General features: G+C 49.8%; 42 protein-coding genes (1 of these 42 running past the window's edge). 7 read left to right on the forward strand and 35 right to left on the reverse strand.

The features are described 5' to 3' along the window. The 3 genes from rpiB to H1R82_RS01440 form a co-directional block, all read right to left on the reverse strand. Window positions 1-174, reverse strand: partial view of a ribose 5-phosphate isomerase B gene (rpiB, locus tag H1R82_RS01430; RefSeq protein ID WP_181731303.1) — the 5' end (the start) only. 270 nt of this gene lie to the left of the window's left edge; 174 of the gene's 444 nt are visible here — the first part of the coding sequence; it begins with the start codon at window positions 172-174; the stop codon falls past the left edge of the window. Between the two features lie 62 nt (window positions 175-236). Next, on the reverse strand, window positions 237-881 hold the full coding sequence (locus H1R82_RS01435; RefSeq protein WP_232333937.1) for a low molecular weight protein arginine phosphatase: 645 nt from the start codon (window positions 879-881) through the stop codon (window positions 237-239). Between the two features lie 136 nt (window positions 882-1,017). Beyond that, window positions 1,018-1,578, reverse strand: coding sequence for a manganese efflux pump MntP (locus H1R82_RS01440; protein ID WP_181731301.1), 561 nt, complete (start codon window positions 1,576-1,578; stop codon window positions 1,018-1,020). Window positions 1,579-1,717: 139 nt separating this feature from the next. On the opposite strand from H1R82_RS01440, the gene H1R82_RS01445 reads away from it, so the two are divergent. Next, the gene (locus H1R82_RS01445) at window positions 1,718-2,866 is read left to right on the forward strand and encodes a metallophosphoesterase (protein WP_181731300.1); all 1,149 of its coding nucleotides are present in this window, start codon (window positions 1,718-1,720) and stop codon (window positions 2,864-2,866) included. A 48-nt stretch (window positions 2,867-2,914) separates the two neighbouring features. Here H1R82_RS01445 and H1R82_RS01450 read toward each other — a convergent pair whose 3' ends face one another. From H1R82_RS01450 to prfA, 5 genes are all read right to left on the reverse strand, one after another. After that, a complete protein-coding gene (locus H1R82_RS01450; protein ID WP_181731299.1) occupies window positions 2,915-3,982 on the reverse strand; it encodes an L-threonylcarbamoyladenylate synthase in 1,068 nt (355 codons plus the stop codon). 48 nt (window positions 3,983-4,030) lie between these two features. Continuing rightward, entirely contained in the window at window positions 4,031-4,504 is a 474-nt protein-coding gene (locus H1R82_RS01455) for a GNAT family N-acetyltransferase (protein ID WP_181731298.1), read from the reverse strand. Between the two features lie 73 nt (window positions 4,505-4,577). After that, on the reverse strand, window positions 4,578-5,246 hold the full coding sequence (spoIIR, locus tag H1R82_RS01460) for a stage II sporulation protein R (RefSeq protein WP_181731297.1): 669 nt from the start codon (window positions 5,244-5,246) through the stop codon (window positions 4,578-4,580). 68 nt (window positions 5,247-5,314) lie between these two features. Further along, window positions 5,315-6,202 (reverse strand): peptide chain release factor N(5)-glutamine methyltransferase, encoded by an 888-nt coding sequence (prmC, locus tag H1R82_RS01465; protein ID WP_181731296.1) that lies wholly within the window; start codon window positions 6,200-6,202, stop codon window positions 5,315-5,317. Between the two features lie 17 nt (window positions 6,203-6,219). Next, window positions 6,220-7,299, reverse strand: coding sequence for a peptide chain release factor 1 (gene prfA / locus H1R82_RS01470; RefSeq protein ID WP_181731295.1), 1,080 nt, complete (start codon window positions 7,297-7,299; stop codon window positions 6,220-6,222). A 196-nt stretch (window positions 7,300-7,495) separates the two neighbouring features. Here prfA and H1R82_RS01475 point away from each other — a divergent pair, with 196 nt between their 5' ends. Beyond that, window positions 7,496-8,521 carry a CPBP family intramembrane glutamic endopeptidase gene (locus H1R82_RS01475; RefSeq protein WP_181731294.1) on the forward strand — a complete coding sequence of 342 codons (1,026 nt, stop codon included), beginning with the start codon at window positions 7,496-7,498 and terminating at the stop codon, window positions 8,519-8,521. Window positions 8,522-8,547: 26 nt separating this feature from the next. Here H1R82_RS01475 and H1R82_RS01480 read toward each other — a convergent pair whose 3' ends face one another. The 10 genes from H1R82_RS01480 to H1R82_RS01525 all read right to left on the reverse strand — a co-directional run bounded on the left by H1R82_RS01480 (window position 8,548) and on the right by H1R82_RS01525 (window position 16,680). Further along, on the reverse strand, window positions 8,548-9,162 hold the full coding sequence (locus H1R82_RS01480) for a thymidine kinase (RefSeq protein ID WP_181731293.1): 615 nt from the start codon (window positions 9,160-9,162) through the stop codon (window positions 8,548-8,550). Between the two features lie 180 nt (window positions 9,163-9,342). Then, the gene (gene rpmE / locus H1R82_RS01485) at window positions 9,343-9,543 is read right to left on the reverse strand and encodes a 50S ribosomal protein L31 (protein ID WP_037995751.1); all 201 of its coding nucleotides are present in this window, start codon (window positions 9,541-9,543) and stop codon (window positions 9,343-9,345) included. A 187-nt stretch (window positions 9,544-9,730) separates the two neighbouring features. Continuing rightward, on the reverse strand, window positions 9,731-10,717 hold the full coding sequence (locus H1R82_RS01490; protein WP_181731292.1) for a M23 family metallopeptidase: 987 nt from the start codon (window positions 10,715-10,717) through the stop codon (window positions 9,731-9,733). 92 nt (window positions 10,718-10,809) lie between these two features. Then, a complete protein-coding gene (rho, locus tag H1R82_RS01495) occupies window positions 10,810-12,081 on the reverse strand; it encodes a transcription termination factor Rho (protein ID WP_181731291.1) in 1,272 nt (423 codons plus the stop codon). A 72-nt stretch (window positions 12,082-12,153) separates the two neighbouring features. Beyond that, complete coding sequence (glpX, locus tag H1R82_RS01500) at window positions 12,154-13,116, reverse strand: class II fructose-bisphosphatase (protein ID WP_181731290.1); 963 nt, start codon at window positions 13,114-13,116, stop codon at window positions 12,154-12,156. 322 nt (window positions 13,117-13,438) lie between these two features. Further along, window positions 13,439-14,086 (reverse strand): fructose-6-phosphate aldolase, encoded by a 648-nt coding sequence (gene fsa, locus H1R82_RS01505; protein WP_181731289.1) that lies wholly within the window; start codon window positions 14,084-14,086, stop codon window positions 13,439-13,441. 34 nt (window positions 14,087-14,120) lie between these two features. After that, complete coding sequence (locus H1R82_RS01510; protein ID WP_181731288.1) at window positions 14,121-14,975, reverse strand: class II fructose-1,6-bisphosphate aldolase; 855 nt, start codon at window positions 14,973-14,975, stop codon at window positions 14,121-14,123. Between the two features lie 87 nt (window positions 14,976-15,062). Continuing rightward, window positions 15,063-15,887 (reverse strand): 3-keto-5-aminohexanoate cleavage enzyme, encoded by an 825-nt coding sequence (gene kce / locus H1R82_RS01515; protein WP_181731287.1) that lies wholly within the window; start codon window positions 15,885-15,887, stop codon window positions 15,063-15,065. Window positions 15,888-15,901: 14 nt separating this feature from the next. Beyond that, window positions 15,902-16,294, reverse strand: a complete 393-nt coding sequence (gene kal, locus H1R82_RS01520) for a 3-aminobutyryl-CoA ammonia lyase (protein WP_181731286.1) — start codon at window positions 16,292-16,294, stop codon at window positions 15,902-15,904. Window positions 16,295-16,317: 23 nt separating this feature from the next. Further along, a complete protein-coding gene (locus tag H1R82_RS01525; protein ID WP_037995764.1) occupies window positions 16,318-16,680 on the reverse strand; it encodes a response regulator in 363 nt (120 codons plus the stop codon). A gap of 257 nt (window positions 16,681-16,937) precedes the next feature. Between H1R82_RS01525 and H1R82_RS01530 the strand changes: the two genes are divergently transcribed. Together H1R82_RS01530 and H1R82_RS01535 are read left to right on the forward strand one after the other, a co-directional pair. Then, window positions 16,938-17,843, forward strand: coding sequence for a PIG-L deacetylase family protein (locus H1R82_RS01530; RefSeq protein WP_181731285.1), 906 nt, complete (start codon window positions 16,938-16,940; stop codon window positions 17,841-17,843). An 88-nt stretch (window positions 17,844-17,931) separates the two neighbouring features. Then, window positions 17,932-18,858 (forward strand): ketopantoate reductase family protein, encoded by a 927-nt coding sequence (locus tag H1R82_RS01535; RefSeq protein WP_181731284.1) that lies wholly within the window; start codon window positions 17,932-17,934, stop codon window positions 18,856-18,858. Between the two features lie 38 nt (window positions 18,859-18,896). Here H1R82_RS01535 and H1R82_RS01540 read toward each other — a convergent pair whose 3' ends face one another. The 14 genes from H1R82_RS01540 to H1R82_RS01605 all read right to left on the reverse strand — a co-directional run bounded on the left by H1R82_RS01540 (window position 18,897) and on the right by H1R82_RS01605 (window position 36,726). Next, window positions 18,897-19,400 (reverse strand): GNAT family N-acetyltransferase, encoded by a 504-nt coding sequence (locus H1R82_RS01540; protein ID WP_181731283.1) that lies wholly within the window; start codon window positions 19,398-19,400, stop codon window positions 18,897-18,899. A 182-nt stretch (window positions 19,401-19,582) separates the two neighbouring features. Next, window positions 19,583-19,888, reverse strand: a complete 306-nt coding sequence (locus H1R82_RS01545; RefSeq protein ID WP_181731282.1) for a cytochrome C oxidase subunit IV family protein — start codon at window positions 19,886-19,888, stop codon at window positions 19,583-19,585. A gap of 117 nt (window positions 19,889-20,005) precedes the next feature. Then, the gene (gene pyrG, locus H1R82_RS01550; RefSeq protein ID WP_181731281.1) at window positions 20,006-21,625 is read right to left on the reverse strand and encodes a CTP synthase; all 1,620 of its coding nucleotides are present in this window, start codon (window positions 21,623-21,625) and stop codon (window positions 20,006-20,008) included. Window positions 21,626-21,768: 143 nt separating this feature from the next. Beyond that, the gene (gene rpoE / locus H1R82_RS01555) at window positions 21,769-22,197 is read right to left on the reverse strand and encodes a DNA-directed RNA polymerase subunit delta (protein ID WP_309544764.1); all 429 of its coding nucleotides are present in this window, start codon (window positions 22,195-22,197) and stop codon (window positions 21,769-21,771) included. A gap of 162 nt (window positions 22,198-22,359) precedes the next feature. Beyond that, window positions 22,360-25,590 carry a fused isobutyryl-CoA mutase/GTPase IcmF gene (gene icmF, locus H1R82_RS01560; RefSeq protein ID WP_181731279.1) on the reverse strand — a complete coding sequence of 1,077 codons (3,231 nt, stop codon included), beginning with the start codon at window positions 25,588-25,590 and terminating at the stop codon, window positions 22,360-22,362. Next, a complete protein-coding gene (locus H1R82_RS01565; protein ID WP_309544765.1) occupies window positions 25,577-26,227 on the reverse strand; it encodes a TetR/AcrR family transcriptional regulator in 651 nt (216 codons plus the stop codon). Before H1R82_RS01565 ends, icmF begins: the two co-directional genes overlap by 14 nt. Further along, the gene (gene meaB / locus H1R82_RS01570; protein WP_181731278.1) at window positions 26,190-27,173 is read right to left on the reverse strand and encodes a methylmalonyl Co-A mutase-associated GTPase MeaB; all 984 of its coding nucleotides are present in this window, start codon (window positions 27,171-27,173) and stop codon (window positions 26,190-26,192) included. The genes H1R82_RS01565 and meaB overlap by 38 nt, the downstream gene beginning before the upstream one ends. Before the next feature lie 22 nt (window positions 27,174-27,195). Beyond that, window positions 27,196-28,338: an acyl-CoA dehydrogenase gene (locus H1R82_RS01575; protein ID WP_181731277.1), complete on the reverse strand. Its 1,143-nt coding sequence runs from the start codon at window positions 28,336-28,338 to the stop codon at window positions 27,196-27,198. Window positions 28,339-28,367: 29 nt separating this feature from the next. Then, on the reverse strand, window positions 28,368-29,510 hold the full coding sequence (locus H1R82_RS01580; protein WP_181731276.1) for an acyl-CoA dehydrogenase: 1,143 nt from the start codon (window positions 29,508-29,510) through the stop codon (window positions 28,368-28,370). 47 nt (window positions 29,511-29,557) lie between these two features. After that, window positions 29,558-30,421: a 3-hydroxybutyryl-CoA dehydrogenase gene (locus H1R82_RS01585; RefSeq protein WP_181731275.1), complete on the reverse strand. Its 864-nt coding sequence runs from the start codon at window positions 30,419-30,421 to the stop codon at window positions 29,558-29,560. Between the two features lie 15 nt (window positions 30,422-30,436). Next, window positions 30,437-31,618: an acetyl-CoA C-acetyltransferase gene (gene mmgA, locus H1R82_RS01590; protein ID WP_181731274.1), complete on the reverse strand. Its 1,182-nt coding sequence runs from the start codon at window positions 31,616-31,618 to the stop codon at window positions 30,437-30,439. A gap of 199 nt (window positions 31,619-31,817) precedes the next feature. Then, window positions 31,818-33,791 (reverse strand): sensor histidine kinase, encoded by a 1,974-nt coding sequence (locus tag H1R82_RS01595; RefSeq protein ID WP_181731273.1) that lies wholly within the window; start codon window positions 33,789-33,791, stop codon window positions 31,818-31,820. Between the two features lie 75 nt (window positions 33,792-33,866). Then, window positions 33,867-34,568, reverse strand: coding sequence for a response regulator transcription factor (locus H1R82_RS01600; protein WP_181731272.1), 702 nt, complete (start codon window positions 34,566-34,568; stop codon window positions 33,867-33,869). A gap of 91 nt (window positions 34,569-34,659) precedes the next feature. After that, window positions 34,660-36,726 carry a (Fe-S)-binding protein gene (locus tag H1R82_RS01605; protein WP_181731271.1) on the reverse strand — a complete coding sequence of 689 codons (2,067 nt, stop codon included), beginning with the start codon at window positions 36,724-36,726 and terminating at the stop codon, window positions 34,660-34,662. Between the two features lie 393 nt (window positions 36,727-37,119). Here H1R82_RS01605 and H1R82_RS01610 point away from each other — a divergent pair, with 393 nt between their 5' ends. The 3 genes from H1R82_RS01610 to H1R82_RS01620 are packed head-to-tail and all read left to right on the forward strand — an operon-like array spanning window position 37,120 to window position 38,558. Beyond that, the gene (locus H1R82_RS01610; RefSeq protein ID WP_181731270.1) at window positions 37,120-37,914 is read left to right on the forward strand and encodes a ParM/StbA family protein; all 795 of its coding nucleotides are present in this window, start codon (window positions 37,120-37,122) and stop codon (window positions 37,912-37,914) included. Continuing rightward, window positions 37,911-38,177 (forward strand): hypothetical protein, encoded by a 267-nt coding sequence (locus H1R82_RS01615; protein WP_181731269.1) that lies wholly within the window; start codon window positions 37,911-37,913, stop codon window positions 38,175-38,177. Before H1R82_RS01610 ends, H1R82_RS01615 begins: the two co-directional genes overlap by 4 nt. A gap of 27 nt (window positions 38,178-38,204) precedes the next feature. Further along, complete coding sequence (locus tag H1R82_RS01620; protein WP_181731268.1) at window positions 38,205-38,558, forward strand: hypothetical protein; 354 nt, start codon at window positions 38,205-38,207, stop codon at window positions 38,556-38,558. Between the two features lie 29 nt (window positions 38,559-38,587). Here H1R82_RS01620 and kamE read toward each other — a convergent pair whose 3' ends face one another. The 3 genes from kamE to H1R82_RS01635 all read right to left on the reverse strand — a co-directional run. Further along, on the reverse strand, window positions 38,588-39,346 hold the full coding sequence (gene kamE / locus H1R82_RS01625) for a lysine 5,6-aminomutase subunit beta (protein ID WP_181731267.1): 759 nt from the start codon (window positions 39,344-39,346) through the stop codon (window positions 38,588-38,590). After that, window positions 39,343-40,923, reverse strand: a complete 1,581-nt coding sequence (gene kamD / locus H1R82_RS01630; protein WP_181731266.1) for a lysine 5,6-aminomutase subunit alpha — start codon at window positions 40,921-40,923, stop codon at window positions 39,343-39,345. The genes kamE and kamD overlap by 4 nt, the downstream gene beginning before the upstream one ends. After that, the coding region (locus H1R82_RS01635) for a MutS-related protein (RefSeq protein WP_445267829.1) at window positions 40,920-41,690 on the reverse strand (771 nt) is incomplete at its 5' end. The genes H1R82_RS01635 and kamD, both read right to left, overlap by 4 nt.

The raw sequence follows: 41,690 nt of genomic DNA on the forward strand, positions 1-41,690 counted from the left end.
AAACTCCCCTTCGGCCACGCGTTTGGCCACCGGTTTGGCATAATCGGGGTAATCCACCGATGTATCACAATCACAACCCGCGTCCTCATAAGCAATGTTCAATTCCTCAAGCAGTCCTTTAATCTCTTCTTTCAAATTTCTGCCACCGTGATCGGATCCGATGATCAGCTTCATTCTTTCATCTCCCTCCTTGGATCCATCTTCGTATCCTGTCATTAATCCATCATCCGGCCGGGTCATGATTCCTGCTCCCACCGGTCTAAAATCCGGTTAATGTATTTTTTCAATTCCGAGGCGCATTCCCGGTATCGCTCCACACTGCCGCCGACCGGATCTTCAATATCCCATGTCCCGTTCAACTCTTCCAGAAATTGTTGTTCTTTTTCCTTCAGCGGCTTCAGGGCTTTTTCCAGGGCGGTCTTTGCTTCGTCCGGCCAAGGCTCGTCCGCTTTGACGGCATACTGCGCCTGAATTTTTGCCCGGATGCTTTCCGCTTCGAGATACAATTGATCCAGCTTTTTGTGGATTTGTTCTGACTCCTCTCCCCACAAAGCATACTCTTTCAAAGTGTATATTTTTTCCCTGCTTTGCAAGAAGTTTTGAGCGATGAATTGTTTATGCGCTTCCGTCATTGCCAGAATCAAATCAGACCATTCGACGAGTTGCTGATTTAATAAACGGGAACGATGATTGCAGTTGATGCCTTTTTCTTTTAACACTTCCACCGCCTGCATGGACGGTCTGGCCCCGTCGATGGCGGCGATTCCGGCAGACTTCACCTCTACCGGGATGTTCCTTTGCCTGGCCGTTTCCCGGAACAAATTTTCTGCCATGGGACTCCGGCAGGTATTCCCCGTGCAAACAAACAACACCCTTTTCATGATGTTCACCTCAAATTTCACCTGTTCTTCAGTATCCGTTGAACAGATGGATGATATACCCTTTCCCCCTTTCTTTTAAAAACATACCACTAAATCCCCGGCGGCTTCCACATCTTCTCTGTTCCGGCACCAGCGGTCAAAACAGAAATTTTCCTCCCAAAAACAGCAGAATAAACCCTCCGATCACTTCCCCGTAGCGACCGATCCATCCCCCGAAAATCCGTCCGAGCATCAGTCCCGTTCCCGCCATGATGAGTCCTGCGAAACCAAACAACAAAACCGCGAGCACCATGTCTGTCGAAAAAAAACCGAGACTCAATCCGGCCGAAAGGGAATCCATGCTTACACTCAATGAAAGAATCAATGTTTGCCAGAACGATTGGACTTGAAGTTCCTCTGAATCATCCCCTTTAACAACCTGGTACAGCATATTCAACCCCAACAGGCAAAGCATGATGCCTCCCAGCATGACGGCAATATCTTTTAACAACGTACTCAAAAAATGCCCGATTCCCATTCCCAAAAGAGGCATGATGATATGAAAAAAGCCGACGGACAGACTGATCAACGTCATTTGCGAACCGGGAATCCGCTTCAATCCCAGCCCGATTCCCATGGAAAAAGCATCCATGCCGAGTGCCACCGCAATCATGGATAAAGTCATCACTTGACCCCATTGAATGAGTGTAAGCTCCATTGATTCCCCCCCTGAGCCTGCTTGTCACATTCCATCATATGCCGGATCCCGAAAAAAAGAACCAAGCTTGCCATGGCCGCCGGAATCTGTAGTAAAATCATCTACAGACCATTTCAATCAAACAAGAGGAGAGAGCCATATGTGGGGTCTGGTTATTTTGATTTTTTTGACACTGTACGGCCTGATCAGTTATTACATCGGCCGCAAAGGTTGGAAATATTTGATCCGTAAAGATTCCCCCGTAAGCAAAGTCCTTTTTGTCGCGGCACTGTTGGCACTGATCGTCCCTTTCCCGCTGTCCGAACTGGGAAAAAACATTTTGCCTGAGCGCATCGGTTCCTGGTTGGGCATCTGGGGAGGACACTCCATGATCATCGTTTTATATTTGTTCTTTCTGATCCTGATGCTCGATGTGATCCGCTTCATCGACCGCCTGGCCAAATTCATTCCTCCGGCCTTTAAAAATCATCATCTCACTCCTTATTCCCTGGCTGCGGCAGTTTTTCTCCTCGCAACGGTTCCCGTTGCTTACGGCAGTTGGAATGCACAGCATCCGGTGATCAAAAAATACAACGTCAACGTCAACAAGGATGCCGGCGGAATGAAACAACTCCGGATCGCCATGGTGTCCGACATCCATTACGGTCCCGTCATCGATACGGACAGACTGAAAACCCTGCAACAGATGATTCATCAAATCAAACCGGATTTGGTTGTGTTGGCCGGTGACATCACCAACGGGCCGCTGACGCCGGGGGAAGACCGGAAATTGGCCGCCGCGTTGGGAAAAATCAAGGCACCGTATGGCGTCTATGCCGTTCCCGGAAACCATGACCGCGATCTCGCCGAACGGGGAAGCCAACTGATGCAGGCGTTGCAAAAAGCCGGCATCAAGGTTTTAAAAGACGAAAAGGTTGTGATCCCAAACCGCTTCACCCTGATCGGCCGGGATGATCCCAATTTGATCCGGGAACCGGGACGTAAAGAACTGGCATCTTTGATGAAAGGCACCGATTATTCCCACCCCTTGATTCTTCTGGATCACCAGCCGATCGAACTGCAACAGGCACAAAAAAACGGCATTGACCTGATGCTTTCCGGGCACACCCACCACGGACAGATTTTCCCCGGAAACTGGATCACCGCCATGATCTATGAGAATGACTGGGGACTTTTGCAAAAAGGCAGTTTTTATTCCGTCGTCTCCTGCGGGTTCGGCACTTGGGGACCGCCTCTTCGGATCGGAAACCGGCCGGAAGTCGTGGAAATCACAATGAATTTTACATAAACAGACAAAAACAGCTGCAAGTTTCCGCAGCTGTTTTTTTGATTTGCCTCACACTTCCACCATGTTGCCGGAGGCCGCTTTTTTCATGCGATTCATCACGGAAGCAAACAACCCTTGTTCCGGAAAAGCTTCCGCAAAAATCACATCCACCTTCTGTTCGTCAAAACGGCGCAATGCACCATACAACCGGCGGGCAACGCTGGCCGGATGGCGACGAGATCCGACTGCAATCACACAATCCGCCTGTTGATACTTTCCTTGGTTTTCTTCCGTGGTGAGCACCCCGACCCGTTTTCCGTTTTTGACGGCCTCTTGGACTTGTTGTTGTATGTACGAGATCACCGCCTCCGGATTCCCTTTGACCAGCCACATTTCTCCCTGCGGGGCATAATGCCGGTATTTCATGCCGGGTGAACGGGGCGTTTGACTCGCGTCGGTTAATCCGGGATCCACACGGACTTCCCCCAGTGTTTCTTGCAACTGTTCCAAAGTGATTCCGCCCGGCCGGAGCAACAAGGGGATTTCCCCGCTGACGTCGACCACGGTGGATTCCACTCCGATGCCGGTCGGACCTCCGTCCAGGATCCCGTCAATTCTTCCGTCGAGATCATTTAAAACATGCTCGGCCGTCGTGGGACTGGGCTTCCCGGAACGATTGGCGCTGGGGGCCGCCACCGGAATGCCCACCTCGTTTAACAAGGCCAGCGCAACCGGATGATCCGGCATCCGGACCGCCACCGTCGAAAGCCCTGCCGTCACGTTTTCCGCCAGGTTATCACGGTGAGGCAGTACCATCGTCAGAGGGCCTGGCCAAAATTTTTCCGCCAGCTTTTGCGCATTCTCCGGAAACCGGCGAACCCATTGGGCCAGTTGCTCCTTTTTTCCGATATGAATAATTAACGGATTGTCCGAAGGCCTTCCTTTGGCTTCATAAATCTTTGCAACACTGTCCCGGGATGTGGCAATCGCTCCCAAACCATAGACGGTTTCCGTGGGAAAAGCGACCAGTTTCCCTTGACGCAGATAAGCCGCCGCCCGTTTGATGGCTTCCGAATGAATCAGCTGTGTTTCCTCCATCCCGCTATCCAGTTGAAACCGTTCTGTCTTTTTCAACATTGGCTCCCTTCTTTTCCACGTTTTATCCACCTATGATAACACATTTTCTCAATGCGGCAACGAAGTCGGATTCTCACAAGTGTAAACCATCGGTTGCCCCCGGTGGATCGACTGTTTCAAATGGGCGGATTGATGCAACTCTTCCGGCAAATGTTCTTCCCCGGTCTTGACAAAACCAAGCCGGGAGAAAAAATGAGTGGATTGACCGGCCAGCAAATAAATCCGGGACAACCCCATCTGTTCGGCATAAGAAAGAATGACTTGAATCATATGGACTCCCACTTTGCTGTTCCAGGGAGCCCGCTCCAAAACAAAAGACCGGATCAACCCGTACGGAGGATACACTTCCATGCCGACGATGCCCACCATTTGGGAAACATCCCCTTTCCCTCCGGCGGGAAGTTCGGCGATAAAAAAGTGATCCAGGTGCTCCTCGATTCCCCGGTCATTTAATCCGACTTCTTTGAGCAATTTGCGAATCTGAAACAAATCTTTTTTCTCCGCTTGACGGATGACAAACATACCTTTCCCCCATTCCGCTGAAACTCTTTGATATTAGCGGTATGAAAGAAAAAGGTTTCATAGAACCAAAGAGTCAGTCATCCATCCACTTCTTTGCCTGATCCAAGAGAAAAAACCGCACTTCGGGCTTCTTGTCCTGCTCTTCTTTTTGTGCTTTCGCTTCCGAAGCATACACCGGTTGCGCCGATGTCATGGAAGTGGAGAACGATTCGGGCGACTTGGCCTTGACGGCATCCCCGTTGCTCATATCCACAAAACAGAGGGGAGGAAACAACACGCACCACCAATTCTCCCCTTCGCCGCTTCCGATCTGGATGCGAAGCGCCTCATAATCCCCGGCGGGATAAACCTGGTCTCCGTATAATTTGGTCGGAAACGGAACCATTCCATAATCCACCCGGACCGCGTAATCATACCCCTGTTCCCTGACCGTTTTCCGCGCAATTTCCTCAAAACGGGGCAAGTGCTCTTTCACCAGTTTTCTCGCTTCTTCAATCGTGTGGGGCTGAGTTACCCATGTATTCATTTCGCGGATCACTTCGTCGCGGACTTTTCGTTTTAACCACTGATCTTCCGGCCGGTCGCTGTTGGCCAAAATCCTGAGCCGGATGGCCTGATCCGGGATCCGGTTCAAAGAGGACGCCGTTTGCGTTTGGGTCGCATCCTCCCGGGCCCATTGGTAAAAAAAGATTCCTCCGGAAAGCACGATGATGACAAGAATGAAATAAGTCCATTTACGCATTGCCCATTCCTCCTCTTTATCCCTACCCACAGTATGGACAGAGAGGAGAAAACTTAATCTTATTTTTTTCAGAATTGATTCTCCAAATGGAACCATCCCAAAACCATCCGGTCCCTTCCCGCCAGATCTTTTCTCACTTCCGCGCGGGTGATGTGCGGCATTTGCCGGACCAACCCGCAAACCTCTTCGCCTTGGTCGGCGCCGATTTCAAAAGCAACCAGCCGCGGTTTTTCAGGCCAACCGGAAAGTTGCCGGGTGATCCGGCGGTACGGTTCAAGCCCGTCCGCTCCCCCGTCCAATGCAAGGCGGGGCTCATAACAAGAAACGGTTTTGTCAAGGCGTTTTATTTCCCCGGAGCGTATATACGGCGGATTGGAGACCAAAATGTCGATGGGGGGATGCTCCTTTTCAAGCGGCTCCAAAAAACTTCCCAAAACCCACCGGATCCGCTTCTCCACCCCGAATTTCCGGGCATTTTGCCTGGCAACGGACAATGCTTGTTCCGAAATGTCAATCGCGGTGACCTGCCAACGGGGTTGTTCCAGTGCCAAGGTGACAGCAATCGCCCCGCTTCCCGTCCCGACATCGACCACATGCACCGGACGGCCGGCAAACCACTTTTCCCCTTCCTGCAATACGGCTTCCACCAGCAATTCGGTTTCCGGCCTAGGAATCAACACCCCGGGCTTCACCTCAAAAACCCGCCCAAAAAACTCCTGATCCCCCACGATGTATTGCAACGGTTCCCCCTCGCCCCGGCGTTTCAGCCATTCCCGGAGTTTGGGTTCCAGACATTTTGGCCAAGGATCGGCCATTTTCGCAAAAAACGCGGCCCGTTCCACTCCGAGAAGCCGGCGCATCATGTATTCCGCTTCAAACTGCGGAGAATCGGTTCCGCTTTGCTGTAAAAAAGAAGAAGCCTTTTGCCAGGCTTCCCGGATCGTTCCATTTTTCATCAAACTCACCCTTTGAATCAGGAAGTCTTTGTTTCCTGCTCCTTCAACAACTCGGTTTGCTCATGCAAAATGAGTGCATCGATAATCTCATCCAGTTCACCGTTCAGGATCAGATCCAACTTGTGCAACGTCAGTCCGATGCGATGATCCGTCACCCGGCTTTGCGGAAAGTTGTAAGTCCGGATCCGTTCGCTCCGGTCTCCGGAGCCCACGGCCATTCTTCGGGCGTTTGCCATTTTTTCCATTTCTTCTTTCTGCTTCAAGTCAAACAAGCGGGCACGAAGCACCCTCATCGCTTTCTCTTTGTTGCTGTTTTGTGATTTTTCATCCTGACAGGAAACAACAATCCCCGTCGGAAGATGGGTGATGCGGACGGCAGACTGGGTCGTGTTAACGCTTTGCCCTCCGGGTCCGCTGGAGCAAAAGGTGTCGATGCGAATGTCTTTATCATGAATTTCCACTTCCACTTCCTCGGCCTCCGGCAAAACGGCAACCGTGGCCGTCGACGTGTGAATCCGTCCGCCGGACTCTGTCTCCGGCACCCGTTGCACCCGGTGTGCCCCGTTCTCATACTTCAATTTGCTGTAAGCCCCGTTGCCATCCACGGAGAAGACCACTTCTTTAAATCCGCCGAGTCCGGTGGTGTTTGCCTCGAGGACTTCCACTTTCCAACCTTGTCTTTCTGCAAAACGGGTATACATGCGGTACAAATCCGCGGCAAACAATGCGGCTTCTTCCCCTCCTGCCGCTCCGCGCACTTCCACGATCACGCTCTTCTCGTCATTCGGGTCTTTGGGCAACAACAGGACTTTGATCCGCTCCTCCAGCTCTTGTTTCCGGCGGCTCAGTTCGTCGATCTCGGCTTTCACCAATTCACGCATTTCTTCGTCCAGTTTATCTTCCAACATCGATTTCGCATCGTTCAACTGCTCAATCGTCTCTTTATATTCGATATAGGCTTGATTTTTTTCTTCCAACCCGGCCTGCTCCTTGGAGTATTCACGCAACTTTTTGGTGTCATTGATCACTTCCGGGTCACAAAGCAGGCGGCTTAACTCTTCATAACGTTGATGTATCGCCTCAAGACGATCTAACACTGTGCTCACTCCCGTAAAATCGGATCATTTTGCCATGCATACCGGCTGACTCTGAGATATAAGTATGATGATTGATCAAGAATTGGCATCAATTGATTTTACCACAAGCCTTGGAAGAAAGCGAAGGAAATGGATTGGAAAGAATGGTATGATAAAAAAGCAGAAGACCGGTTAAAAAATATAAAGGGGAGCGATCATGAACGAAGTCATCTTTAACATCATCAATAATCTGTTGTTTATTGGTCCTTTGATTGTTTTATTTTGGCTGATCAACCATTCCGAGCATACATACTCCGATTCCAATATAAAGGGAAACATTCTGGGTTTTCTGTGTTACTTGATCGTATGGACCGGTTATCTTGCCGGTTTCATCATCGGTCTTTTGCTTTTTTTCTACAGTCATGCTTTCCTGCCATGGACACAAAACTTTGCGGCCGATCCGTATTCAGTGAACACGGTCAAAAACGTCGGCATGTCTCTTTGGATCCCTTCCTTGATCGCCATGTCTTTTTTGTTGCCGCCCGTACGCCGGTTTTGTACCCGTTTTCTCCGCATTCACCCCGGGCGCAGGGTCCATGCCGTCGCCTTATCCCTTTCCATGCTGGTTTTTATCCAGTTTTTTGTCACTCAGAGCTTCGGGTTGGAATCGATCAATGAACAGACGGTTCCCGGAGATGAAGCCGGAACGCTATCCTCCATCTGGTCGCAAGACATCCTGTTCGCCATTTTGGGACTGGTTGGGGTGGGATGGCTGTCCAGACGATCGTTCAAGGAATCCCTGGACCGCTTGGGAGTGAAAAAAATCACTCTCAAGCAGGCGGCAATCGGCATCAGCATCGGACTAATCATGCTTTTGGCCCCGATCATCGCGCAATCGGTGGCAGAAACCCTGAATTGGTCCGAGAACGTGCATGCCAATGAGTTGACGGACAAAATGCTCGGACCGTTACTCTCATCCGTTCCCGGCATTTTAACAATCGGACTGGCAGCAGCTCTTGGAGAAGAAATGATTTTCCGGGGGGCATTGCTCCCGCGGTTCGGCTTCGTCTACACCAGTCTGTTGTTCACATTGGTCCACGCAAACTACGGATTCAGTTTTAATTCCCTTGTTGTTCTGTTGCTTGCCTTGGTGCTGGGTTGGGCACGGATCCGTTATAACACCACCGTATGTATGATCATTCATGCGACGTATAACATCTCCGTGAGCCTGTTGGGCGGTTAACCCCCGTTTTCAAACGGCGGGTTTTTTTATATTTCAAACATGCCTTCTTTCTGTCTCAACACCTCATGGCAGTGCCGGCAACGGGCTTCGTATTGTTCTTTGGCCCCGACTTGAATCACCGGATCATCAATGGCAGCCGGACGGCCATCGATCAGCCTTTGGGTGCGGCTGGCCGGGCCACCGCATTTCACGCAAATGGCTTGCAATTTTGTCACATATTCCGCCACAGCCAACAACACCGGAGTCGGACCAAACGGCTTTCCCCGAAAATCCTGATCCAATCCGGCACAAATCACCCGTTTTCCCTGATCGGCCAATTGCTGGCAAATATCGACGATCTCCGGTTCAAAAAACTGAATTTCGTCAATGGCCACCACATCCACATTTTCTTCCAGCAAACCGGGAATCTCGCCTGCACTTTTCACCGGACGGGCATCCGCCATCAACCCGTTGTGCGATGCGATCGCTTCTTGATGGTAGCGGTCATCGATGGCCGGTTTAAAGGCAGCCACTTTCTGCTTGGCAATTTTGGCACGGCGGATCCGGCGGATCAACTCTTCACTTTTCCCGGAAAACATTCCGCCGCAAATCACTTCAATCCAGCCGCTGTGATCACCACTTAATGGATGAATATCTCTCATTGTTGTTCCTCCAACTCCCGAAAAATTGATGCTCAATCCATTTTTACACAAAGAAAAAGCACCCAGCCCGTCTGGATGCCCAAGCAAACTCTCTTTATTTTAACATACCCTGTCTCGAGTTTGCTGAATGAAAAATAAAAAGGCAAGCCCGATTTTCTGCTTGCCTGACTTGCCAGGATATTATTTGAGGTTGTATTTCTTTTTGAAGCGATCGATGCGCCCACCTGCGCTGACCATTTTTTGTTTCCCGGTGAAAAACGGATGACATTCAGAGCAAATATCCACCCTCAAGTTTTCAACGGTCGATCCGGTTTCAAATGTATTTCCACACGCACAGGTGACTTTGGTCAATTTGTATTCCGGATGAATTCCTTGTTTCATTCGTCTCACCTCTTTCCTAATGCCGCTTCCATACGTACATTTAAAACCACTGGTGTATTATAGCATGTTTGATGATGAGAAAGCAAGAAAAGCCCGGACCCCGTCGAAACCAGCTGTTTAAAAAGGCACACTCTCCGGTTTCAGGAGAGTGTGCCCTTCCATAAAAATAAAACAATATGAGAGCAAATTATTTTAAAACCCGCAAGGGATTTATCGCTTTCCCGTTTTTGCGAACCTCAAAATGCAAATGATAACCCGTGGCACGACCGGTCTGCCCCATCATCCCCAAAACGTTTCCTGTTTCAATCCTCTGGCCTTTGCTGACCAAAATTTGGCTGAGATGAGCATAATACGTGACCCATCCGCTGCCATGTTCAATGACCACAAGATTTCCGTAAGATCCGGAATAACCCGCCTGGATCACGACTCCGCTTAACGATGCGCAAATTTCAGCTTTTGCTTTCTTTGCGCTCCAAATATCAATTCCTTTATGCTGACGGCCGTTTCGCCAGCCGAAATTGCTGGTGATCTGACCATTGACCGGCCACCGGAACACATAAGCCCCTTCACGATCCGCCAACCGGATCGTATTCTTTTTCTTTTTGTCCGCATCCGCTTTTTTCGGCCATGAACCAGGAATGCTTCCCCTCCATTTCTCGGGAACGGCAATGAGTTGCCCGGCATACGTGAGCGGGGCGTCCTTCAGCTTCGGATTCAAATAAATTAACAGTTCACGGGATGTATGGTATGTCTCGGCCAAAGCCGACAAGGTATCCCCGGACTCCAACCGAACCCATTTTTTCGTCAAAGGAATTTTGATCTCCTGACCAATGTGTAACAAATCCGGGTTTTCCAACCGGTTGAACCGCGCCAGCTCTTGATGAGGGATTCCGAACAACCGGCCGATCCGAGACAGCGTATCCCCCTTTTGCACACGATAAGTGAGAGGCTTTGTCTCCACCGTGGCAGCCAAATTCCCCTCGGCAACCTGCGAAATGGGGCTTAAAAATTGGTACATTGCTTCCTGCGCGATCTGCTCCTTCTCCGGATCCGTATCGGCTCCACCGGCCAATTCCTGGGCATAAACCGGATGCTTATCCGTCCCCATCATCCATGAAGCCGATGTCGAACAGATGGCTAAGGAAGAAGCCAATAAGGCACGTTTTGAAGACATTTTAGCACCTCACAGAAGATAATGGATGGGGTGAAGTTCACCCGGTTTTATCTTTATGTGAGGAATTTCTTTCATATGACAACAAACAGGCATCAAGATACCGATGTCTTGGTGCGGTGGGGCTTGATCTCGATCGAAGCGAGGAATTCCTCATTCGACTCGGTGTTTTTCAACTGTTTCACCATGGCTTCTGTATAATCAGAAGAATCATTCAACGACTTGCGAATCATCCACAACTTCTCCAGCTCGGTCTTGCTGAGCAACAATTCCTCACGGCGCGTTCCGGAACGGCGGATGTCAATGGCCGGGAAAATCCTGCGTTCGGCCAGACGGCGGTCCAAATGAAGTTCCATGTTCCCCGTTCCTTTGAACTCTTCATAAATCACATCATCCATCCGCGACCCGGTATCCACCAGCGCCGTCGCCAAAATGGTCAAGCTGCCGCCTTCTTCCACGTTGCGCGCGGCACCGAAAAATCTTTTCGGCCGGTGCAAAGCAGCCGGATCGATTCCACCTGACAAAGTCCGTCCGCTCGGGGGAATCACCAGGTTATAGGCCCGTGCCAGGCGTGTAATACTATCCAGCAAGATGACCACATCTTTTTTGTGTTCCACCAGACGTTGGGCTCTTTCCAAAACCAGTTCCGCCACTTTGATATGGTTTTCCGGCAACTCATCAAAAGTGGAACTCACCACTTCCGCATCGACGGACCGCTGCATGTCCGTCACTTCTTCGGGCCGCTCGTCAATCAACAGGACAAACAGTTCAATGTCCGGATGATTGGTGGTAATACTGTTGGCAATTTCTTTTAACAGCATCGTTTTGCCGGCTTTGGGTTGAGCGACGATCAAACCGCGCTGTCCCAAACCGACCGGAGCGATCAAATCCATCATCCGCGTTGAAATCCGATCTGGGGTGGTTTCCAAAAAGAGACGTTTCTGCGGGTAAAGAGGAGTAAGCGCAGCAAAGTGGAGCCTTTCCGCAGCAATGTCGGGGTCTTCACCATTGACTGCTTCGACATGCAACAATCCGAAATAACGCTCATTTTCTTTCGGAGGCCGGACTTTACCGGACACCAGATCTCCGGACCGCAAATCAAAGCGGCGGATTTGTGAAGCGGAGATGTAAATGTCTTCGGAAGACGGAAGAAAATTGATCGGCCTTAAAAAACCGTATCCCTCGGAAAGGATGTCCAGCACACCCTCCATAAACATATAGCCGTCTTTTTCCGCCTTGGCTTTTAAAATCGCAAAAATCAATTCTTTCTTTTTCATCTGGGAATAATACGGAATCTGATATTCTTTCGCCAGCTTATACAAATCCACCAAGCGGCGATTTTCCAAATCACTTAACGTGAGCTCCATGTGTCGCATCACCACTCGATTCTACTGAAATTCTCTTCCTCTTTCCGGATCAGAAAGAGGAAGAGGAGAAAATTATAAAATAATATTTGGTTTTTTCTCAAGTTTGTGCGTTCCATCCATGAATCGGATGGTTCCGGTTTTCGCACGCATCACCAACGAATGGGTTTTGGCCAAGTTTCCTTTGTAACGGACGCCTTTCAACAATTCACCGTCCGTCACCCCGGTTGCTGCGAAAATCGCATCATCCCCCTTGACCAGATCTTCCATTCGCAAGACTTTGCCCGGATCACTGATCCCCATTTGAACACAGCGGTTATACTGCTCCTCATTTTCCGGCAACAGCCGGCCTTGGATTTCCCCACCCAGGCATTTTAAGGCAACGGCAGACAAAACCCCTTCCGGAGCACCACCGGCCCCGAACAAAATATCCACCCCGGTGTCGGGAAATCCGGTATGAATCGCCGCAGCCACATCCCCGTCCGGAATCAACTTGATCCGCGCCCCTGCTTTGCGGATATCCTCGATCAGTTTCGCATGTCGCGGGCGGTCAAGCACCACCGCCACCAAATCTTCGACATCCTTGCCGGTGGCTTTGGCAACCGCCTTCAAATTATCCTCCACCGGCGCATCAATATCAACTTGTCCAACGGCTTGCGGCCCCACGGCAATTTTATCCATATACATGTCGGGGGCATGCAACAATCCGCCGCTGTCGGAAATCGCCACCACCGACAGCGCATTCCACAAACCTTTGGCGACAATATTGGTGCCCTCAAGCGGGTCCACCGCCACATCCACTTCCGGAAGATAACCCATACCCACTTTTTCTCCAATGTATAACATCGGAGCTTCATCCATTTCTCCCTCGCCGATGACAACCGTCCCGCGCATCGGAATTGTGTCAAACACTTTGCGCATCGCTTCCGTAGCCGCTTCATCCGCTTCGTCTTTCTTTCCGCAGCCCATCCACCGTGCGGAAGCAATGGCAGCCGCCTCAGTCACACGCACCAGTTCCATCGTTAAACTTCTTTCCATGATCGATCCCCTCACCTGTTTAAAATAAACATCAGAATGACAATAAAACTTTCAATCAGAGTAACATATTTATGATATATGTTACACGATTGTGCGGGGATGGATCAATTTTTTGATATCTCGACGAAGGAAACGCTGTTTTGGTGAAGAAACTCACGAGAACACAAAGTGGTTGTGCACAGAAAATGCGAGGGAACGACGAAGATATTTATAAATCATTGAATGACAAAAACAGTAGAGTGAAAAATCCCAAAAATAGGAATTTACCGGTTAAAAGGGGAGTCCGGCCGGGAGTTTCCTTCCCGGCCAAACCCGTTTGCGATCAAGATTGTTTCACTTTTTCCCAATCGGCCTCAAACTTTTCAATTCCTTGATCCGTCAATGGGTGACGAACCATTTGTTCCAACACCTTGTAAGGCAAGGTGGCAATATGCGCCCCGTTCAGGGCCGCTTGCGTCACATGCACCGGATGACGGATGCTGGCCGCAATAATTTGTGAGGAAATGTCATGAATCCGGAAGATCTCAGCCACTTGCCGGATCAATTGCATTCCGTCCTGGCTGATATCATCCAGACGGCCGATAAAGGGGCTGACATAGGTAGCTCCGGCCCGGGCGGCCATCAAGGCCTGGTTGGCCGAAAAAATCAAGGTGACGTTGGTATCGATCCCTTTTTTGGCAAAATGATTGACGGCTTTTAATCCTTCCACGGTCATCGGGACTTTGATCGTCACCTGGTCCGAAATCGAAGCGAGACGTTCTCCTTCTTCAATCATCCCTTGCGCGTCCCGGCTGAGGACCTCCGCACTGACCGAACCATCCACGATCTCCGTGATTTCTTTGAGCACTTCTTCAAAATCCCGGCCCGATTTGGCAATGAGGCTGGGATTGGTGGTTACCCCGGACAACAGTCCCCATTCATGGACCTGGCGGATTTCATCAACAATGGCCGTATCTAAAAAAAATTTCATCGCAACCACCTTCTAACCATAATTGTTCAATCGCTTACGCTTTGCCGGAGCTTCCAAACAAACGCATTTTGGCTTTGACCGTTTTTTTGATGGCTTCGCGGGCCGGACCGAGGTATTTGCGCGGATCGATCATATCCGGGTTGTTATCCAGCAACTCACGAACCACTTTCACCATGGCAACTTGGTTTTCCGTATTCACATTGATTTTTCCGACACCCAGGGAAACAGCTTTTTGAATGGATTCATCCGGCACGCCCGAACCGCCGTGCAGAACAATCGGAGCTTCAATTTGGCTGGCAACTTTTTCAATGATGTCGTAACGAATTTTCGGCTCTCCTTTATACATGCCGTGAGCCGTTCCGACCGCGATCGCCATGGCGTCCACTTTGGTTTCTTCCCAAAAGCGGATGGCTTGATCCGGGTCCGCCAATGCGGCATCTTCTTCGGAAACGTTCAAATCGTCTTCCACACCACCAATGGTTCCCAATTCTCCTTCCACGGATACCCCCACGGCATGGGCCGCTTCAACCACTTTTTTGGTCAGGCGGATGTTTTCTTCAAACGGATAATGGGAACCGTCGAACATCACCGAAGAAAATCCGGCCCGGATACATTTCATCACCACTTCAAAGCTGCTTCCGTGGTCCAGATGAAGGGCGACGGGAACATCGGCTTCTTCCGCGGCGGCTTTGGCCAATGCCACCACGTTGTTCAGACCCATGTAGCGGATGGCTCCTTCACTGGCTCCGAAAATGAGCGGGGAACGTTCTTCTTTCCCGGCTTCGATAATGGCTTGCACGAATTCCAGGTTGTTGACATTAAATTGCCCAACAGCAAAGCCTTCTTTTTTGGCTTGCGGCAAAAAGGCATTCATCGACACAAGTGGCATGATATGTAGCCTCCTTTAGTTCAAAAAATCATCATTTTGACATTATAACACTTGATCGGAGGATTGGGTAGAAAGAGATGCACTTCCTTAATAAAACCGACTCTTTGTCAAATGCAACATTTGTCTGGCTTCATCCGGGGTTGCCACCTTCCGTTCCAGTTCCCCGGCAATCCGGACCACTCGCTCAACCAGCCGGGCATTGGTTGCCAGTTCCCCTTTCCGGTAATAAATGTTGTCTTCCAAACCGACGCGGACATGCCCTCCCAAAATCACGCCGAGTGCGGCCATGGGCAGTTGGTGCCGCCCGATTCCCGCCACCGTCCAGGTCGCCCCTTCCGGCAACTGGCGGATCAGATGGAGCAGGTTTTCCGCCGTGGCCGGAATCGCACCGGGTACCCCCATCACGAAATCAAAATGAAGATGACCGGTAAAATACCCGTCTTTCACAAGCTTCAAGGCATTAGCTATCATTCCCACATCAAAGATTTCAAATTCAGGCCGGACCCCGTACCGTTCAAATTCCTCCGCAAACCGGATCAGTTGCGAGGGAGAATTCATGAACACTTCCCGTCCGAAATTGACGGTTCCCGTTGTCAACGTGGCCATCTCCGGACGCAGGGAAAGGGGTTGCAATCTCTCATCCGGAGACATCCCCACCGCCCCGCCCGTGGAAACTTGCACAATGAGGTCGGTCCGTTTTTGAATTTTTTCGATCGCTTCCTGATAAAGCGAACGATCCTGGCTGGGATGTCCGTTTTCGTCACGGACATGAAGATGGACGATCGATGCGCCCGCCTCTCTCACTTCTTCGGCTTGAGCGGCAATTTCATCCGCCGTGACCGGAAGATGGGGGGTGTCCTCTTTCATCACTTCCGCCCCCACCAACGCCGCCGTAATGATCAGCTTTTGCAAACCGGCTCCCTCCTTCAAACCGATGATCCGGTCTGGTTCTTTTTCGGAACCACACAAGTTCCGGAAGCTCTGGCAACCACCACCGGCTCCCTGAGCACCCGGGCACGGGACGGGCAAGCGGGATCAATGCCGCCTTCAATGACCTTGACCGCTTCAAAGGTCATTTTCCGGCTCGTGTTTCCCACTTTGACGATCCGTCCGGTCACTTCGATAAAATCGCCGGCATGAACAGGGGCCAAAAATTCGACTTGATCATAAGCCACAAACAACCCTTCGTCTCCATCATGGCGTATCAACAATTCCGTCGCGGCATCCCCGAACAAAGCCATCACCCGGGCCCCATCCACCAGATTGCCCCCGTAATGTGCATCCGACTGACTCATCCGCAAGCGAATTTTTGCTTCCATCCTGCTGATCCCCTTTATTCTCATTATGATGCCAGTTGCTTTAACACTTCCGTGCGCAGCTCTTCAATGTCAAACGGCTTGGTAAAATGGGTGAGCGCCCCGAGACGGCTGGCCTCGGCAACCATATCCAGTTCCCCGTAAGCCGTCATCATAATCACCTTCGATTCGGTGTTAAACTTCCGCAAACGCCTTAACAGTTCCAAACCATCCATCCCCGGCATCTTCATATCCAATAATATGAGGTCCGGCTTTTCCGCTTGTATGATTTCGAGTGCCTGTTTTCCGTTGGAAGCCTGAAAAATATGTACATTTTCCTTGGAGAACACTTCCTGAAGCAAAAGCCGGATTCCGTATTGATCATCCACCACAAGTATTTTTTTATCCATATCACCTTGCCTCCTCTCAGATCCGTTCCCTGCAAACCCCGCTTCCATTTTGCATCTTCGGACATCAAAAGGGATTTATGACTAATATTTATCGATTCCTTCACTTATTTCCTGCTTCTTGGCGAAAAATGCGGCACCCCCCTCCCCCGAAAATGCCTTGAAATTTTAAAATGAGCTTATAAAAGAGGGACTCTTTTCATCGTATAATAAATTCATCGCAAAAGAGTTTTATATGGACAAAGTAGGTGCAGACATTCATGAAACGGAAATGGTTTCCCATCATCACCGGGCTGGCCGTTCTTATATTCTCCGCTTTTTTCATTTTTCAGCATGTATCCGCCTTGGAGGATCAGGAACTGCATGCGTTAAGCGGGGACGGATCCGACCTGTCACACCAGCCGCAAGTGGTGTATTTGGTCCCTCATGCCGATGATGAATTGTTGTCCATGGGCGTCGACATCGTCAATCACATCCGCCTGCGCTATGATGTGCATCTGGTATTGATGAGTCCCGGCGGCCACTCCCGCGCACGCTTTTTGATCAACGGTTTCAAAGACTCCGACCAAGAGCCCTTCCTCTTTAAAACGCCGGTTTATTGCCCTCTGCACAAGCGGTATCATGACCCGGAAAAAGAACACTACCAGGATCTGTATCTCACCGTGGACGATGTGGGAAAAGCCCGGGTCCGGGAATTCAAAGAGTCGGCCAAACTTTTGGGGATTTCTGATGATCACGTCCATGTTTACGATCTTGAAAACGACCGGTTTGAAGAACAGGAACAAGAGATTCGCGACATCATGGACGAGCTTTTGCAACGTTTTCCGGACGCCCAATTCCGGACAATGAGCATCGATGATTACCATCCGGATCACAGGATGCTGGGTAAAGTCTTGAGCGAATTTGAGGAAGAAGGCAAAATCCAGGGCGAAAAAACATTATATTTTCTTTCCATTTACAAAACACGATTCACAAAATACAAACCTTCCCAAAAAGAATATACAATGAAACTGTTGGTTCCGCAGGATTTAAAGAAAATTAAAAGTGCCGTCCAAATATACGGCAAGTGGGATCCGAAAAACGGATGGTACCAAATCGGCTATCACAGTGTCAAAAGCCAGTTTCTCCAATTAATGAAAAATGCCCAAAATACATATCATTATTAATCGGCAGACAAAGGTCTGGGTTCCTCACCCGGACCTTTGATACAATAACTGTACAAGAGGATCCTTGTCTGGTAAAAGGAGGAATACGATGCGCGTTTTGATGGTTGGTGCCGGTGCGGTAGGCGGATACTTCGGAGGAAGGCTGGTCGAAAAAGGAGAAGATGTCACCTTCCTGGTGCGGAAGAAAAGACAAGAACAATTGGAGCAGAACGGGTTGATGATCAAAAGCGTCAACGGCAATGCCAAATTAAAAGTGAAAACCCTGACCGTCGGGCAACCGGTCCCCGCTTTTGATCTGATCATCCTCTCGGTCAAAGCTTATCACTTAACGGAGACGATCAATGATATAAAGCCGTATGTCGGGGAAAACTCCACCATTCTTCCCCTGTTAAACGGAATCGTTCACATTCAGCAGTTACAAAATGAATTCGGGGCGGAAAAAATTTTGGGCGGATTATGCTTTATTGAATCCACTTTGAATGCCCAAGGGGAGATTGAACAATACAGCCCGCAACATGAAATCGTTTACGGCGAATTAAACGGAGATGTGACCCAACGGATCCTTGACATCCAGGCGTTGTTTGACGGTGCCGGTTTTGACGCGAGGTACAGCCAAAAAATCCGGATTGAAATGTGGCAAAAATATATTTTCATCAGCGCCATGAGCGGAATGACCTGCCTGATGAACAGCAGCATCGGTCCGATCCTTTCCGCACCTTACGGGAAAGAAATGTACCATCAGCTGCTGGAGGAGATTGTCTCGGTTGCCCGTCATCAAGAACCGGAAATCCCGACCTCTCTGGCCGGAAAAATCCTTCACAACATGGAATCCCTTTCCCCAAGCATGAAATCTTCCATGTTGAGGGACATGGAAAAAGGAAAACCGGTGGAATCCGACCATTTCCACGGGGCCTTGCTCAAAATGGCACCCGAAGATGCCCGTTTGCCGCTCATCAAAGCGATTTACAGCAAGTTGTCGATTTATCAGCAAGAACTTGAAAAATCCCGTCAATAAAAAAGCAGGTTCCACCTCGTGAAACCTGCTGCTTGTTCCTAAGTCACCCGTTTTTCAAAAGCCATGTACGGCTCATCATGACGGGGAAAATAAAATTTGCCTCTTTTTTTATAGCCGCAAGATTCATACAAATACATGGCTTTTTCATTGATCATCTGGGTATCCAGCCGGATGCTGGCATACCCTTCTTTTTTGGCAAATCGTTCGATTTCGGCCAGCAAAGTGCGTGAAATTCCTTTTCCTTGGTACTTCGGGTTCACACAAAGCCGGTGAACAACCAAAAACCGGCCGGATGAATCTTCCCACGGAATTTGCTCATATTCCGGCTCCTGATGTTGATCCAACACAACGCAAGCAACGATATCCCCTTCGCTTGTGAGCACATATAAATTTCCGCTTTGGATATCCTTTTCAATGTCCTCCCGGCCCGGATAATTTTCAGACCACTGATAGATATTGTTGGCATTCATGATTTTGGTGGCTTCTTTGTACACTTGGAAAACTTTATCTGTTTGTGATGGTGCGGCTTTTGCAAATTCCATTCCTGTCCCTCCCGTTGTCTCTAATTTGCGCAAAAAGAACCGATAATAAAAGTCCCCGAAAATAAAAAGAGCTGTCATATCACATGACAGCTCCAAACATCACAAAATTATACCAGCCTGCAAAGCGAATACAACGCTGAATCCAATCCTTTTTTAACCATTTGATGAACACGCCTTCCCCGTTACATGAGAAGAATCCCCACGGCACAAACCGTTCCGCACAACAGGCCAAAAAAGATGAAAATCCTCATCATCCCGTACCCTTTTTGATCGAGATGCATGAAAATATAAAGCTGCAAAATCACTTGAACGGCCGCCAAAAAAACGATCACAAAGAGCGTTCCCTGCAAACTGAACCATTGATTGATCACGGCCAGAAACGAAACGGCCGTCAAGGCAATCATGAATAAAAAAGAAACCACATGTTTGAAAGCGGTATCACTTTTCTGCCTGACCGGCTTCACTTCGTTTTGCAGTTGTGTCTTCAATCCGGAAGCACCCCCGCACTTTTGATCTGATTATTTTCATTATACAGAAAATAATCAATGTTTGCGAATCCCTGTGCAAGAAAAGACCCGGCTGGTTTCAGAGCCGGGTTTTTCGCCTCAAACTTCCACTTGCGGTTTTAAATGCATTTGAAGCGCCGCTTTTACAAATTCACGGAACAACGGTTGCGGCCGCGTCGGACGTGATACAAATTCCGGATGGAACTGAGCAGCCACAAACCACGGATGATCTTTGTACTCCACAATCTCGACCAGTCTGCCGTCCGGGGAAGTTCCCGAGAACACGTATCCCACTTCCTCCAACGCTTTCCGGTATTCATTGTTGAATTCATAACGATGGCGATGGCGTTCATACACCAAATCCGATCCGTATGCCTGATGCGCGAGGCTGTCGGGAACCAACTTGCACGGATACAAGCCACGGCGCATGGTGCCGCCTTTTTCTTCGATTGTCTTTTGTTCCGGCAATAAATCAATAATCGGATGCGGCGTCGATGCATCAAATTCCGCGCTGTGGGCCCCTTCCAGTTTCAGGATGTTCCGGGCGCCTTCCACGCAAACCATCTGCATGCCCAAACAAATGCCGAGGAAAGGAATCCGCTGTTCCCTTGCGTACCGGATGGCCGAGATTTTTCCTTCAATTCCGCGGTCGCCAAATCCGCCCGGAACCAGAATACCGTCCACATCCCCGAGAAGAACATGGACATTGGAATCGGACACGTCTTCCGAATTGACCCATTTGATGTCAATCTCCGTATCCCGGTCAAAGCCGGCATGACGCAATGCTTCAACCACGCTCATGTAAGCATCATGCAAAGCCACGTATTTTCCGACGATGGCAATGCGTGTCTGATGGGTCAGGTTTTTCACTTTGTTGACCAGCTCCAACCATTCGGACATTTCCGCCGGTCCGCATTTCAAGCCCAACCGCTTGACCACAATTTCATCCAGTCCTTGCTCCTGGATCATCAGCGGGACCTCATAAAGGGTTTCGGCATCGCGTACTTCAATCACCGCTTCACGATCGATGTCACAGAATAAGGCGATTTTATTTTTCAGTTCTTCCGAGAGAGGATATTCGGTCCGGCAAACGATCACATCAGGTTGAATGCCGAGACTGCGCAGTTCCTTCACACTGTGCTGGGTCGGTTTCGTTTTCAATTCGCCGCTGGCCCGCATCATCGGCACCAGGGTGCAGTGAATATACATGACATGTTCCCGGCCGACATCGCTTTTGATTTGACGGATGGCTTCCAAAAAAGGCAAGCTTTCGATGTCGCCGACAGTACCGCCGATCTCCGTGATTACCACGTCGGCGCCCGTCTCGCGGGCCGCACGGAAGACCCGGTCTTTGATTTCATTGGTAATGTGAGGGATAACCTGAACCGTTCCCCCCAAGTAATCCCCGCGGCGTTCTTTGTTAATGACGGATGAATAAATTTTCCCCGTCGTCACATTGCTGTTTTTCGTCAAATTAATATCGATAAATCGCTCATAGTGGCCCAAATCCAAGTCCGTTTCCGCCCCGTCGTCCGTGACGAACACCTCGCCGTGCTGGTAAGGACTCATGGTTCCCGGGTCCACGTTGATATAAGGATCGAATTTTTGAATGGTAATTTTCAGTCCTCTGTTTTTTAACAATCTTCCCAGGGAAGATGCGGTAATCCCTTTCCCCAGAGAAGAAACCACACCACCAGTAACAAAGATATATTTCGCCATTTTTATCTTCCTCCTATAAACAAGGATGCCCTTTCTTTTCGCAAAATAGAAAAGAGCGCCCCCAATCAAGGGGCGCTCTTTTATTTCCGTTCATAACGAGCCCAAAAAATAATTTATCGCAGGAAATGACGATTGTCAAGCAACTAAATCACTTCATCCCCGTCGTCAAATCCATTATCTTCCTCATCCATTGCAAATTCATCTTCTGTATCTTCGATCTCGCCCAACTCTTCTTCTTCCTCATCAAACAGGTCTTCATCAAGGTCATGATATTCGTCGTCTTCTTTGACGTTGGCTGCAACCGCGGAATCCGTCGCCTGGTCCGTCGGGTACCATTCCCTCAATCCCCACAAATTGCGGCCGACACAGACAAACCTTCCGTCAATGTTGATTTCGGTGTAAAGCTGGGCGATGTAATGCTCGGCTTCTTCCTTTGTAAACCCTTTCATGCTCGAAACTTCGTCCATGATATCCCGGTACAGCATTGCTTCTCCCTTTTTTTTCAAAAGGTCGTAAGCCAAGTCAACCATGGCAGTCTCTCGCACTCTTTCCACAGCGAGATTGTCACTCAAATTCGGACACATCCTTCCATCCAGAGGTGAAGACCGTATATCCTGTTTCTAGTACAACTATTTTATCCAAAAAACAGGTGAAGTCAACCATAAACATCCAAATCCGGCCGGCGCAAAAAAGAGATGGAGCGGCAAACGTCTCCATCCCAGGCGTGAAAACCTTTACATATTCCGGCGGTACTGGCCGCCCACCTCATACAAAGCACGGGTGATTTGGCCCAAGCTTGCCACTTTTACGGTTTCCATCAGCTCAGCAAAAATGTTTCCGTTTTCGCGGGCCGTTTTTTTCAAACGCTCCAGCGCAACTTTTGCCTCTTCCCGGTGTTTTTCCTGAAACTCACGAAGGCGGCGGATTTGCAGGTCTTTTTCCTCTTTGGCGGCCCTGCTGAGCGGAACTTCCACATCTTCCGGGGGATTGGGGTTTTCAAAGGTATTCACGCCGATGATCGGCAACTCGCCGGAATGTTTTTTCGTTTCATACAGCAAGGATTCCTCTTGAATTTTCCCCCGTTGATACTGGGTTTCCATGGCTCCCAGCACGCCCCCGCGGTCACTGATCCGCTCAAATTCGCAGAGGACGGCCTCTTCCACCAAATCAGTCAGTTCATCAATGATGAAGGAGCCTTGCAAAGGATTTTCATTTTTGGCAAGCCCCAGTTCCTTCATGATGATCAACTGAATGGCCATGGCCCGGCGGACCGATTCTTCGGTCGGTGTGGTGATCGCTTCATCATAAGCATTGGTGTGCAACGAATTGCATTGGTCATAAATGGCCATCAATGCCTGCAACGTCGTCCGGATGTCATTAAAGTCCATTTCTTGCGCATGCAGGGAACGGCCCGAGGTTTGAATATGATACTTTAATTTCTGGCTCCGCTCATTGGCTCCGTACAAATGCTTCATCACAATGGCCCAAATCCGGCGCGCCACCCGGCCGATCACGGCATACTCCGCATCCAATCCGTTACTGAAGAAGAAGGAAAGATTCGGGGCAAATTCATCAATTTTCATTCCGCGGCTCAAATAATACTCCACATAGGTAAAGGCATTGGCGAGCGTGAAAGCCAGCTGGGTAATGGGATTGGCGCCGGCTTCGGCAATGTGATAACCGCTGATGCTGACCGAATAATAATTTCGGATGCCTTTTTCAATAAAGTACTCCTGGATGTCCCCCATCATTTTCAATGCAAAATCGGTGGAGAAAATGCAGGTGTTTTGTCCCTGGTCTTCTTTCAGGATATCCGCTTGAACGGTTCCACGCACCTTTTTCAGTGTCTCATTCTTGATTTCCTCCGCCTCTTCAGCCGTGGGCTCCCGTCCTTCCCGTTTGCGGAATTGTTCCATCTGTTGCTCAATCGCGGTATTGAAATACATGGCCAAAAGAATGGGGGCCGGTCCGTTGATCGTCATGGACACACTGGTGTTCGGAGCACAAAGGTCAAAGCCTTCAAACAATCTTTTCATATCTTCCAAGGTACAGACACTGACGCCGGATTCCCCCACTTTTCCGTAAATGTCCGGGCGTTCGTCCGGATCTTCCCCGTAAAGGGTCACACTGTCAAAAGCAGTGGACAACCGCTTGGCCTGATCGTTTTTTGACAAGTAGTGAAAACGCCGGTTGGTGCGTTCAGGCGTCCCTTCTCCCGCAAACTGCCGTTTCGGGTCTTCATCCGTTCTTTTAAACGGGAACACACCGGCCGTAAACGGGAATCTCCCCGGAACGTTTTCCTTGCGCAAAAAGCGTAAACGCTCTCCCCAATCCTCAAACCGGGGCAAGGCCACTTTGGGGATTTTGCTTCCGGCCAACGTTTTGGAATAAAGAGGAATCTCCTTTGTCTTGTTGCGCACCTTGATGGTGAATCGATCCTGCCGGTAGGCATCGGCCAACGCTTCCCATTCATCCAGCAACTTCCGGTTCTCCGGGGTGAGGCGTTCCTCAATTTTTTGAATGGTTTCTTTAAAGCGTTCAGTCAGGCTGTCTTCCGCGGCGGCTTCTTCCTTCATACACTGAAGACTTCCATTTAATTGATAAAGTTTTGTGGCCAGTTTGGCCTGCGCTTCCGTCTCTTGGTGGTATTTCCGGACGGTTGCCGCAATTTCCCGTAAATAATGGCTTCTTTCCGGAGGGATGATGTGATGGATATCCATTTCCGAAACCGGTGCTTTTATTTTGGATTCCCAACCGAGATCAAACTTTTCATTCAATTTCCGGATCATTTCCTGGTAAAACCGGTTGGTTCCGGGGTCATTAAACCGGGAAGCCATCGTGCCATAAACCGGAATTTCCTCATCATCGGCATCAAACAACTGATGATTGCGGCGGTATTGTTTTTTCACGTCTCTGAGGGCATCTTGCGATCCTTTCCGGTCAAATTTGTTGATGGCCACCATGTCGGCATAATCCAGCATTTCAATTTTTTCCAGCTGGGAAGGTGCACCGAATTCCGATGTCATCACATAAACGGAAAAGTCGCTCACTTCGACCACATCGGCATTTCCCTGCCCGATTCCGCTGGTTTCGACAATCACCAGATCATATCCGGCCACTTTCAAGATTTGAATCGCTTCTTTGATTCCGCCGCTTAATTCCGACCGGGTTTTCCGGGTGGCCAAGCTTCGCAGGTAAACCCTGGGATGATGGACGGAATTCATGCGGATCCGGTCCCCCAACAACGCGCCTCCCGTTTTTTGCTTGGAGGGGTCGACGGACAAAATCGCAATTTTTTTGTCTTCAAAGTCATGGATAAAACGCCGGACCAATTCATCGGTCAATGAACTTTTCCCGGCTCCCCCCGTCCCGGTGATCCCGATGACCGGAACAAATCCCTGCAATTCTTTGGATAACTGTTCCCCCAGCCTTGCCCGCTGGTCAGGATCATCCTCCACCCAGGTGATCAAGCGGGAAATCGCTTGTTTATCCCCTTTCTTGGCACGACTCATTTCCCGGGAAATGTCGCGAACCGTGGGGAAATCCGTCGCCTCCACCATGGTTTGGATCATGCCTTCCAATCCCATCTTTCTCCCGTCTTGCGGGGAAAAGATTTTCCGGACGCCATACTCTTCCAGTTCCTTGATTTCCCGCGGAACGATCACGCCTCCCCCGCCGCCGAACACTTGAATATGGCCGGCGCCGCGTTTTCTGAGCAAATCGATCATATATTTAAAAAATTCCATGTGCCCGCCTTGATACGAAGAAACCGCGATCCCCTGCACATCTTCCTGAATGGCGGCCTCCACAATCTCATCCACGGACCGATTGTGACCGAGATGAATCACTTCCACTCCGGCCTGTTGCAACAAGCGGCGGAATAAATTGATCGAAGCATCGTGTCCGTCAAACAAGCTCGCAGCGGTCACAAACCGAATGGCATACTTGGTTTTAATCCCCTGCATCCCGATCGCCTCCTGCTGTAAATTCTCCCAACAACAAAGCCATTTGCCGCTTTGTGTATTCTTCCACATCATATTCGCGCCCCAACGCCCAGTGGCGAAAGGTCCACATTTGGCCGATCACCATGATGTTGTGGGCCATCAACTTGATGGAGGAAGGATCGATTCGGATGGTTCCGTCGTCCATTCCTTTTTCTAAAATTCGGGAAAATAAATTGGTGATGTCTTCTTCTTTTTTCAATACATATTTCATCTTGTCTTTGGGCAAGGATTTGGTTTCTTGATAAATCAAAAGAACCAAGGAGCGCATCTCATCCATGACGCGGAACAATTGTTTCAAGCTTTTTTGCAAAGATTCCATTCCGGTATCTTCTTCGTTCATGACTTTCAGCAACCGGCTCTCCAATTTGGAATGGATATGCTCACAGACCAGATAAAGAACGTCTTCTTTGCTTTGAATGTATTCATACATGGTCCCGATCGACAGTCCGCATTCTCTGGCAATCTCGCGAGTGGTGGTTTTGTGAAAGCCTTTTTCCACGAATAACCGAACCGCCCCTTCGATGATCTGCTCCCGCCTTTGTTCGATCAAGCGCTCATTTTTAATCATCGAAGGAATCAGTTTGGAATGTTTCTTCACAGGCTCCCCTCCCCAATGTCCCGATCCATTTTTCAGCCAGCTTCCGCGGACTGATCTCGCGGGATTCCAGCTTTTGCAAATCTTTTTTCCAATCCGGACTCCTCCATGCCCTCTCCAAGCGGCGCCGGACCCATTCTTCAATGATTTGGCGGGTTTCCAGCTCCAACTGTTTCTTCCGCTTCCTTTTCAATTCCCCGTTTTCTTCCAGATGGCGGCGATGCCGTCCGATCGCTTCCCACCACTTCTCAATTCCTTCCCCCCGCGTCGCAATCGTCCGGACAATGGGGGGGTACCAGCAACCGGCCTTTTGCTTCGACAAATCGAGCAAATCGTTGATCTCGGATTCCAGGCGTCCGGCTCCCGGCAAATCGGCTTTATTGATGACAAACAAATCGGCAATTTCCATGATTCCGGCTTTAAACACCTGAATGACATCCCCGGCGGTCGGATTGAGAACCAGGCACACGGTATCGGTCACATGCATCACATCCAGTTCGGCCTGCCCCACTCCCACCGTCTCCAATAAAATCAGGTCATAGCCGGCGGCATCCAAAATTTTGACGGCGTCTCCGGCGGATTTGGAAATGCCGCCCAAAGACCCGCGGCTTCCCATGCTCCGGATAAAAACCCCCTCATCCAGGGAATGGCGGGTCATTCTCACCCGGTCCCCCAGAATGGCCCCGCCCGTATAGGGGCTGGAGGGGTCAATGGAGATGACCCCGACCGTCAAGTTTTGGCGTCGCAAAAAAGAGATGGCTTCGTCCAACAATGTGCTTTTGCCGGCCCCCGGTGAACCGGTGATTCCGACAATGTATGCATTTCCGGTGTTGGGATAAATCGCTTCCATCCATTTGTCCGCATCCGGATCTTGATTTTCAATCCGTGTGATCAGGCGGGCAATCTGCCGCTTGTTTTTTTGCCTGATGGCTTGGATCCAGCTCTCCATCACTCCCCCTCCCGGAGACGGTTTATTCTTTTAACAAGTGGTTTGAGATCACGACACGTTGGATTTCATTCGTTCCTTCATAAATTTGTGTGATTTTTGCGTCGCGCATCATGCGCTCCACCGGATATTCACGGGTGTACCCATAGCCACCGAAGATTTGAACGGCTTCCGTCGTGACTTGCATGGCAACATCCCCGGCAAACAATTTGGCCATGGCCGATGCCTTTCCGTAAGGAATACCTTCGGATTCTCTCCAAGCGGCTTGGTAGGTCAAAAGGCGGGCCGCTTCGATCTGGGTGGCCATATCGGCCAGTTTAAATTGAATGGCTTGCTTTTTCGCGATCGGTTTCCCGAATTGATGCCGCTCTTTGGCATAAAAAAGCGCCTCGTCCAAAGCACCCTGCGCAATTCCCACCGCTTGGGCGGCGATCCCGTTCCGTCCGCCATCGAGCGTCATCATGGCGATTTTAAATCCTTCCCCTTCTTCCCCCAAACGCTGGCTCACCGGAATCCGGCAGTCTTCAAACAAAATTTCCGTGGTTGGGGATGACCGGATCCCCAATTTCTTTTCTTTTTTGCCGATGGAGAAGCCGGGAGTCCCTTTTTCCACAATGAATGCCGTGGTCCCCTTATGTTTCAGCGACGGATCCGTCAAGGCAAAAACGACATAGATCTCAGCTTCTCCCCCGTTGGTGATAAAAATTTTGCTGCCGTTTAAAACATACTCATCCCCATCGCGGACGGCAGTGGTTTTCATGGCCGCCGCATCGGAACCGGAACCCGGTTCGGTCAAACCGAAAGCCCCCAACTTCTTTCCTTCGGCCAACGGACGCAAAAACCGTTCTTTTTGTTCCGGGGTACCGAACTTAAAGATCGGCCAGCTGGCCAAGGAGATGTGCGCCGACAAGGTCACTCCGGTGGACGCGCAAACCCGGGATAACTCTTCCACGGCAATCACATAACTCAAAAAGTCCGCTCCGCCCCCGCCGTATTCTTCGGGGAAGGGAATGCCCGTCAGGCCGAGCGTTGCCATTTTTTCGAAAATGGTACGGTCGAAACGCTCTTGTTCATCCCGTTCGGCTGCAGACGGGGCCACTTCTTTTAATGCAAAATCACGCACCATCTTGCGCATCATTTCATGCTCTTCACTCAACTGAAACTCCATCGGGTTTCACTCCCATCCATCATCGTTTTCTAACCGTTTAACAGTTCGCCGGCGACCACAATCCGTTGAATTTCATTGGTGCCTTCATAAATTTGCGTAATTTTCGCATCACGAAATAATCTTTCGACCGGATACTCGCGCGTATAACCATATCCCCCGAAGATTTGGACCGCTTCGGTGGTCACCTTCATGGCCGTATCCGATGCAAACATCTTGGCCATGGATGCCTCTTTCTTGCACGGTTTTCCTTTTTGCCTTTTCTCCGCTGCCCGGTAAATCAAGAGACGGGCCGCCTCAATTTGCGTGGCCATGTCAGCCAGCTTAAATTGAATGGCTTGCTTTTTCGCAATCGGTTTCCCGAATTGATTCCGCTCTTTGGCATAAGAAAGGGCTTCCTGCATCGCTCTTTGGGCAATTCCGATTGCCTGGGCGGCAATGCCGATCCGTCCTCCCGCCAGGTTGGACAACGCCACTTCATACCCCTGACCTTCGCGTCCCAGCAGGTTTTCTGCCGGTACTTCCGCGTCTTCAAAAATCAGCTCGCATGTATTGGAGCCGTTTAAGCCCATCTTTTTCTCCTTTTTCCCGACACGGAAGCCGGGGGTGTCTTTCTCCACAATAAAGGCGGAAATCCCTTTGGAACCCTTGCCGGAGTCGGTCACGGCGAACGTGACATAAACATCCGCTTCCCCACTGTTGGTGATGAAGATCTTGTTTCCGTTCAAAATATATTTGTCTCCTGCTTTCCGGGCACTGGTCCGAAGATTGGAAGCCTCCGAGCCGGCCTGGGGTTCGGTCAGGGCAAAAGCCCCGAGATACTCGCCGGAAGCCAGCCGGGGAACATATTTCTTTTTCTGTTCCTCATTTCCGTATGTCAAAATCGGCATCGTGCCGACGGAAGTATGAACCGACAAAATCACACCCACCGTGGCACTGACTTTCGAGATCTCTTCCAGTGCAAGGATGTAAGAAATAAAATCCGCTCCTGCTCCTCCCCACTCCTCGGGAATCGGAATTCCCATCAAACCGAGTTGTGCCATTTTATTAACAATTTCTCTCGGAAACCGGTCTTCTTCATCCATCCGGTTGACCAACGGAGTGATTTCCGTTTCTGCAAAGTCCCGCACCATCTTGCGCATCATTTCTTGCTCAGCTGTAAAATAAAGCCGCATGAGGATCACTCCACTCCATGAAAATGAAAATTCAGGATGCTTTTTCTCTATTTTTCATTGTCATATTGATAAAAACCGCGGCCGCTTTTCTTTCCGAGCCAGCCGGCTTTCACATATTTTCTCAACAGAGGGCACGGGCGGTATTTGCTGTCGCCAAACCCTTCATACAAGGTTTCCATGATATAAAGGCAGGTGTCCAATCCGATAAAATCCGCCAAAGTCAGCGGCCCCATCGGATGGTTCATCCCCAGTTTCATGACGGTGTCCACATCCTCGGGCGAAGCCACGCCTTCATACACGGCATAAATGGCTTCATTAATCATCGGCATCAGGATGCGGTTGGACACAAAGCCCGGAAAATCGTTGACTTCCACCGGAACTTTCCCCATCGTTTCCGCCAAATTCCTCACGGTTTCATTCACTTCATCCGCTGTGGCCAATCCCCGGATCACTTCCACCAATTTCATCACCGGAACCGGGTTCATAAAATGCATGCCAATGACCGATTCGGGGCGGGAAGTCGCTGCGGCAATTTCTGTGATGGGCAGGGAAGAAGTATTGCTGGCCAAAATCGCATGCTTCGGACTGTATTGGTCCAACTGGCGGAACAAATCGGTTTTGACTTCCATGTTTTCCACCACGGCTTCAATCACCAGATCCGCATCCTTGACCGCTTCCTGCAAGTCGGCAGTGGTTTGGATCCGTGACAACACTGCCTCTTTTTCTTCCTTGGTCCACTTCCCTTTCGCCACTCCTTTTTCCAAGAGGCCTTCAATCCGCGCCAGTCCTTTTTTCACCTGCTCTTCAGCCACGTCATGCAAAGAAACGGAAAAACCGGATTGGGCAGCCACTTGGGCAATTCCGCTTCCCATCTGCCCGGCACCGATCACTGCTATCCGTTTGATTTCCATCATTTCACTCCCTTTCTATCCATCCACCCGGACCAAGACGGCGTCTCCTTGGGCTGCTCCGCTGCAAATGGCGGCAACCCCCAATCCTCCGCCGCGACGTCTTAATTCCATGATCAGCGTGAGAAGAATGCGTGCACCGCTGGCTCCGATGGGATGCCCCAATGCCACGGCACCACCGTTGACATTCAGTTTTTCCGCATCGATTCCCAAAAGCTTTTGATTGGCCAGGGCCACTGCGGCAAATGCTTCGTTGATTTCATACAAATCGATGTCCTGAGGCGACAATTGGTGCTTGTTTAACAGTTTCCTTACGGCATATGCCGGTGTGATGGGAAAGTCTTTGGCTTCCATCGCCACGGACGCATGCCCCAAGATGCGTGCCCATGGTTTCACACCCAGCTCCTCCGCTTTTTTGGCGGTGGAAACCACCAATGCACAAGCACCGTCGTTCACTCCGGGGGCATTTCCGGCGGTAATGGTGCCGTCTTGTTGGTAAGCGGGTTTTAAAGCAGCCAATTTTTCCAATGTGGTGTCCGGCCGGACCGATTCATCCTGATCCACGACCTGTTCACTTTTTCTGGTTTTGACGGTGACCGGAACGATCTCTTCCGCAAAGAGGCCCGATTGAATGGCTTTTAATGCCCGTTCATGGCTTCTCAAAGCCCATTCATCCTGCTCTTCCCGCGAAATATCTTGTTCTTTGGCCGTATTGCTTCCATGGATGATCATGTGAACATCGTGAAACGCGCACCACAAACCGTCATGTACCATCAAATCCACCAATTTCCCGTCGCCCATCCGATGGCCGAAACGCGCTCCGGGCAAAGCATAAGGCGCATTGCTCATGCTCTCCATGCCGCCGGCCACCATCAATCCGGCATCACCGGCCCGCAAAATCTGATCCGCCAGGGTCACACTGCGAAGACCGGATGCGCAGACTTTGTTAATCGTCTCCGTTCCCACTTCCCAGCTCAACCCTGCAAGCCGTGCGGCCTGGCGGGAGGGAATTTGTCCGGCTCCTCCCTGCAAAACCATCCCCATGATCACTTCGTCCACCGATTGATCCGGCACACCACTTTTGTCCAGAGCGGCCCGGATGGCCGTGCCACCCAATTCCACCGCTTTTTTATCCTTTAATCCTCCTCCGAGTTTCCCGATCGGAGTTCGTGCACCACCCAGAATCACCGTTTCGGACAAAGCGCTTCACCTCCGGTAAACAGATATTCTATCGAGCGTTCGTTCGATAAGCTGGCATATGGTTGAAAACGCCTTCATTCATTAGCTTACCGGAAATTATTATTTTTAACAATAGTTAATCGAATTTATTTATTACCATAAAATGCTTTATTCTGCATAAATAAAATTTTCTATAAAAAAATCCGCACGTTGTGTGCGGTTATTCGGAATCGATCGCAGGAAAACAGAGGCGAAACAACGTGCCATGATTGGCCTTGCTTTCCACTTCAATTTTTCCGCCCATGGCCTCCACCCATTCTTTGACCAGCGCAAGCCCCAGACCAGCCCCGTGTTCCCGTCCTCCGGTTTTCCCCTGGTAATACCTCTCGAAAATATACGGAAGTTCATCCTCAGAAATCCCCATTCCCGTATCCTGCACTTCGATGACACAGTGGTTTCCCGCCGACCTTGCCGATAATTTGATCATCGACCCGCTCGGGGTGAAGCGCAATGCATTGCGGATCAGATTGTCCAGCATTTGCGACAACCTCTTCCGGTCGACCCGGACCAGGGGCAATTCGGGCTCGATCTCCAACAAAATACTTACTTTTTTGCTTTGCCATGCGATCCGGGAAAACGTTTCATGACTTTGTTTGATGAGTCCGTCCACCTGCGTTTTTTCCGGCTGCAAAAAAGAAGCAAGCGATTTTTTTTCATCTTCGGTGGCAATGACAAAAAGGTCATCAATCATCTTTTGCAACCGGGTGACTTCCCGTTTCAGGATTCGCACCTCTTTCGTCTTCTTCCACGGGTCTTGCATGTGCAGTTGCTCCACATAACCCTGGATAATGGCAAGGGGATTCCTCAACTCGTGGGAAACGTTGGCGACAAACTCCTGTTTGCTTTTTAATAAACTCTCCACTTGTCTCTTTTCATTGTGCAATTTATGCGTCGTTTCTTCCAAAGATCCGGCCAGCTGATTCAACTGGCGGCTCAAGATTCCCAACTCATCGATTTGTTCGTCGCGAATCCGGAAGGCAAGCTCTCCCCGGGACCAGGCTTTGGCCGCTTCCCCCACCTGGACGATCCGCCGGGTGACAAAGCGGGCATGAAGATAGGAAAAGGGAAGAGCAATGACAAATGCGAGCAATACCGTCAACAGGATCAGCGGAATGGATAACAAAAATGAAAAGAACATGGTCAGCACCACTGCATCCACGTAAAAGAAATCGTCAAAGCGGATCATCTGATTGACCACGCCCAAAATCCGCCCGTCGTGTCCGTAAACCGGAGCGGCCGTCATGTACCGGCTCCCGCTTTTTAACGGGATGCTGATCAATTTTTGCGTCTTCAGCACCTCCCGGATAAACGCTTTTTCTTCGTGATGGGCCGCTTGAGAGATCAGGGCTTCTTTCAAAAACGGATAAGTGCTGTCGGCCACCAACTCTCCTTTCCTGTTGTAAATGGTCCAATACCGTTCAACCTGATAGGGGGACCACCGGAAAATCCATTCATTCCATGCTGTGGATTCCACCTGCCGGATCCACTCGGGCAACGACGACTGAAGCCGGGGGTTTTCCATCATGTAGGAAGCCCACCGGGCCACTTGAACCGTTTCATTTTCGCCCCGGACCACTTTCGGGATATAGGTGGTGACGGTATAAAAAACGAGAGAAGAAACCAGGGAAAACACCAGAAAAAGAAACAGATTGACATGAGATAAGGTGATTTGGCGCACCAGCCGGCCGGATGCCCATTCCCAAATAGCGCCCAGGAGGAAAAAGATCAGGCGGAAGGCAACCAAGATGAAAAGTGCAATGGCCAAAATCCAGACATAATCCGTATAGACTTCCTGATTGTCCGGCAGAAGAACAGGATATTCTTTGAAAACGGGCAACCGTTTCAACAGCCATTCCATGATCCACTCAAAACAAAAAACCCCCGTCAGGTAAGGGATCAAAAACTTTGCCCACAAAGCCAGACTTTCTTTGGCATTCTCTCCCTTTTTGAAACGATAGGCCGGCCAGACACTCATCCAAAACTCGGGAACAAACGTCAAGATATACATCCAGACCAACTCATAAAAAGTACGGACCTGCCAGAGGAGCATCAGCACATATAAAAGCAAAAACGGGGCAAAGGTTTCAATCAACACCCGCTTGATTCCTGCATTTTGAAAACTTTTCAACTGCATAGATGAGACCCCCGAATCCCTTTTAAAAAAAGGTCATCTGCTGTGCAGAGACCTTTTCACTCCAGTGATGAATCGTTATTTGCCGTTTTCTGTCTTTAACACAAACTTATAACCCATTCCCCATACCGTCAGAATATGTTTTGAATAAGGCGCCAATTTTCTTCGCAAACGCGATACATGCGTATCCACCGTCCGGTCAAATCCATCATAAGTCAAATCCCAGATTTGTTCCAATAAAAATTTCCGGCTGAACACCCGGCCCGGGTGGGCCAAAAACAAATGCAACAACTCATATTCCTTGGGTGTGAGTTCCAGCAGCGAATCCTCCAAAAAAACCTCACGGGTCTCCACATTCATGCGGATAAACCCGTAATCGATACAGGTCTGTTCACGTTTTCCCTTCTCCTGTTCCATCAAAACCATTCGGCGGAGCATGGCACGAACCCTGGCCCTCAATTCACCGGTGCTGAAAGGTTTGGTCATATAATCATCCGCACCGACATCCAGTCCCCAAATCCTCTCCATCTCACTGCCGCGGGCCGTCAACATCAAAATCGGCACCACCGATTTTTGCCGGATTTTTCTGCAGACCTCGATTCCCTCCATATCCGGCAACACCCAATCCAAAATCACCAGATCCGGTTGCTCCTGTTTCCAAAGCTCCAATCCTTCGCCGGCCGTATGGGCCACCAACGTGTCATAACTGTCGCGGCGCAATTCCCCGGCAACCAGACCGGCCAATTCCACTTCGTCCTCCACGATCAAAATCTTTGGCATTTGTGCTTCACTTTCCTGTCTTTTTTTCCTCAAAAGAAGAAGACAGCGAATACAGGAAGTTTTCTTCCCATATTCGCTTTCCCCTCGTTGATCAATGGACGCCTTCTGCCACTTCTTCCGGCTCATCCTCAATGGAGAGAGCCAAAATTTCAGCAACATCCATGGTTTGCACTTTGTCTTCCACTTCTTTGGCTTTGGTTCCGTCGGACAACATGGTCAAGCAATAAGGGCAAGCGCTTCCGATCACGGTCGGGTTCACTTCAAGCGCCTGCTCGGTGCGGGCGACATTCACGCGCACCCCTTCGGTTTCCTCCAGCCACATCAATCCTCCGCCGGCTCCGCAGCACATGCCGTTTTCTCTGTTTCGTTTCATTTCCACCAGTTCAATGCCCGGGATTTGCTGCAGGATATAACGTGGGGGATCAAACACCCCGTTATATCTTCCCAGATAGCAGGAATCATGGTATGTCACACGTTCATTAACTTCTTTGGTCGGCTTGATCCTTCCTTGTTTCAAGAGTTCGGCCAACACTTCCGTGTGGTGATACACTTCCGCTTCCAGCCCGAGATCGGGGTATTCTTTTTTAAAGACGTTATAGGCATGAGGATCGATGGTGATGATTTTTTTCACCTTATGTTTCTGGAACAAAGCAATGTTGTCCATCGCCAATTGTTGGAACAAAAATTCATTTCCCAACCGGCGGGGGGTGTCTCCTGAGTTTTTCTCTTTATTCCCGAGAATGGCAAATTTCACACCAGCATGAGTCAATAATTTCACCAAAGCCCGGCTGATTTTCTGACTGCGGTTGTCATAAGACCCCATGGACCCCACAAAGAAGAGGTACTCGAATTCTTTTTCTTCTTTGACGGTCGGAACGGGGACATCCGAATTTTCAATCCATTTGGCCCGGTCTTTCCGGCTGATTCCCCAAGGGTTCCCCTGACGTTCAATGTTTGAGAAAGTTCGGGATACTTCGGGGCTCATTTTCCCTTCCGTCATCACCAGGTAACGCCGCATGTCAATGATTTTGTCCACATGTTCATTCATCACCGGGCATTGGTCTTCACAGTTGCGGCAAGTGGTGCAAGCCCACAGTTCCTGCTCGGTGATCACATCCCCGATCAGATTGACTTCCCCGGTGTTTAAAGCCTGTTGATTCGCGCCGGCAAAAGCAAATTCCGGAACCCAGGGGCTTTTGGATGTAATGGCTGCCCCTTTGGCGGTCAAATGGTCCCTCATTTTGACGATCAAATCCATGGGGGACAACATTTTTCCCGTTCCGGCAGCCGGACACATGTTGGTGCACCGCCCACACTCGACACAGGCATACAAATCGATCAATTGGTTTTGGGTAAAGTCTTCAATTTTTCCTTTTCCGTATTCTTCGACGGATTCATCTTCAAAGTCGATTAATGACAGCTTGGATGGTGCCTGTTTCTGTTTTTGTTTCAAGAAAACATTCACCGGTGCCACCAACAAATGGAAATGTTTTGATTGCGGGACGTAGACCAAAAAAGTCAGCAAGACCAAGGCATGCATCCACCAGAACACATAAAACAGCACCTTGGCGGCCTCCGCGCTCATCCAATCCATAAACGGCATGGCAAGGATGGAAGAAAACGGGGTGTACCAAGTGACTCCCTCGCCGGCCCACAGTTTTTCAAAAGCCGCAGACAATAAAATGGAAGACATCAATAAGGTCAGAAAAATAATCACGAGCCCGGATTTAAACCCTCTTTTCAACCGGGGCAATTTTTCAATATAACGCCGGTAGAAAGCATACAGGGTGGCCAACAAGACGATGAATGTTGTCAGTTCCTGCAAGAACAGAAAAAACGGATATGCCGGCACAGGAAGATGATGTCCCGGCGCCAAACCTTTGATGAATAAATCAATCGCTCCAAATTGAATGATAATGAAACCGTAAAACATCAATACATGCATGAACCCGCTTTTTTTATCCTTGAGCAGCTTCCTTTGCCCAAAAACGTTTACCAGCACTTGATTGATACCGGTTTTTAAATCCACATCCAATTCGGCCGGCTTTCCCAATTTCACATATTGATACCGCCGGTATACAACACTGGCAAATAAGTATACGGCATAAGCGGTAACCCCTAAAAATGCCAAGAGGTTCACAATTTGCAGCATCGACATCCTTTTCTCCCCTTTCCATTATTTATGTTAATTCAGAAAAAAGATTTTGCAAACACACAAAAATTACTTTCAATTCAGTTTGTTTACATTCTATCATAAACTGAGCAGTCATTCATTAATTTTTATCAAAACCAGCTTCATCCAGTTCCATGGATATTTATTCAATTTTAGCATATTTTCATGCTTCAAGCGTTTTTTTGCGCTATAATAGACCCTAGTCCGGACTGTGGACCTTCATGGTCCGTTTATACAGACTCTAGTCATGACAAACGACAACCCGTTATCCTGTTTCGTTGACTTTTGTCCGGACTGAAGTCCCCGGACGGACGGATTGAATGACGTATGTCATGACGACAGTCTCCATTTGCCAAAAATGATGCAGGAGGCGTTTTTATGTTAATTGCTGTGGATGCAGGACGAGCCTTTGTAAAAACAGTGACAGGAAATCAAAAATTCTCATTTCCAAGTAAAGTTTCAAAAGCGAGAAAAAGAACTTTTGTACAGACATTGGAGGAAGATATCGAGCTCCGGTATCAAGGGAAGGAGTATTTCATCGGGCAGCTGGCAGAGCGGGAAGGCTCTTTCACAAGGCAGATGATGACCGAAAGCAAAGTCAATGTGGAGACGGTATTGTTGATCCTGACGGCTTTGTTTAAAGCAGGAGCGATCGGGGATGTAAAATTGGTCACCGGGGTCCCGATCAACATGTATAAAGAGGATGAAAGAGCGCGGCTTCGTGCCAAGTTGGAGGGAGAGCACGAAGTGGTTTTAAACGGTACATATCGCAAAATCAATATCACCAAAGCCGCGATCACCATTGAGGGAGGAGCGGCCTATTGGGTGCACCGGCGCATGGGAACGGTGCGCATCGTGGATCCGGGAGCCCGGACAACAAACTATGCCACGTTTAAAGACGGGATTTTTATTGACCGGGAGAGCGGAACGTTGCCAAAAGGATGGGATAATGTCCGGGAAGCCGATCCGGAGGAAATGGCAGCCATGATCGTCGGACATTTGGGCGGAATGTGGTCCACGACTGATGTGGTCGAGTTGATCGGCGGAAAGGCAACGGAATTGGTGGAGCCCTTCAAACACGTGGGTTTCATCCACGCCACCACTTTTGACAATCCGCAATTTGCCAATGCACTCGGTTATTATGCACTGGGAAAGGAGACGCTCGGTGAATGAGGGAATATAAAAAGAGGGAAAGAAGACAAGTTTCCTTTAATACCGAAGATGCGGTCGAACTGGAACTGCTCAAGTTGGCAGACCGGGAAGACATCAATTTTTCCGGACTGGTCAAAAACCTGTTGTTTGCCTATTGCATGGGTCAATTGCAACCGGCCAAAGATCTTTCTCCCGTGAATCATTCCCGGATGCTGTCGAGTCAAAATGTGCCTCCATCCTCTTTTCAAGAGATTAAAGCCAGTGGCATCCCGTTTGATTATTAAGCTTATATAGAATAGGAGAGAGAGAAAATGAAGCCTCATTCTTTTCAAATCCCGTATTCTGTCGTTGACAAACTCCCTCCCATCGAACGATTCGTTTACTACGAACTGAGCCGCCTGGCCTCTCCTGTCGCTAAAAAAGATACCATTTTCCGCGTGAATATTCCGCCACGGGGGCTCATTATCAACCATTTCCGTCTGGCCAAGGAAATGGATTTTCCCTATTCGCGGGTTTCCTTTGCCATGGAACAGTTGGAGAAAAAAGAATTGATTGAAATTCATCCCTTAAACAACAAGGAGTTCCGATCCTATTATCTGGTCTATGTAAGAAAAGTTTACCAGGAAAATGAAATTCCTTTGTCCCCTCCCGAATTTTCGTTTTAAAGAAAAAGGCTGGCGCTGGCGTCAGCCTTTTACAACATCCGGGACCGGTTTTGGCGGCGGACCAGTTCCTGCACAAAGTACGAAGCGACATCCGGGGCCAACGTGCCGGGACCGAAACCGGCATCAAACCCCAACTCCAAAGCCAGTTCATGATGAATGCGGGGGCCTCCGCATATGAGAATAAACTGGTCCCGCACCCCTTCCGCTTCCAGCAGTTCCACCAATTCGGTAAGGGTTTGGATGTGGGCCCCTTTTTGGGTCACCACCTGGGAAACCAGAATTACATCGGCCTTTTTCTTTAAAGCTTCTTCCATCAACACTTCGTTTTCCACCTGGCTTCCCAGATTGTAAGCTTCAATTTCCGGATATCGTTCCAGTCCGTATTCCCCGTGATAGCCTTTCATATTCATGATCGCATCAATGCCGACCGTGTGTGCGTCCGTTCCGGTGCACGCCCCGACCACAACCACTTTTCTGCCGATTTTCTCCCGGATATACTGATTGATCTGATCAAAATCCATGCGTACACTATCCACTTTCGGAACCCGGATGCTCGTGAAATCAACAAAATGGCGGCACTTTCCGTAAACGATGAAAAAAGTGAAACCTTCCGTCAAGTCTTTCATATGGTACACTTGCGGTTCATCCAGCCCCATTTTCATCGCCAGTTGTCTGGCGGCTTCCCGGGCTTCTTCCCCATATGGAACCGTCATGCTGAAACTCAGCTGGACCATGCCGTCATTCAGTGTGTCGCCATACGGTTTCACACAGGTCAAATCCGCCTTCAACGTCCAACCCCCTCCCTTGGTTTCAACCCGAGACGCGACCGGAGTTCCGCTTCAACCGGGTTATAATAGTCAGGGTTTTTTTTCAGAACCCCTTCCAGCCCCTTGCCTCCGGTCCTTGACCGTTTCACATCGGCAAACATGCCTTTTTCCAAAGCATGAAACAAGCCGGTTTCCCGGATTTCTTCCAACAATTTCACCGCTTCCTCCAAAACCTGGCGGGCTCTTTGTTCGATGCGCCCTCCGGGCCGGAAACAGATTTCTTCTCCCAAATGGCGGGCGTTGTTAAAAATGTACCGGGCATTTTCGATGGCCAGTTGCCGGTCATGGATATGCGGTGTATGCATGGCTTCGGTCATCATGCCAAGCAATTGGACCCCCTGGTTCGTCATGATGCCAACCAAATTAAACAGTGCATTTTGAATATGGCCCTTAAAAATATTTCCGGTCATGTGTTTGGTCGGCGGCATGTATTTCAAGGGGGCATCGGGAAAGATTTGCCTTGCCATCTGGGCCTGGGCAATTTCCCACAACAACCCGTCTTCCAGATCCGGATTCATTTCAAACGCATGCCCGAGTCCCATTTGCTCCGGGGGAAGTCCCGACAACAGAGCCAACTGTTCATTGATGAATTGCGACGCCAGCACGGTATGCGCGCTTTTGACGGCATCGGCCGTTGTCAAATAATTGTCTTCCCCGGTATTGATCATGATACCGGCATAACTGTTGATCATGCGGGAAAACGATTGGTCGATCAGGGTCCGCTGCATGTTGATGTCCCGGAACAAAATCCCGTACAGGGCATCATTCAGCATGACATCCAACCGTTCAAACGCTCCCATGGCGGCAATTTCCGGCATGCATAACCCCGAGCAATAATTGCACAGATAAATATACCGCCCCTCTTCCCGGCTGACTTCATCCAGCGCTTTCCGCATGATTCGGAAATTCTCCTGGGTGGCAAACGTCCCCCCGTACCCTTCCCGGGTCGCTCCATAAGGCACATAGTCCAGCAAACTCTGCCCCGTGCTGCGGATCACGGCGATGATATCCGCTCCCTGGCGGGCCGCCGACTTGGCCTGCACAACATCTTCGTAAATGTCACCGGTTGCCACAATCACGTACAAATAAGGCTTTTTTCTCTCCCCGGTATTCCTGATCCACTCTAGTCGCTCCATCCGGTTTTTCCAAATCTCATCCAGAGCCTGGCCGGCCATTTGCCTTCCTTTTTCCTGAATTTCAGCCAAGGGGACACGGCGGAGTTGCACCAAATCCCACTTTCCCTCCGCCACTTGTTCCGCGACATACTGCGCCGGACAACCGTTGAGCACCATGGCATTTAAAACCCAATAAGCGGCTCCCGTTTCCAACTGGTCTCTTTCCAACAAGTGATCCACAACCACATTGGCCAACGGCACCCCTTCTTCATTCACCCCGTCAATTCCAAAACAACGCAATACCGTCCGTTCCACCGCCACCGTGGTGTGAACGGAAACCAACCGGTCCACTTGGTCGGCAATCGCTTTGGCCGCTTGACGCGCACGCGTGATTTGCTCTGGATCCAACCTCAATTTATTCACTGTTTTTCCCCCGCTTTCTCCCCCGCTTGTTGTTTGGCCATCCGGATGATATCGGAAGGCAGGCCGATGACTTCGGCAATCCGGATGGCTTCATGCGGGATGTTTTTTCGTCCCTCTTTGACCGGGATGAGCCGGTAATCCATCCTTTCTTCCAGAGTGTCGGGATAAAATGCACCGGCTTCCGCCATTTGACCGGAAATCCCGGCCACTTGATACAGGCGGATGCCTTTGACATCCAGCACCTCCTGATAATGTGTCACATGCACGGAATAATGCCGCTCTTTGGCAAGGAACGACGTGACGGCCCGGGCCAATGCCCCTCCTTCCACCGGATTGGTCCCGCCTCCCGTTTCATCCAACAACATCAATCCCGTTCCCGGAAGCTTCAACAACTCACGAAACCGGACCATTTCCGCGCCAAAACGGCTTAACCCCTGCCGGATTCCCTGGCCGTCACCGAGCAAACCGGCAACCCAGGAAAACAAAGGCATTTCACAGCCGGCAGCCGGGACAAAAAATCCGTATTGCGCCAAGACTGCAATCAACCCGAATGTTTTTAAAGCGACCGTTTTTCCGCCCATATTGGGGCCGATGATCACTGTCACCCCGCGCCGGATCGAACAATCGACACGGGTCATGGACCTGCCGCGTTCGTTCAGCGTTTGCTCCAAGGCGGGATGGAAAGCGCTTTTCACCCGGAATTGATTCTTGGACCAGCGCGGGCGGACTCCTTGCCAGTGTTCGGCCGCCCGGATCCGGGCCCATTG

Source organism: Thermoactinomyces intermedius, assembly GCF_013912365.1.
Taxonomy (GTDB): Bacteria; Bacillota; Bacilli; order Thermoactinomycetales; family Thermoactinomycetaceae; genus Thermoactinomyces; species Thermoactinomyces intermedius.

Excerpts from the sequence above, each read along its gene's own strand:
- H1R82_RS01435 (WP_232333937.1), bottom strand. The coding sequence starts at position 881 with ATGAAAAGGGTGTTGTTTGTTTGCACGGGGAATACCTGCCGGAGTCCC.
- H1R82_RS01440 (WP_181731301.1), bottom strand. The coding sequence starts at position 1,578 with ATGGAGCTTACACTCATTCAATGGGGTCAAGTGATGACTTTATCCATG.
- H1R82_RS01445 (WP_181731300.1), top strand. The coding sequence starts at position 1,718 with ATGTGGGGTCTGGTTATTTTGATTTTTTTGACACTGTACGGCCTGATC.
- H1R82_RS01450 (WP_181731299.1), bottom strand. The coding sequence starts at position 3,982 with ATGTTGAAAAAGACAGAACGGTTTCAACTGGATAGCGGGATGGAGGAA.
- H1R82_RS01455 (WP_181731298.1), bottom strand. The coding sequence starts at position 4,504 with ATGTTTGTCATCCGTCAAGCGGAGAAAAAAGATTTGTTTCAGATTCGC.
- spoIIR (WP_181731297.1), bottom strand. The coding sequence starts at position 5,246 with ATGCGTAAATGGACTTATTTCATTCTTGTCATCATCGTGCTTTCCGGA.
- prmC (WP_181731296.1), bottom strand. The coding sequence starts at position 6,202 with ATGAAAAATGGAACGATCCGGGAAGCCTGGCAAAAGGCTTCTTCTTTT.
- H1R82_RS01475 (WP_181731294.1), top strand. The coding sequence starts at position 7,496 with ATGAACGAAGTCATCTTTAACATCATCAATAATCTGTTGTTTATTGGT.
- H1R82_RS01480 (WP_181731293.1), bottom strand. The coding sequence starts at position 9,162 with ATGAGAGATATTCATCCATTAAGTGGTGATCACAGCGGCTGGATTGAA.
- rpmE (WP_037995751.1), bottom strand. The coding sequence starts at position 9,543 with ATGAAACAAGGAATTCATCCGGAATACAAATTGACCAAAGTCACCTGT.
- H1R82_RS01490 (WP_181731292.1), bottom strand. The coding sequence starts at position 10,717 with ATGTCTTCAAAACGTGCCTTATTGGCTTCTTCCTTAGCCATCTGTTCG.
- rho (WP_181731291.1), bottom strand. The coding sequence starts at position 12,081 with ATGGAGCTCACGTTAAGTGATTTGGAAAATCGCCGCTTGGTGGATTTG.
- glpX (WP_181731290.1), bottom strand. The coding sequence starts at position 13,116 with ATGGAAAGAAGTTTAACGATGGAACTGGTGCGTGTGACTGAGGCGGCT.
- fsa (WP_181731289.1), bottom strand. The coding sequence starts at position 14,086 with ATGAAATTTTTTTTAGATACGGCCATTGTTGATGAAATCCGCCAGGTC.
- H1R82_RS01510 (WP_181731288.1), bottom strand. The coding sequence starts at position 14,975 with ATGCCACTTGTGTCGATGAATGCCTTTTTGCCGCAAGCCAAAAAAGAA.
- kal (WP_181731286.1), bottom strand. The coding sequence starts at position 16,294 with ATGGAAGCAAAAATTCGCTTGCGGATGAGTCAGTCGGATGCACATTAC.
- H1R82_RS01525 (WP_037995764.1), bottom strand. The coding sequence starts at position 16,680 with ATGGATAAAAAAATACTTGTGGTGGATGATCAATACGGAATCCGGCTT.
- H1R82_RS01530 (WP_181731285.1), top strand. The coding sequence starts at position 16,938 with ATGAAACGGAAATGGTTTCCCATCATCACCGGGCTGGCCGTTCTTATA.
- H1R82_RS01535 (WP_181731284.1), top strand. The coding sequence starts at position 17,932 with ATGCGCGTTTTGATGGTTGGTGCCGGTGCGGTAGGCGGATACTTCGGA.
- H1R82_RS01540 (WP_181731283.1), bottom strand. The coding sequence starts at position 19,400 with ATGGAATTTGCAAAAGCCGCACCATCACAAACAGATAAAGTTTTCCAA.
- pyrG (WP_181731281.1), bottom strand. The coding sequence starts at position 21,625 with ATGGCGAAATATATCTTTGTTACTGGTGGTGTGGTTTCTTCTCTGGGG.
- icmF (WP_181731279.1), bottom strand. The coding sequence starts at position 25,590 with ATGCAGGGGATTAAAACCAAGTATGCCATTCGGTTTGTGACCGCTGCG.
- meaB (WP_181731278.1), bottom strand. The coding sequence starts at position 27,173 with ATGGAGAGCTGGATCCAAGCCATCAGGCAAAAAAACAAGCGGCAGATT.
- H1R82_RS01575 (WP_181731277.1), bottom strand. The coding sequence starts at position 28,338 with ATGGAGTTTCAGTTGAGTGAAGAGCATGAAATGATGCGCAAGATGGTG.
- H1R82_RS01580 (WP_181731276.1), bottom strand. The coding sequence starts at position 29,510 with ATGCGGCTTTATTTTACAGCTGAGCAAGAAATGATGCGCAAGATGGTG.
- H1R82_RS01585 (WP_181731275.1), bottom strand. The coding sequence starts at position 30,421 with ATGGAAATCAAACGGATAGCAGTGATCGGTGCCGGGCAGATGGGAAGC.
- H1R82_RS01595 (WP_181731273.1), bottom strand. The coding sequence starts at position 33,791 with ATGCAGTTGAAAAGTTTTCAAAATGCAGGAATCAAGCGGGTGTTGATT.
- H1R82_RS01600 (WP_181731272.1), bottom strand. The coding sequence starts at position 34,568 with ATGCCAAAGATTTTGATCGTGGAGGACGAAGTGGAATTGGCCGGTCTG.
- H1R82_RS01605 (WP_181731271.1), bottom strand. The coding sequence starts at position 36,726 with ATGTCGATGCTGCAAATTGTGAACCTCTTGGCATTTTTAGGGGTTACC.
- H1R82_RS01610 (WP_181731270.1), top strand. The coding sequence starts at position 37,120 with ATGTTAATTGCTGTGGATGCAGGACGAGCCTTTGTAAAAACAGTGACA.
- H1R82_RS01615 (WP_181731269.1), top strand. The coding sequence starts at position 37,911 with ATGAGGGAATATAAAAAGAGGGAAAGAAGACAAGTTTCCTTTAATACC.
- H1R82_RS01620 (WP_181731268.1), top strand. The coding sequence starts at position 38,205 with ATGAAGCCTCATTCTTTTCAAATCCCGTATTCTGTCGTTGACAAACTC.